Consider the following 49,434-nt stretch of genomic DNA (forward strand, 5'->3'; position numbering starts at 1 on the left):
TGGGGGGGGAACGGAAGACAGGACTGGTGCTGACCACTAATCGGTCGAGGGCTTATCCTAATATTCTGAAGTTTAGGCTTCAGAAGCAAATGCAAGTTTTGAACTGCAAATTCATTCGTATCTAGTTTTCAGGGAATCAAATTAACTTTATGAAGTTCAAGTAACGGATTAAAGAAGACTTGATTTACAGCATATGGCTATGCTGAACCTGGATAATGCATTTGTTTCACAAATGCACGTTTGGTGGCGATAGCGGAGGGGTTCCACACGTACCCATCCCGAACACGACCGTTAAGCCCTCCAGCGCCGATGGTACTTGGACCGCAGGGTCCTGGGAGAGTAGGACGTCGCCAAGCGAAATACCACTAATTATGTGGTTTTTTTTTGCCTAGAATATATAGGTGTACAGATTAGGGCCCTTAGCTCAGTTGGTTAGAGCGTTCCTCTGATAAGGGAGAGGTCGGTGGTTCGAGTCCACCAGGGCCCACCATGTATTTTTTTATATCCCAATATGGGGCCTTAGCTCAGCTGGGAGAGCGCCTGCCTTGCACGCAGGAGGTCAGCGGTTCGATCCCGCTAGGCTCCACCATATTCCCTGATAGCTCAGTTGGTAGAGCACTCGACTGTTAATCGAGTTGTCACAGGTTCGAGCCCTGTTCGGGGAGCCATTAAGGCCCGTTGGTCAAGCGGTTAAGACACCTCCCTTTCACGGAGGTAACAGGGGTTCGATTCCCCTACGGGTCACCATTATAATAAAGTTGTTATGCTAGATTCGGAGGCTTAGCTCAGCTGGGAGAGCATCTGCCTTACAAGCAGAGGGTCGGGGGTTCGATCCCCTCAGCCTCCACCAGTTTTATTGAAGTTATGAATGTTAGATTTGCCGTTGTAGCTCAACTGGTAGAGCAACTGACTTGTAATCAGTAGGTTGGGGGTTCAAGTCCTCTCGACGGCACCATTTTTATTAAAAAGTGTGGAACCGTGGTGTAGTTGGCCTAACATGCCTGCCTGTCACGCAGGAGATCGCGGGTTCGAATCCCGTCGGTTCCGCCATTTTCTTGTTATAAATACCATATTTGGCTCGGTAGCTCAGTCGGTAGAGCAAAGGACTGAAAATCCTTGTGTCGGCGGTTCGATTCCGTTCCGAGCCACCATAAAGATCTTTTGAAGTTGTATGGATGCGCCGTTGTAGCTCAACTGGTAGAGCAACTGACTTGTAATCAGTAGGTTGGGGGTTCAAGTCCTCTCGACGGCACCATATTACCTTAGAAAGACGAACTGGATGTTGGCGATAGTGTATATACTATATCTCCAGCTATTTATGGGTCATTAGCTCAGTTGGTAGAGCACCTGACTCTTAATCAGGGTGTCGAAGGTTCAAGCCCTTCATGACCCATTGTATTGTTTGTATTGCGGACGTGGCTCAGCGGTAGAGCATCGCCTTGCCAAGGCGAGGGTCGCGGGTTCGATTCCCGTCGTCCGCTCCATTTCCTTTTGATTTAGCGCCCATAGCTCAGCTGGATAGAGCGTTTGACTTCGAATCAAAAGGCCGGGAGTTCGAATCTCTCTGGGCGCACCTTTCTCCATATCGGGACGTAGCTCAGCTTGGTAGAGCACCTGGTTTGGGTCCAGGGGGTCGCATGTTCAAATCGTGTCGTCCCGATTTTCTTATTATGCGGGTGTAGTTCAATGGTAGAACTTCAGCCTTCCAAGCTGATAGCGTGGGTTCGATTCCCATCACCCGCTTTGATTGTTTTGAATTCCCAAACTCTTCTCGTAGAAGGGTTTTTTATTTGCAATAAAATGATAAATTTATATCCATATCTATTGGGAATACTGTTTTTTGGAGTCTGTCATGTTCAAGAAATAGTAAATTTGATAGGTGAATTTGATGTCATAAGAGACACTGAGTTGCGTATTTGCGGGTTTTATTTCATTTAATGGCAAGCAGCATGAAGAGGATAAGGTTGATCAATCTAATTATACGTTTAAATAATCAATCACTTAACATATCTCCTTCAGAAGTTACTATTAATTTTTTGTAAAAATGGTTGTACGCAAAGAAATAGTATCATAGAAAATTCTAGCATTGTAATCAAAGTTAGATGAATATATTTAATTATAATTCTGTCCTATGTAGTAGAAATCACTTTTTAAAATTAAGAATTTACTTGCATCTATTATTTATTGCTAAATTTCATACCTTAAGTGTCATGAAGAACGTTTGAAGAACGCTCAACGAAGAGCTGCTTACTTTAGTAGTTTTAGTTGCCTAACTATCAACATTACAAAAGTAAGAACTCTTTTTTCATGTAACAACAATTTTAAATCATATAAGATCAACACCTACACCTAAACGATCTGCCTCACGTAAGTAGTAAGCGGCGATAGCGACATCAAAGGCAGCAAGTCCCATGGGATTGAAGAAGACAGATTCGGAAACGTCATATTCGGCCATTCGGTTTGACATAACCATATCGCTAAGTGTGAAGGTTGCTTCTCGTGTTAGTCCGTGCTCTAAATGCAACTGTTCAATATCTGTATTCTCACGACACACTTCATCCCAATCATCTACAAGAATGGCTCGTATATCTAGCTATATAATCTCGCAATGACACGTTGAGGAGGAGCATGCCAGCAGGAGGCTGTTCGTTAATATAAGGCTTGTTAGACACCGTACAGGTCGCGAATATATCAGAATTGCGGTAAGCTTCACGCCAATCATTCGCTATTTTAGTTTTTGGATATAGCAGGGGATCGATAGTGTTAGATTCAATTCCTTTCAAGTCAAAAAGCGTAATCTGACTAAGTTTATCACCAAGTACACTTGCGCACATGGATGTATGAAGACGTCCAATGGGTCCCCATCCCACAATGCCTAATCGAATGAAGTCTAGCTTGCGAAATGCGGCATAATGTTGAAGAACGAGACCACTAACGGAGGCTGTCCGCAGACCACTGAGCAGACTACTTTCAATGATGGCCAGAGGTTTTCCATTGGATGGGTCATTTAGGATCATCGTACTATGCGCACGAGGAAGTCCTTTTCGCCAATTGTCGGGATAACTTGCAATCCATTTGATTCCGCACATCTCAATTTCTCCACCAACGAATGCAGGCATGGCAATGATCCGTTGGGAGGGTTTCCCGAAACGTAAGTAAGGCTTAATAGGCTGAGAATAGTCACCCTGAGCTAATGTATGCACGGTGGTCTCGACCATGCTGATAAGTTTGGGCCAATTTATACCGATGGCTTTAATATGATCATCATTTAAATATTTCATATCTGAGCTTCCAGAGAATCCAGCTGGCTTTTATTCAATTCGTGCTCGATCCAAGTAGGATTATAAATTGTGTCCAAGTATCGTTCACCACGATCAGGCAAAATAGCTACACATGTGGAACCCTCCGGAATGGATGCCGCCATTCTTTGGATAGCTGCGATAACGCCTCCAGATGAAGCACCTGCCATGATAGATTCGTAATGAACAAGATCATGACAACCTTTAACACATGCCGTGTCGGAAATATGAATGATACGATCTGCAATATCAGGATGATAAAGCGCAGGAACTACCCCTGCTCCGAGTCCCGGGAAATGTCGTGAACCTTTTTTCCCTCCAAAAATAATGCTACCCTCAGCATCTACGGCTACTATGGTTGTTGAAAGGTTATTTTTACGTGTATATTCCATACAGCCCCGAATGGTCCCACAAGAACTAACGCCACAGAATAGATAATCTACAGTTCCTAGCGTGTCCATAATCTCAGGCATCGTCGTAAGTTCATGTGCGCGGTAGTTGTCTGGATTACCATATTGATTCGTCCAATAACTGTTAGGAATATTCTGAAGCAGTTCTTTCACCCGACGTATACGAGCAGGGAGGAATTCTCCTGTCGCAATATCCTTATGTGTCACAAGCTCGATTTCCCCATGGAAGCTGCGAATGATGGCCTTGTGCTGTTCTGTTGTACGAGGATCAACGACACATATGAAGCGTAAACCTAGATAACGACATATGTGAGCAAGACTTATTCCCAGATTGCCTGAACTAGATTCAATAACAACTGAATTATCGTTGAGGTCACCTCGTTTGATCGCTTCACGAATCATATTCAATGCGGATCTGTCTTTTGAACTCCCACCCGGATTCATCATTTCAAGCTTGCCGAATACATCGAAAGATGATTGCTTAAACAATCGGTGTAGTGGAACCAACGGTGTGCGTCCTATGGAACGGAATATACCCTCATCAATGTTCATTAGAACACCTCTTTATTGTTATAGACTCTTTTTAATTTAATTGCATTCCTATGTTGTGAATCGTCGTATATAGCATGATTGACTTGAATTTCTTCTAATAATCCATTCTGAATCATGATGCCGATCTCAGGGATATGATGTGTTATATCATACTGAATCGCTTGTAGCATAAGTGAGTCTATAGGTTCTGATTTAGTGACGATTTGTATGGTCAAAAGGTTATTCGACGTCAGAACTTTAATATTGGCGTCTTGAACATGACGATATACAACACTTTCTATATCGTGAATACTGATTTTCTCCCCATGCTTAAGTTCATTTCCTATTCGTCTAACGATGTTCCGAAAGCTTTGTCTCGATTGTCCATCCACGATCACAGAGCAGAAATCACGTACAACATCATACGTAACGAACCGAATAGCTGGAAACATTTCGCGGACAGTAGAAGTAAGGACAAGGACTCGCTCATCATCTGCTAATTGAAATTCACGAATACCTAATTCCTGTGGTGTGAGTCCTTCAGCTATAATTCCATCAACAAGGATGTATTGGTCAAGCTCATGATCATAATATGCAATCGTTCCAATTTCAATAGAACCGTAGGTATCTGTTATATCTCTTTTTTCTAAACCTAATCGCTCTGCGACACGTTGTTGCCAGCTTAGAGATGCTACCTCACCGACAAGAATGACCTTACGAATACCATAAGATACTGGATTGTCCGAGGCCATTAAAATACGATCAAGAATAGAAGGCATGGTATATAACACGTCGGGTGTAAATGAGGCAAGCCGTTCTAAATGCTGCTCAATGGGTAGTTGAAAAGAAACAGCCTCAACTTCGAGCCCTAATCGATGGAATATAACTTCGGCAGTAGCTGCCGCGTGCCCTGTTCCCATATCGACTAACGCTCGAATAGCTGGATACCCATTTAGAATAGTACCTATAACGTCTGTTTTGATTCGGATATAGTTATCTTCATCTTGGTTAGAATAATAGATGTTTTTTCTAAGATTACGGCTTGTTCCAGAGGTCTGGTAACGGTGTGAATTAAGACGGTGTTCGAAAGGATGATCGGAAATATAGTAATGCTCCTCTAACATGGTGGAGGTCAGAAGAGGAAGATCCTCGAGCCGTTCAACTATCATATGTTCATCATGCGTTGTAGTTGTCGTTCGCAGACGTTCGTACCACCGGAAATGGTCGCCTGTTCGCTGAATAAGTTGTGCCAAGTCATCGTTAATACGCATCATGGATCCTCCATAAGTCTTGATGCTGTACCTTATGTGCATTTATCCATGTAGGTTCATCTATAGACAAAAAAATAGTCATCGGCATTCACCTAATCGGGCAGTGATCCATAAATTAATAGGTAGTTGGAATGTTTAGGAGAAGGGGAATATAAAAATGAACCGAAGCACGATGAAATATGTATCAAGTAAGCTTGTTAAGACGAAAGTCTTATTACAAGATCCTGCATTAATCCCTTACGTACCGCGTACGGCAAGCTTAACTCTTAGTAGATTATTGCTTATGTTAAATCGATACAAGATGGTATATATCAAGCCGGTGTGTGGTTCACTTGGAATTGGGGTAATAAGAGTTGAGCGGAATGGAGCATTATTTCGTTATCGAGATGGGACTCACACATACACATTTAGAACATTTCGGCAGATGTACGTTTCCATTCAGCATCGAATTGGGAGTACACCCTATTTAGTACAGAAAGGTATTGTTATGTTACAGCTTAGACATCGTCCGTTTGATTTCCGAGTTATGGTACAGCGCAACGAGAAGAGCATTTGGGAATGTACGGGTGTTGTAGCAAGGCTTGCACATCCCAAAAAGGCTGTTACGAATGGAAGCCAAGGTGGCACTATTTATGCAGCAGATGAAATATTAAGTAAAGTGGCAGACATCACAAAGGCGGAGAAATTGGTTGAAGAGATGAAGAAAATTGGACTGAAGACAGCTAAACAATTCAGTGCTTCATATCCAAACATGAACGAATTAGGGCTCGACATTGCGGTAGATCGTAATCTTCGGTTATGGATTCTTGAGGTGAATACAAGACCAGATCCTTGTCCATTCACGAAGCTGTCTGATGCTACGATGATTGAGACCATAGTTAAATATGCTAAATCTTATGGCAGGGTGTATGAATTGAAATGTAATAAAGCGCAGAAATCTGTATCTACATCGCACATATAATTTAATTCGACTTATTTTATGTTATATCACAATGATTTATGCGAAAAGATGTTAGAGTCCTTACATCGACAAGAAATATGTATTTTCATCATGAATTATTGCCCGGAAAATATAAAGCTAATGAAAGTGCGATCAAGATAATGCGAAATAAGGGGGAAAATAAATGAAGTGTCCTATCTGTGATGGAGTTAGACTGAGAGAAGTTGATAAGAATGGGATTCATATAGATGTTTGTCCAGAATGCAAAGGAGTGTGGCTTGATCGCGGGGAATTAGATAAATTAATGTCGGGTATACGAGAAGTGCGACAAGAGTATAATGAGTGGCACAATGAGGATAGTAAAAGAAGAGATGATAGGTACGAAGATGATAATAGAAGAAGTCATGATAGAGATTCGTCAGAATATAACAAAAATAAGCGTAAGAATAAAAATCCAGTTCTCGATATGTTAAGTGGCCTATTTTAAAGGAATATCCTAGGCATAGACCATAATCTCTTTAGAAATGATTGAAATTATGAGTGTAAATTTTAGTTCAATGTATATAGTTATGACAAAAGTGAGTAATTTAAAGGATTTTAGAGTATTTTGAAGGACATGGAAACATTCAACCGCACACAAGAGCGGCAGTTCGTGGTATAATAGACATATCAGTCAATTGGATCATCGACTGAGTCATAAGAAAGGTTGATGATATTGATATGCAAGAATTTGAAGATTGGAATCAAAAAGTCAAAAAAACTTTCAATGCAACTAGTAATGAGGCCGTGTTAACCATTACCGAAGCTGGAAATTGGTTGGGTCTTACGAAGGATCAGATGAAAGTATATGTAGAGAAGAATAAACTTAATAAAATTCCAATTATGAGAAGTACGCATAGATATCTTTTGCTGAAAAGCGAAATTGAACAAATTATGAAAAAAGCTTAATGATCCAATCCATAAATTAGTGATCGTATGAGGCACCAATATGAGGTGTCTTTTTATTTTGCATACATTTCCAAGAAATAAAAATATATAAGGAAAATATGGAAACCTTTAGCCCTGTTGTTACGTCAAAGATAGTGAAAAGAATATTTTCAAGATGAATGTGAGATTAGGGAGGCTTAATTAAATGAAGAAGATGGTGTCAATCATTGTGGCCAGTATCCTTGTAGGTTCTGGATTGCTTCAAAGTCAAGTGCAGGCGGCTGCACCTATTGGTATTTATATTAATGGCGTAAAGTTATCAACAGATCAAGCACCGGTAGTAGTTTCGAGTCGAGCTCTTTTGCCTTTACGAGCTATTTTCGAAGCATTAGATGCGACGGTAGATTGGAATTCAAAGACGAAGGTCGTAACAGCCAATAAGGATGGGAACACAATCGTCTTGAAATTAGGTGCTAACACGGCAACGATAAATAATTCAACAGTATCGCTTGATGTACCTGTTCAAAGTATAAAAGGTAGAACGATGATTCCAGTTCGGTTCGTCAGTGAAGCATTGGGTGAATCAGTTGATTGGAACTCTGCGACTCAAAGAGTAACCATTACAACATCTACAGAAGTAAACCCAGTATCTTATGTGAATACAAGAGTGAATGGTCAATCGGGAAATGGAAGTGATTTGAACGTAAGCTTCCCTAAGGCAGCGAAGGAGAATAACGTTGGCGAATATCGCATTTTTGTTGTGAAGTCAGGAGCTTCCTCAAGTTTCAATGTCACAACAGCTTTATCGAACTATAACTACACTTCTGTCCCAGTCCAAGGAAGGGATGTAGCTCTAACGTTGTCCTATCAAGCTAAGGACACGAGTGGAGAATTGATTAAAGCGAATCAATCTTATAATGTATATGTACTTACTGTAGGGAAGGGCTCTACTTCAAGTATCCTTTCTAATGCTTCCCAAACCGTGACTTTATCTGTAGGTTCTCCAGTAGCTGCTGTAACGAGCGTTACACCTACTGACGTAAGTGAATATGGTGATGGACGCGATATGAAAGTAACTTTTACTAAGCCTCAGATAGATAATAATATCGCTAATTATAGGGTTATGGTTGTAAAGACTGCGAATGCTAGTAAATTCGACGTAACTACTGCGAATGGTGTCACGAGTAATAACTACACGACAGTTAATAAATCAGGCACAACACTAACGACAACATTAACGTCATCTTCTAGAGATACCGCAGGAGATCTAATTAAGAACGGTGTATCTTATACAGTATTTGTTCTATCCGTAAGCAATAATAGCAATGCATATTCAAATAAATTATCTTCTGGATCTTCTATCACATTGAATAACAACCCTGTGGTAGCACCTGTGATTACCAGAGTGGATGATGTGAGTGATTATGGCGACGGACGCGATTTACGGGTCAGTTTTAATAAAGTGTCAGAAGAGTCCAGATTAGGCTCTTATCGTATTTATGTAGTGAAAGAAAACAATGCGTACAACTTTAATTTAAATACTGCCAATGCAGTATCAAGCGCAAACTATACGTATGTGAGTAAGACAGGGTACAATATCAGCCAATCACTTGCATCGAGTGCAAGAGATGTAGATGGTGCAGCCATTAGGAGTGGTGTTAGTTATCGAGTATTTGTCATGTCAGTAGGATCAGGAAATTATGCCGGGAATAATGTATTGTCATCGTACTCATCTGCGATTGTGTTATCAGGCAATTATAATGTTAGTGCAGTAACGAGTCTTGGGGTAAATGACGTAAGTGACTATAATGATGGTCGAGATCTACGTGTTTCATTTAACCGAGTGGCTGATGAATCTACTATTAGTCATTATCGTGTCATGGTTGTAAAGACTGGAAATGTGAGCAACTTCAGTCTAACTAAGGCTAATGCCGTATCTTCCTCGAACTATACGTATGTAAGTAAGACGGGATACAATATCAGCCAATCACTTGCATCGAGTGCAAGAGATGTAGATGGTGCAGCAATTAAAAATGGTGTGAGTTACCGAGTATTAGTCCTATCTGTGGGAACGGGAAATAATGCAGGAAGTAATGCATTATCAGATTACTCATCTTCGATTACGTTATCAGGTAATTATAATGTTAGTGCCGTAACGAATGTTGGGGTTAACGATGTAAGTGACTTTAATAATGGTAGTGATTTGCAGGTTTCGTTCAATCGAATAAATGATGAATCTACGATTAATCAATACCGCGTAATGGTTGTAAAAGCAGAAAATGCGAGGTACTTTGATTTATCGGTAGCCAATGGAGTATCTAGCGCCAATTATACGAATGTAAGTAAGACGGGATACAATATCAGCCAATCACTTGGAACGACTGCAAGAGATGTAGACGGAGCAGCAATTAAAAATGGTGTGAGTTACCGAGTATTTGTCCTATCTGTGGGAACGGGAAATAATGCAGGAAGTAATGCATTGTCAGATAACTCATCTGCGATTACGTTATCAGGCAATTATAACGTTAGTGCTGTAACGAATATTGGTGTTAACGATGTAAGTGATTTTAATAATGGTAGTGATTTGCAGGTTTCGTTCAATCGAATAGAAAATGAATCTACGATTAGTGAATATCGTGTGATGATTGTCAAAACAAAAAATGAATCTAATTTCACTCCTGCAATCGCGAATCAATTGCCTAGCTCGAATTATACGGCCGTAAAAAAAATCGGGAAGAACATTAATCAGATACTCGGATCGGATGCAAGAGATGTAGATGGAGCAAGGATTAAAAACGGTGAACGTTACCGAGTGTATGTATTGTCTGTGGGAACGGGAAGTTATATCGGTAATAATGCCTTATCTTCAGGATCAACTGATATCACGCTTTCAAGTGTTGTATTGGTGGAAGGAGTGACCAATTTTTCCGCTACATCGGTCAACAAAACAGGCAATGCAAGTGACATCCAAGTTGTTTTTACCGCATCAGCTAATGAGAGTGCGGTTCAAGAGTACAGAATCATGGTCGTGAAATCGGGTGAAGTTAGTTCTTTTGATTTAACTAAGGCCAGTAACATCAGTTTTGGAAATTATATAGTAGTACCTACTAAACAAGGTGGGAGTATTTCGCAGTTCTTGCAAGATACAGCGAAAGACACAAGGGGAGAGGTTATTACCACGGAAAATGGATACAATGTTTTTGTTCTTACTGTGGCTAATGGAACTGTAAGCACAGTTAATGCTCTGAGTGTTGCAAGTAGTATAGTGCAGCTCTCCACACCAGCAGTAACATCACAGGCAACAGAATCAGTCCCAACAACACCTTAAGAAACCATTTAGAATGGAAATGAGATAAATACTTCTAGAATAACGTGAAAGCAAGCCTTGGGATTCATCCCAAGGCTTGCTTTTTTTGGTTTGTGTCATGATGTTAAAATTCTTATTAAATTATGGAACGATGATTCAAGACAGGAGTCTCCACAATAAAGACAGTACCCTTACCTTGTTGGCTTTCAATATGGATGCTTCCGCCATGTGCTTCGACAATGGCTTTAGTAATGGATAAGCCAAGGCCTGCTCCGCCATATTTACGAGTTCTGGACGAGTCACTACGATAAAAGCGTTCAAACACATGAAGAAGGTGGTCTTCATGGATACCTACACCATTATCTTGTATCGCAAGTTGAGTACGATCTCCAGTTGTATGAAGGGTAATTGTGATTATCCCGTTCTTGGGATCCGTATGCTGGACGGCATTTTGGAATAAATTCAATATCACTTGTTTCATTTTATCTGGATCATAAGTTCCTTTAATGCCATAAGTAAGATCCAAATCAATTGTACGCTCTCCTGCAAGAATGACAAGTTGAGGTCTCATTTCACGGATGAGTTCACCTAAGTTCACTTCTGTTAATTGAAGTTGAGGCGAGCGATCCATCTTGGCAAGTAGCAATAGATCCTCTACTAATTTATTCACTCGTTTAGATTCTCCATACATGCTCTTCAAGGCACTTGTCAGCTGTTCCGGATTAGCGGCGGCCCCGCGAAGCAGTACTTCTAGAAAACCATGTATAGAGGTCAGAGGTGTTCTTAGCTCATGAGAAGCATCGGCAATGAAACGCCTCATTTGTTCTCTAGCTTCTTTTTCAGATTCGAATGAAATTTCAAGTCGCTCGAGCATTCCATTAAAGGACACAGATAAGCGGTCAATTTCCTCCTGACCATGAGATACGGGAAACCGTTCCGCCAAATTACCGACATCTGTTTGTTCAACAGATTTCACCATATTAGATAATGGAAGCAAGGTGCGAAGAAGTAAAGGCAAGTAAAGAGCCGCCCCACCAACTAAGGCAATGGCTGATAGACTGAAAAATATGAGTAACTGCTGCATAACCTGATCTTGTAATGGTGCTGTTTTAGTACCCATTTGAACAATGCTATCCGAGCGATTCGGTGCTTCTAGCGGTCTGAATACAACCAATTGTTCATTACCATTTGAATCCTGAACTATCTTATAGGGAATTTCTTTATGAAGATTAGATTTCTCTAGTATCTGTTGATATTCTTCCGCTGAGAGTGTAGGAGAGACATTGCCACTACTTTCGTTTATATCGATGGAGGTACCATCAGAATCGATCCAAGACAATGAAGAGTCTGGTATGAATAGGAAGGCATTGCCTCCTGGACGGGTTAAAGGCTTATTGCGGGAGTCGTCAAAGCTCTTCCTCATAAACCAATCCCTCGGCATAGATTGCATTTGTGCCTCCATGGTCTCTGCTTGTTTCTTATAAAGGAAATCCTTCATGACAACATACTGTAGTACTCCAACTAACAGCAGAAGGACGGCCATAATCAATAAAGAACGGGTAAGAAGCTGGAACCTTAATGAACGAGGAGCGAATAGATGCTTAGCTCGAGTAGTCCAGTTCTTGATCATGGCAGATCAATCCGGTATCCGGCACCTCTAAGGGTACGAATAAGCCGATGTTCCTTATCGTTCAATTTCTCTCGAATCGAGCGAATATAGACCTCAACAATATTCTCTTCTCCTCCAAAATCATAACTCCACACTTTGTCTAGAATTTTACTCTTGCTAAGCACGATGCCATGATTCAAGACCATGAATTTCAGAAGCTCATATTCCGTAGGTGATAGTTCTAGTACTTTCTGTTGATACGTTATTTCTTTTCTAAGATCGTCGATCTGGAAAGGGCCGTGAACAACTTCCCCTAGTAAACTTGGAAATTGATTACGCAGTCGCGCTTGAATTCTTGCAAGGAGTTCATCGAAGCTGAATGGCTTTACCATGTAATCGTCTGCTCCGAGTGTTAATCCCTTAACCCGATCATCTATTTCGTCTTTAGCCGTTAACATAATAATAGCTACATTAAATCCAAGCTTCTTAATCATTCGGCAGGCTTCGAACCCATCAACCCCGGGCATCATCACATCAAGAATAACAACGTGTGGTTGGAATTCTTGAGCTAAAGTGACGGCGCTCATCCCATCAGGTGCTGTTCTAATCTCAAATCCTTCATTGGTTAATCCAATATCTAAGAACTGTAATATATGAGGTTCATCATCAACCAGCATGATTCGTATTCCCTTAACTGTATTCATCTTGTCACCGTCCCTAGACAATATCTTTCTCTTCATCATTATGCACCTCTATGCTGAATTTTTACTGAGGGTCTACTGAGTTACAGCTTAATCATAGCATGTCCCACAAGATATCCTAAGTGAAGAGAAAGGAATGAACTTCAGGAGAAAGAAGAATAAGATGATATAGGTGTCACGAAGCAAGCTGTAATTGGACCTTGCGTTCAATTTCACTAATTTTTTGTTCCAATAAGTAAGTTTTTTCTTTATGTTCTATTACCTTCTTAGCGTGTGTTACTAATGCATCAAGAGACCTTAAGGTGGTAGATATATTACCATTCTTAATGGATTGTTTGAGGGTTAAAGTCTCAGTAATGAATTTTTTCTGTGTCATGCTAGCGGCGTTCTTGGATACCTTAATCTGCACTTTAAGTGGAGCGATACCGTCAAGTGTGGCACGAAGTAATTTCTTTGTTGCAGCGGTCTTACTCTTCGCTGTCGTATAGGAACTCTCTTTATTTCGAATATCTGTACGTGCTAGTTGTACGGCGATCTTCATGCTCTCTGTCTGCGATAGGAGAAGATTATAAATTTCTTTATGATTGAGCTTCTTGGCTACCGCCTTCTGTTGATTGAGTGACTCATACATACTGAATAGCGGTTTGTACCGTTCTCTTGCTTGAGTAAGCTTAGCTTGTAAATTTGTGAGTTTGTCTGAATCAACAAGTTGAATTTTTTTCTTTACAACAATTAGTGTTTCCTCGTTTAAATAGTGAAGGTCTTTGATTTTATTGTCCCACTCTTGATCTTGTTGTTGTAGCTTTAGAATATTGGCATATTGATTATTCATCAAGTTTGCTGAAGATGAATTGGCTGAAGCAGCCATCTTATCAAAGGCGGTTCTCGCTGAGGTTGATAATTCAAAAGAAGCAGCTAATACGGAGATAGGAAACAGAGTAACGAGTGTAAGGGTAAGCATAAGACTAAGGAATAAGGTGGACAATCGCTTCATTGTAGTCATCATATAACCTCCTAAATAATTGGACACACACAAAAAGCACCCGTAAGAAAGGCATCAAAAGCCTTTTCTTACAGGTGCTTCCTGCATTGAAATCAAATAAACCACTATTAATATTTCCATAAATATACATCATGGTTTATTAGGAGTCAACAGTAGCATTCAGTAGATTTTCAGCAGTGCTTTAGATTCATTTCAGGAGCGGAATGTATAATGAGTGAGAACGAGCGGAATAACCGCTGGTGATATCAATGTGATCAAGGCAAACATATTCCTTATTGTGGATATGTATATTGAATGTATTCCTTCTGTGGTTGAGTTTAATAGGTTTGAATTCGGCAAAAAAATACATTTTTTTATTGACTATTTTTTTACAACAGGGGATTATTAGAGATAACATCCTATTTTTGAAAATACAAGAAAGTATAAGTATCACTTAATACTTTTCTTCTTATGTTTTCGAAGAGATGGATATTTTGATTATTCGTACGTTCGGTGATAGACATAAATGGAGTGGGAGTGAAAGGGTTGCTGTTCAATACGTATGTTTTTATTTTTGCATTCTGGCCGATTTCGGTAGGAATATACTTCTTACTTAACCGTCTTCGGTATGTTACTGCCGCGAAGTTATCATTAGTAATTGCCTCGTTGTTCTTTTACAGTTGGTGGAACATTAGTTACCTTCCTTTGATTCTTGGATCGATTGGGTTTAACTATATCGTTGGACGCTTACTTCAAGTAGCAGTGCACGGTAATCATGATGATGTAACTATAGACAAAGAAGACAAGGATCAACGATCCAAGCGAAAAGGGTTATTACGTTCACCTAAAGCACTTCTTATCATAGGACTAGTTGGGAACATTCTTTTACTCGGATATTATAAGTATACTGATTTCTTTCTGATCAATTTAACGGAAATATCCGGTCACACATTCCCATTGCTGAAACTTATATTACCTTTAGGAATTAGCTTCTTTACATTCACACAAATTGCTTACTTAGTTGATGCTTACCGTGGTAAGACGCGTGAGTATAACCTCATGAGCTATATCTTGTTCGTTACGTTCTATCCGCATCTTATTGCTGGTCCTATTCTTCATCACAGTGAAATGATGCCTCAATTCGATAGACTGCGCAATAAGCATTGGAATTGGAATAATGCTTCTAAGGGAATCTACATTTTTTGTATAGGATTATTCAAAAAAGTTGTTATAGCAGATACGTTCGCCGAATTTGCAAATGATGGTTTCACTTCAGCTCATCAATTCGTGGACACTTGGGTTGCAACGTTGTCGTATACATTACAATTGTACTTTGACTTCAGTGGATATACAGACATGGCGATCGGGGCTGCGCTCTTGTTCAACATCGTATTGCCACAGAACTTTAACTCGCCATATAAGGCGTTAAGTATTCAAGATTTCTGGCGCCGCTGGCATATGACACTTAGTCGTTTCCTACGTGATTACATCTATTTCCCACTAGGTGGAAGCAGACGTGGTGAGCTAATTGCTATGCGAAATGTAATCATCACGTTCATTATAGGTGGATTCTGGCATGGCGCAGGCTGGACGTTCTTAATGTGGGGTTTCTTGCACGGAGCGGGACAAGCTGTTCATCGTATGTGGATGAAGGTAGGTAAACCTCTTCCCAAATGGTTCGCATGGTTCATAACGTTCATATTTATAAATATAGCATGGGTATTCTTCCGTGCAGATACGGTGACTCAAGCGTTACGTTTATTAAAAGGAATGGTAGGACTTAATGGGCTAGATCTTGGCTCACTTAAAACACTTGCACCAGCCGGACTATTCATTCTTATTTTCTTACCAATCGTATTATTTGCATCAAATTCGTCTGAGCGTATGGAAGCATTCAGACCTTCTTGGAAGAAAGCTGTATTTATGGCAGTTATCTTCGTTATTTCGTTACTTTATTTCAACCGAATTACTGAATTCCTGTACTTTAATTTCTAGCTGGAAGGGAGAAACACGTTGTGCAACATATAACACCAGTACCGGCGCCGGAATCTGCAAAGAGTCAGGATGGACGATCCCGTAAAAACAAAGACCAACGCAAGCGCGTCACTGCCAAACAGAGTAGGAAAGTACTTATCCAGTTTGCTGTTTCAGCCATTATTATGGCGTCTTTAGTAGCCTTACTTACTGTGGTTCTTGACCCACTGCAGTTCTATCATAAATCTTTTTACCCAGCGATCTATTCGAATGAACAACGTTACCAGAATCCAGGGTTAGCTAAGAATTATGACTATGACACGATTATTATCGGAACTTCGATGACGGAGAACTTTGTTCCTTCAGAGGTGGATAAAGCTTTAGGTGGTAAGACACTGAAGTTGTCCGTTCGTGGGTCAACAGCTGATGAGCACAATGCGATTGCAAGCCTTGCACTCGAGACAGGTAAAGTGAAAAAGGTATTATGGGGTCTTGATTATTTCTCTCTCAAAATGGGGAGTAAAGAAGAAATAGATAACCCAACGTATCTTTATGACGATAAATGGTGGAACGATTATAAATATTGGTTCAACTATACCATCTATCAAGATCTATTTAAGGAAGCTGTATTAAGGCCGCTACGAGGGTTACAAGCAAGACAATTGGAATACTTATATAACTGGAATAGAGAAGTCACGTTCGGTGCGAAGAAGGTTGCGGATGTTTATAAATCTTCACGTGCAGGAGAGGCATACTTTGGTTTGAATGAGGAACCGATTGAGACGATCAAAGAGGCTTTTAATGAACATATTTTAGCGCTTGTTGAGAAATATCCTGATGTTGAATTTGATTTCTATTATCCTCCATACAGTGTTTTAAGGCAGAAAGTATGGCAGGACACGAATAACAAGCGTTATCTCAATCAACTTGAAATGAAAGAATGGATGTTCCAGCAATTTGATAAATTGCCGAATGTTCATGTGTATGACTTCCAAGAAGAGTCTGATTGGACGTATAACCTTGATTTATACAAAGATTTGTCGCATCATAACCAAGATGTGAATAGCTGGATTGCCCAAGCCATTGGCCGGGAAGATCCTAAATATAAGATGACACAAGATAACGTTGAGCAATTTAAGATCCAAATGGAACAACAGCTTCAGATGGTTATGGTTACAAGTAAGTACGTCGTTGTTAACGCCGAAATTTCTTTAAAAGAGGGCAGTCAAACGAAACCTCTTACATTCACGTCTTTAAGCGCGACGGATGACGATAAAGATATCTTCGTACCCGTCAAAGAAGCGACTGCTGCGTTAGGAGCAGAGATGGTATGGGATCAGGCAGCTAAGTCCATGACGTTCAAACGTGGTGACCAGGATGTCGTGATATACGTTGGAAAGACAGAAGCTAAGACAACAGGCGGATCGAAGGATATTACGTATGCCCCTCGGTTAATTGATGGTACAACGATGATTCCGCTAGCATCGGTGGCAGCATTATTTGGTTTCGAAGCGTCGTTAGAGCAACCCAGTGATCGGATTATTCGAATGACGTTAACTTCTTTACAATAGATAGAGTATTATATCGACCGTGAAATGTAGAGGTATACAACAAAGACCCTAGCGTTGTGCTAGGGTCTTTGTATTGGGGAGGGATATTGGGCGGCATTTTGAAACAAGGTACTTGAAATGAGTTATAATGTGATTATCATAGTAGGAAGTATAGGAGATACGCTGATATGAATGAATCAATCAAGTTTCCCCTTATTTCAGGACATCCGTCGCTTGATTTGGTGAATACTGAACTCATTCGCCGTGGGCAACGTCATGATTTATTGATTACAGAAGGAGATCTGCTAGACTGGCTAAGTTGTATGCATGAGAACAGTCTTGCTTGGAACAAAGAATTGATCTCTAAGACGAAACTGGAAATAGGACAAGTGTTGCTATCTATACGCGAACTTCGTGCCATTCTGAGAGAGAAATTTGAAGCTATGGCAGACGGACAACGTATTACGGAATCATTTATTACGTTGTTAGAACAATATATCGAAGAAGCGCCCTACACCTATAAGTTACGGGATCAGCAACTCATTGCTGTTCCTGTGGGTAAGATTGAGAATACTCTGAAATCATTGATCGCGCTAGATGTTTTAACCTTAATTAGTGAGAATAAGCTATATACGTTGAAGCGATGCTCCAATCCGGATTGCGTACTTTTATTTATGGATGAGAGTGGAAGACGTAAATGGTGCTCTATGAAAATATGTGGGAACCGAAAGAAAGTGGCCCGGTATGAACAACGCAAGATGGAAGAAGATTGAGGAATCGACTCCTATGAGAGTGGATTCTTTTTTTTCTCCACAACTAACCATATAAATACAAATTGACAGGTTAGTTAATTTAGAGTAACGTATAAGAAAAAGAAAAGAATGAGAATGAGGGATTTCGTGGAATCTGCGTCAGTCACAAGCAAAAAAGAAGCACAACCTGTACATGTACGTTATTTTTCTAAGATGCGTGGAAGAGGAAGAAGTTCCCTACAAGTCAATGTGAAGGACACCTTGACTGGGTTCGTGGGTGGCTTTATTACGATATCTGCGCTCGTCCTCCTAACAAATATGACTTCCTCCGTATGGTTGATGGCTCCATTTGGTGCCAGCTGTGTCTTGGCATTTGGAATGTGGAATGCACCATTATCTCAGCCTAGAAATATTATTGGAGGTCATCTCATATCAACGTTTGTTGGCCTAGCCACATATACGATGTTCGGTAACGCTCCTTGGGTGATCGGCTTGGCGGTTGGCTTAGCTATTGCATTCATGATGCTGACCAAAACAACACATCCACCAGCTGGAGCTGACCCATTAATTGTTATACTTGGTGCTTATAGTTGGAGTTATTTAGTTACGCCAGTGTTGCTCGGTTCGTTAATCATTGTATTCTTCGCGTTAATCTTGAATAATTTACGTAGTAACCGACAGTATCCAACTTTTTGGATATGATGTGAGAACATACTCTCTAGATAATGTTATGGAGTGAATGGAGCTAAATATCGAATTAACTTTAAAACACCGAGTAGGTGTTTTTTTTTGTTATTTCTGAGACTTAAAGGTGATCTTCTTCACGCCTTTAGCACGGTGCCTCGTGTTAGTATATAGATCAATTAGGAGTTGGCTTCAAATACATGGGGAGTAGGGGGAGTTAAACTTATGGGTAAAACGACCGGATTCATGGAATATCAACGTGAAATTCCAGGAGAGGTGAATCCTCTTGAACGTATTAAGCATTGGGGAGAGTTTGTCATTCCGATGGATGAGGGAAGACTCCGGGAACAAGGTGCTAGATGTATGGATTGTGGTACGCCCTTTTGTCATGTAGGACGATTACTGTCGGGTATGGCTTCGGGATGCCCTGTTAATAATCTTATTCCTGAATGGAACGATCAGATCTACCATGGGCAATGGCGAGAAGCGCTAATTCGATTGCATAAGACGAATAATTTCCCTGAATTCACAGGCCGGGTCTGTCCTGCTCCATGTGAAGGATCTTGTACGGTAGGACTTAGTGGATTGCCTGTGACCATTAAGAATATCGAGAAAGCCATTGTGGATCGAGGGTTCGCAGAAGGGTGGATCGTACCGGAACCCCCTAAGACACGAACAGGTAAAAAAATAGCGGTTGTTGGATCGGGTCCCGCAGGTCTTGCATGTGCTGCTCAGTTAAATAAGGCTGGGCATACGGTAACGGTATATGAGAGAGCTGATCGTATAGGTGGACTTCTCATGTATGGTATTCCAAATATGAAGTTAGATAAGACAACCGTGCAACGACGTATCGATCTTCTTGCAGAGGAAGGTATTACATTCGTAACGAATATAGAAATCGGTAACGATATCACATATTCCGAGTTGAAAGAAATGTGTGATTCCATTGTTCTGTGTGGAGGAGCAACGAAAGCCAGAGATCTATTCGTTGAAGGGCGAGAGCTTGGTGGCATTCATCAAGCGATGGACTTTCTGACGCAAAGTACGAAGAGTCTGCTCGATTCTGGACTGGCAGATGGCCAATATTTGTCTGCTAAGGACAAGGACGTAGTCGTCATCGGTGGAGGGGATACGGGGACGGACTGTGTAGCTACTGCTATACGACATGGTTGCCGTAGCGTGAATCAATTAGAGATTATGCCTCAGTCGCCATTAACACGCCAGCCGAGCAACCCTTGGCCGGAATGGCCGAAGGTTCTAAAGGTCGATTATGGACAGCAGGAAGCTACTATGCTGTATGCAGAAGATCCGCGTCGTTATTTAGTCTCAACGAAGAGATTCGTTGGCAATAATCATGGAAATGTTGAGGGAGTACACACCGTACAAATAAAGTGGGTAATGGATGAACAAGGGCGATATACCCCAGTGGAGGTTCCGGGAAGTGAGCAAGTCATTCCAACTCAAATGGTACTCCTTGCTATGGGTTTTACAGGTCCTGATTCAACTCTACTAGAGCAGATTGGAGTGGAGCGTGACGAACGTTCCAATGCCAATGCTGAATTTGGTAAGCAGGTTACGAATGTAGAAGGAGTATTCACAGCAGGTGATATGCGTCGAGGGCAGAGTCTTGTAGTCTGGGCGATTAACGAAGGACGCCAGGCAGCCCGTGAGGTCGATTGTTATCTTATGGGAAGTAGTACCTTGCCATGATAGGTTAGGTTATATGGAGTATAAATAGTGCATTAGTATGGATCACATGTGATTAAGAGTGGCATGACGGTAGAATATCAACCTCAGCGTGGGAATATCCTTTATTAATGACAGCAGTTGCTACGGAAATCCTCTGCATAGCAACTGCTTTTTGGATCGCATGCAGGAAATATACGTCAAACAAATCTTGACAAATGAACGTCAATATTAGGAAGATGTATCTAGAAGCTACCAAAGATAAGAATACGAGGTGGATATAGATAACATGCTAGAGAACGTTGATGGATATGTGATCGATCTAGATGGAACAGTGTATAAAGGACAACAGGCTATCGATGGGGTAATGGATAGCATTGCTTATATAAAGTCCATAGGCAAACGAGTAGTATTCTTGAGTAATCGTGGCAATATTTCGAGACATATGTGCCATGATAAATTGATCGGGATGGGTATCGATGTTAGGGAAGAAGAAATTCTGCTGACTTCCACTGTAACGGCCACCTATTTAAGAAACCATGCTGAAGGCGCTCAGGTATGGGTATTGGGTGAACAAGGATTGCGAGATGAGTTAGTCCTTGCTGGGCTTACGTTAGCAGAGAAACCAGAAGAGGCAGAATGGCTTGTCATTACGTTACATGAGACGCTTACCTATAAGGAATTAAATGAAGCTTTTAGGGCTGTAAGGCATGGCGCTCGGATGATCGCTACGAATGCGGATAAGACTTTCCCAGGAGATGAAGGGGATTCCATTGATGTTGCGGGCATGATTGGTGCGCTAGAGTCTACGACGGATCAGAAGGTGGAGGTTGTGATAGGCAAACCTTCCATTTTGATGGCAGAAGCTGCACTTGAAGTTCTGGGTCTTCCAGCTGAACGCTGTATGATGATTGGCGATAGTCTGGTATCTGATATTGGACTTGGTAAGAATGCCGGTATGATAACAACACTCGTATTGACTGGATCCGTAAGTAGGGAAGAAGCAGAAGCGAGTGATGTCCAACCGGATTACATTTGGAATTCACTAAGCGACTTGAAAGAGATACTGCAATTAGAAACACTACCAAAGTAAGTTAAACTGAAACATACAGAAATAGGAGTGGGCAGAAGAAGCGTAAGAGGAGGGCTAAATCCATGACACAACCATACTCATCAGATCATTGTATACGTAACGAAAGAGAGGCTGGTATAGCCTTACTAGCAGATCAATTAGCTATAAAATTCGCAGAACGTGCATCGAAACATGACAGAGAGGGTTCATTTCCCTTTGATAATTTTGCAGACTTACGAGATTCTGGGTATCTTAAATTAACGGTACCGAAGAAATACGGTGGGGAAGAATTATCTCTATATGAAATGTTACTAGCACAGGAGAGAATTGCCCGTGGAGATGGTTCAACGGCGCTAGCTGTCGGTTGGCATATGGCACTTATTCTAAGTCTTCGATATACAAATCGTTGGTCTGAAGACTTGTTCTCACGTTTCAGTGCTGAAGTGGTTAATGGCGGAGCTATCATTAATCATTTTGCTAGTGAGCTGGCAACTGGAAGTCCAACTCGTGGCGGTAAACCCCAGACTTCAGCGGTAAAAGTAAATGGAGGTTGGGCCATTACTGGACGCAAAACGTACAGTACGCTAAGTCCAATTGTAGAACATTTCACGATTTCAGCAGCGATTGATGGTAATGATGAGGTTGGTGAGTTTTTTGTTCGTAAGGGTAATGGATTTAGCTTGGTAGAGACTTGGGATACACTAGGGATGCGCGCCACTGGTAGTCATGATGTTATTCTAGATCATGTGTTTGTCCCTGACGAAGAGGTAATCAGCTTGTCCATTACAGAGAAACAACGTCAAGTGACGGATGATGGCAGCGGATCACTTTTGCATATTCCTGCATGTTATATCGGTATCGCTTATGCAGCTCGTTCTTTTGCAGTCGATTTCGCTAAGAATTATAAGCCGAACAGTCTGCCTGGACCTATTGCGGACCTGCCACGTATTCAGCAACAGATAGGGGAGATGGAAGCTGATCTGATTACGGCACGTACACTGCTCTATTCCGTAGCTGATCGATGGGACCGAGACCCTGCTGGAAGAGTGGCACTGAAGCCAGATCTTGGACTTGCGAAATATATCGCAACCAATCATGCCCTACGTATCGTTGATAAAGCCATGCGTATTGTGGGAGCGACGAGTCTTTCACGTAACCTTCCATTAGAGAGAATGTATCGTGATGTACGTGCGGGGCTGCATAACCCGCCAATGGACGATGTCGTCCTTCAGAACTTAGCTAAACGTGCGATTCAAGAATAGCGCAGTTAACTTTCACGCAAAAGAAACGGTTACCGTCCTCGAAATGGGGCGATAAAGCCGTTTCTTTTGTTAATACATATGCATGTAGTCTTTTCATTCGATTCGTTACTCCTTATATTTCCGAAGGGACAGATATCCATCTCTTCTTGATAAAAAGGATTTCGTTCGTTCGTGGGTCGGACGCTCAAATATCTCTTCGGGTGTACCTTCTTCCACAATCATTCCTTGTTCCATGAACAAGACACGATCAGAAACCTCACGAGCGAAATCCATCTCATGCGTGACGATGACCATGGTCATTCCTTCCTTAGCTAAATCTTTCATTACAGCAAGCACTTCCCCAACCATTTCTGGATCCAACGCAGATGTTGGCTCGTCGAATAACATGATCTTGGGCTCCATAGCAAGTGCGCGTGCAATGGCGACGCGTTGGGCTTGGCCACCAGATAGAGAATCGGGATATACGTTTGCCTTTTCCGATAGACCCACTTTCGCAAGCAATTCTATGGCTTTACTTCGGGCTTTTTCTACAGACCATTTACGAACCTGAATAGGCGCGATGGTAATATTATCGATCACTTTCATGTGAGGAAACAGGTTGAATTGCTGAAACACCATACCTACTTCGGTTCGAATGGTTGAAATTTGGATGTTGGGGTCCATTAAAGACTGACCTTCGATCAGAATTTGACCGCTTTGCGGTTGTTCCAATAAATTCAAGCACCGAAGAAACGTTGACTTACCTGACCCCGAGGGTCCGATAATAACGACAACTTCTTGATGAAGGACTTTCATATTAATTTGTTTAAGAACGGCCTGTGAACCAAATGATTTATGTAAATCGATAACCTCTATCATGGGATCCATCATTAGGCTAACTTCCTTTCTAGTACACTTAACAGCTTACTTAATGAATACGTAAGGATGAAGTAGATGAGGGAAGCGAAAAGGTAGGGCTCCCATATCCGGGAATATTGACCACTCATGCCATTACTCCAATACATGATCTCAGGGGCAGCAATAATGGCCACTAATGATGAGTCTTTAACCAATACAATAAATTCATTGCCAAAGGCAGGAATCATACGCTTGATCGCTTGCGGTAAGATGATGAATTGCATGGCTTGTCTATGTGACATGCCAAGGGAATACGCCGCCTCTATCTGACCTGCACTCATAGACTGAATGCCAGCTCTAAAGATTTCTGCGGTATAGGCTGCTGAGTTAAGGGAAAGCGCAATAATGGCTGCAGCGATGGGGTCTGTTCGTCCTATAACCATTGGAATCAAGCCGAAGTGAACCATTAATATTTGAACATACAATGGCGTACCACGGAAGAAATTAATGTATGCACTCATGGGCCAGCGTAGAATCATTCGGGAAGACATTTTCCCAAAGCCTATCACGAGTCCAAAGATGGATCCGAGAATGATGGATAGAATGGAAATGCCTATGGTTAACATAGCGCCCTTTAAGATAAGTGGAATGTAATCAATAATAATATCCATTCTGAAATCCATAGGACTCTTCCTTTCCAAAATATAAGCATGCGTAAGTGATGGACGTTACGCATGCTTATAGTATGATTTATTGTAATTTCAATAAATTCGTTGTATCAGGTGCCTCACCGAACCACTTCTTATAAATCTCTGCATATTTCCCATTTTCGATGACCGTTTTAATAGCAGGATCAATTTTGGACTTCATATCGCTACCCTTAGGAAAAATAATGCCATAATACTCGGAATCAAAGTTCGTTGGGTCCAATATGCCTACTAATTTATTATTCGGATTATTCTTAATGTACTCTCTGATAATCGCTACGTCGGCTACCACCGCATCTGCGCCACCTTTTGACAGATCCAAGAGCGCAAGCGTATTGCTATCGAATCTTTTTAAATCTGAATTTGTAGCTCCCATAATGCCAGACATTAAAGTATCGGCTGTTGTAGCACCTTGGACGGCAACTTTTAGATCCTTAAGGTCAAGTGCACTTTTGACAGGGCTATCGGCCCTCACCATAATCATATTGGTAGATTCAAAATAGGGGGCAGAGAAGTCATAGGTTTCTTTACGCTCGTCTGTAATAGATACGCTCGATATGCCTCCTTTATACTCCTTGCCTTGTTTTACACTCTCAAGCATCGTATCCCATCCGATATTTTTGATATCATACTTAATGTCTGCCTCTTTCATAACCGCGCTTAGGAAATCAATATCGAATCCGGTAATCGTGTCCTTGTCCATATACTCCATCGGAGCATAGGTAGCATCTGTTGCGAACTTAATGCCATCGTCTGAGCTACAACCGACCACACCACACAATATTAACGTAATCAGTGATAACACATACCATTTCTTCATAATCAAATCCCCCCAATGATAGAAGCTATTAAGGAAGATTATTATTTATTACGTATTATTTATAAATATTAAATTGGGAGATTAGGTGACTTCAGGTACGACGAATCATTTTGTAGTAAAATGAAGATAATGGTATTTTAATAGAAAGGGGAGTTGGATCGAAGTATAGGAAATTAGTAGGAAAAAACCATGCAAATGCTCGAAAACCTAATGTTTTTGTCTTCAATTGCCGATATTTGAAGTAACTATACTAATTTAAAATGAGAACTGGAGGGAATTAACATTGGTTATTAGATTCAAACAATCTTTCATTATGACATTAATCCTAATTGTAAGTTTAGCTAGTGCGGGGACGTCTTGGGCTGCTGATACGTCGACAGTAGTATTGGAGAAACTTATTCTTTCTAAGAATGAAATATCTGTTGAAAATGGGGCACAGGCAACAGTTACTGTAGCGGCGCTTAGCAGTGATGCTACAAAGAAGGATGTAACAGAATTAACGAAATGGACCAATCCTGATGATACGATTGCAACAATATATAACGGTAAGATCGTTGCTAAGAAGGAAGGTACCATCACAGTTATTGCTAATTACGGAAATAAGACAGAAGAACTTAAAATTATTGTAACCAAACAGGTGAAATCTTTAACGAAGAGTGTAAACAGTCTCGAGCTTCGTAAAGGTAAGACAGGAAGCATTAAGTTAAAGGCAAATTATACGGATAATTCTACACCTGAGGACGTTACAGTTAAAGCCGATTGGTCTTCAAATAATGAGACCATTGCAACAGTTGTAAATGGTGAAGTTACGGCACATAGTGCTGGAACAGCTACGATTACTGCTACTTACGGCAAACAAACCGTTACGGTGGAAGTGAATGTAGAAATTGTGTCCCGACTTGATCTTAGCGTAGATCAGCTATCCTTATTGTTAAAGGAATCCCTACCGGTAACATTAACGGCGACGTACCCGAATGGGGAAGCGACGGATGTACCTACCGACGTAACGAAAGATGCGGTATGGACAACGAGCAATAAGAAAGTTGCAGACGTCGTTAAAGGTGTAATTACTGCCTACGGGGCAGGAACAGCAACCATCACAGCTAGTTATGGAACGGAAGAAATCACCTTAGAGGTTGATGTCGATACGACTCGTAAATTGGTGGTTAGTAATCAGAATGTTTACTTAAGTCTTGATAAAGCGACAGGCAAGTTACAGGAAACAATCAAATTGGAGGCTATTTATCCTGATGATAAAAAGGTCGATGTAACGAATGTTGCGATATGGACTTCCAGTAATGCCGCAGTTGCTTATGTTAACAAAGGAACCATTTTTGCTGAAGGATCTGGATCAACTACGATCACTGCAAAATATGGGGATAAGACTGTAACAGTTAAGGTAGATGTTGATATTGCGCGTCACCTTGATCTTATTGAAAAAGTGGGAATGAGTGTTGGTCAAAGTAAGGATTTAGATCTTAACGCTTCTTACGCAGATGTCACTGGCACGACCAATGTAGCTGATAAGGCTGTATGGAGTTCGAGTGATGAGTCCATCGTCTATGTATCCAAGGGTAAGATTTCAGCTTATAAAATGGGTGAAGCAACGATTACTGCCACGTATGGTGGAATTACTGTAAAGACGAAGGTTAGTGTAGATGTTCCGATCTCTATATCACTTAGTGCCAAGACAGTTGATATCAAAGAAGAGAAATCATATGCTGCTACACTTGATGCAGTGTATGACATTACAGATTCGACGAAAAATGTTAATTTGACAAGCAAAGCAGAGTGGAGCACGAGTGATGAGAAAGTTGCTGAAGTAAACAGTGATGGCGTAATCACGGGAGTTGCTAAAGGAACGGCTACGATTACTGCATTGTATAACAAGACGAAATACACGTTGAAAGTAAATGTGGGATTGGTAAGCGTGCTTGAAGCAGATACACAACTTATTATACTAAGCTCTGTAGCTGATGAGGACAGTAAGATAGGAAAAACTAAGACTATCGTACTTAAGGCAAAGAGCTCAGCTGGACTGAACGAGGAGTTCTTGGCAACAGATGTGACTTGGAAGTCAAGTAATCCATCTGTAGCGGGAGTATCTGATGGTAAAGTAACAGGGTATACCAAAGGTAAAGCTACAATTACTGCTGAATATGGCGGTCAGAAAGTGACTGTCTCGGTTGAAGTAGATATGATTCAAAGCATCGAGGCTACACATCAGTCTGTTGATTTGAAAACAGGAGCAAAGGGCCCGAAAGAGCAGCAAATTAAGGTTACAGCTACGTTCAGTGATGGAACAGCCATTGATGTTACTGATTCAGCTGAATGGAAGACATCCAATTATAAAATTGCAACAACGAATAAAGGTAAAGTAACGGCTGTAGCTTATGGTAAAACAAAAGTTACCGTTAAATATGCAGGTAAAACGCTAAGCATTCCGGTAGAAGTAGATATGTTGAAATATTTACAGACGGATGAAGTTAGCTTGAAGTTGAAAGTTAAAGAAGAGATTCAGATTACTGCAACAGCGACATACGTTGACGGAAGCGAAGATAACGTATCAAAAGCAGCGTTATGGACTTCATCGAAGATCCTAGCAGCTACAGTAAAAGATGGTAAGATTAAAGCTACCGGAAAAGGTAAAGCAACGATCACCATTAGTTATGGCGGTAAGAAAACGAAAGTAATGGTTGTTGTAGAATAGTTCTAGCAACAAGTGTTACTTACACTTTCTTAATTTATAAACAAAGAGTGGGCATCTGTTAAATACAGATACCCACTCTTTGTTTATATTCATAGAGATTATTCAGAGGTATTACTCGACATTCTCCACGTTAAATACGGGTATAGACAATAACTCATCCTGAACATAAGTGTCTTCGTAACCGTTGAGCGTGCCAGTTAAGGTAACATCACCCTCATAGAAGTTGAAGGTCCCTGTAAGTTTGACGTAAGTGTTCCCCATCACGGCAAAGGCCTCGCTATATCCCGGTTGGATGATTGTCGTGGTGAATTTCACCTTCTCTTCAGGGTATGAGAGGAGATCTTCCACAGCAATATCAATGAAATCTTGTTGTACGCGAACAAATTGATAGCTATCTCCAGTACGTTGGAACATGGCTACTTGTCCTGCGCCTTCTTCGGAGTCTGGATTCATCATGATCAACATTCCGCTAGAATCGACTTGGAATCCATCGGCATTCAGCTGAAATAGGGTAACCATGGTGTCGGATTGTACCTCAATGGCTGTATAAAGGGCTTGTCGAGTAGAAGAATCTCCTTTGATAAGGATGACAGGGAGGTCCTTGGTACTCAGTGAACTCTCAATGGAAATGTCTTCGATCAATCCACCTTGTTGCAAATCTTGGTTTGTCAGCACCTTCATATTGTTCTCACTGTCGAGTGTTCCGTAATAAATGATATTTTGATCATCCGTCGCCACTACGTATACTAAAGCTCCATAACGTTTACTTCCACTACTAACAAGTTTAAATACGCGTGTAGAGTCACCGTTTTGTAGGATACGGATGGGATCGTGAATGTTCCATGCGAGCTGAGCATCCTTTATTTCGAGGGTAGTATCCTTGAATTCTTTAATCCCGTTGTATATGGCAAGAGCTTTCTCGAACTCTGCCTTAGATATGTTACGCTTAGCAGTCTTCATCCACGTACTTATTTGTTTATTGATGAAAGTCTCTACAGATGATTTGAAAGATAGTGTATGGACATAATCGATGTAGCTTTTTGCATGAGTGGCGAAGATGGCATAACTTTCTTTATCCGCATCATTCTCCAAGAATGTTCTCACAAGAGCTTCCGATTGATCCGTAATCCAATCCGCCTGAACATTATTAGACTTATACAGTCTGAACATCGCATCGGATTCATCTAACAGAGCTTGGAATTGGCCGTTCGCAGCCATTCGGGCCATTTTACGGTTATCATAGGCTGTGAATTTGTCATAGAGTTCAGATTTCTTCTGTTTCCCATCTCCGAAGAATATGTCCGGTATCGCTAGTAAATGCCATTTAAAAGACTCATCAGTAAATTGATTGTTATCTAGATTATGCTGCATTTGTTCTATAAAGCGTGTTTCGAAAAGTTGGTAGTAGCTTATGAAGTCCCCAGAAATGTCATATTTAGCAGATAACTGGCGATAATAGGGTTCATAAGGGTTATTTCCACTCATATAAATGCCTCGAACATCTTGTAAACTACGATATACCGTCGTGAGTTGTTCGAAATCTTTATCATCGGAAGCCTTCTCAGCTAACTGGTCGATATCTCGAAGTTTAGCATTGATCTCCGTGATCGGTGCCAACTCCTGCAACCGGGAGGATATCAAGCCTTCCTTATAATGAATCGAATGGTTACGCTGAGCTTTTTCATACAAGGATTCCGCTTCAATTAAGTCTTTAAGAACATATAGGCGATCAGCCTCTGTTATTGTAGTAATCTTCTGGTGGATGTTATATCCTTTGTTACTGATGAGAATCAACATGGATGCACAACAACATATTAAAAGATTTCGCAGGGTTAGCATTCTTAATATCGTCATAGTCTTTATAACCTCTTTAACTTATCTATTAAAAATCGGAATCCCATTCATATCGTTCACGACGGATTACAGCTACTTCTTCAGCTAAATTGCCCCAATAGGACTCTGGATGTTGTTGAATCATTCGGTATAATCGTAAGAATCGATCTTTGGGAATGTTGCGAGCATAACGCCGAATGAACTCGGGGTAAGCTTCTACATACTTTTTCAATCGAATAGCTGCTCCAGCTACACTTGAGAGAATTTCAACACCGTTCTCCATTTCCAGTATATGAGCTTCATAGGCTAGAATATAACGAATGGAGCTATTCTTGATGAGTTCTCGCTGAACCTTAGCAACTTCACCAATGTAGGCTGCAAGATCCGTATCGAAGCTGTCTATGAGTAGAGGTTCTACCCTTAAATCCATATCTTTACGTAATACAAAAGATTGAAGTAGTACCACCTGTTGCAGACGGATTTTGTCATTCTGAACGAATGTACTGATCTCTCGCAACATTTCATACGTTAAGAGTTCATCGTCTTTCAAGGCAGCTACGGCAAGCTTTCGATTACGCTTGATGTCTTCTATGATACGTGGTTGCTCTTGTTCGAATAGAGTCTCCATTTCTGAAGGAACTTCAAAAGGAAGCATTCTTCTTTGAACGAACCACAGCAAAGCGATAAGTAGGATTGCTGCTGCAGCACTAAGGATCATTTGTAGGAAGGTCTGACCGAAATAAATAGCCACTAAGCCAATGAACAATGCGATGAGTCTTTCATTGAGCATGGTACGCTTAACTTTAGCCGTTACACGTTCACGAATTGGAACAAGTGTAGACTTACCACATTGACTGCATTCAGCTTCCCAAAGGACAGTGAATTGCTGGCAATGTCGGCATACCCTCAACTTTTCATAGGCATAACGCGTCTTAATATAGGGTTTAAAAGTGACGGCTCTTTTTTTAGTCATGGCGATCACTCTTTTGATTGATTAGGGATAGCAGTTTAAGATCTAACTCATCGGAAGAAGGGGTGTGTTTACGGTGTTTCATATAAACAGCCGATTTGACAGCAACAAAAAGAATCAAAATTCCTAAACAAACGTATGTAATCATGTCAAGTTTCCTTTCTTGGATGGGTATGAGGCATTTTTCCTTGATACATTGAAGTTTTAAGGTTTTAATTATATCATAACATCATGTTAATGGTAGAATTTAGCTTATGTACATAGATTGAACCAAAGACGAAAATTGGTGAGAGCAAACTTTGGTTCATTCTATGTACATAGATTGAACCAAAGACGAAACCCCATATTCATGTACTTTTGAAATGATTGAATGAATTGGTGAACGCAAACTTTAGTTCAATCTATGTAGGGACATCATCCATTAGTGTAATGACATTATTTTAATACTTCTTAAGGATCTACTAAGAGATTCTTAAGACTTTTCACCTAGAGTGGAATAGATGGAGCTTTCACTTTCGTAATTCATCTCATAAAAAAAGGGGTACAACTATGCTTCGAAGAAACCAACTCACACTCCGTATACTGGTGGTTATATCGTTATTGTTACTTCCATGTTCTTACGTATTCAGCATACAGGAAGTTGCAGCTGCACAACAGTCTTCACAAATTGATGCCATGTTAGTCGTGGATGCAAGTAATTCTATGAAGAAAAGTGATCCAAATAAGATCGGTAATGAAGCAATGAAAATGTTCATTGATATGTTGTCCGTCAAAGGTGACAAGGTCGGAATCATCTCTTATACGGATCAGATCCAGCGAGAGAAAGCACTGCTTGAGATTCAATCTGCTGATGACAAAGAAGATTTGAAGAATTTCATTGACCAGCTCGATCGAGGTGCATATACCGATACCGCTGTAGGGATAAGAGAAGCTGTAAAGGTATTACAACAGGGATCTGATCCCACGCATGAACCGATGATTGTATTGCTAGCCGATGGTAACAATGATCTGAATGAGGCAACGGGTCGAACAGAAAAGCAATCTGCACAAGAGTTAGCCCAAGCAATCGCGGATGCGAATAAAAAAGGTATTCCGGTATATACGATTGGTCTGAATGCAGACGGGAAATTAAATAAAGATGCATTAGCCGATATCTCAAAAAAAACGGGTGGTAAAGCATTCTCGACAAATACTGCGGATGATTTGCCACAAATACTAAGTGAAATCTTTGCGAGTCATCTGAAACTTAAGATTGTACCAATCCAGTCGATGACTGGGAATGGAAGCTTCCAAGAGGTCACTATAAATGTGCCCAATGCAAATGTGCTAGAAGCGAACATCTCTATCATGTCAGCACAGCCAGTCGAGGTCAAATTAACGGATCCGACAGGAGCGAGTAAGCAGATTCCTGCAAATGATATTCTTTACTCGAAATCTAAAAGCTACTCCTTACTCAAGCTGATAACCCCAACAAAGGGAGATTGGAAGCTTCAGGTGAAAGGTGTAGCCAAGGATAAAATCGATATTAATCTAGTGTTTAACTATGATATTGAACTCACAATGGACCCTCTTTCAAGTAGTACGTATAAGAAGGGCGACAAGATCGATATCGTCTCATATTTAACAAGTAATGGTCAAAAGTTACAAAATAGTACACTTTATCAGAATATGAATGCTAAGCTAGTTGTGAAAGATTTGGATAGTGGTGACACGAAAGAAGTGCCATTAACTAACCCAGGTGATCGCTTCACAGGTACCTATAAGGTCGCTGATGAGCATGATTATGAGCTCACAGTGATAGCGGAGGATAGCAGTCTTTATCGGGAGACTGAGGTCGTGAAGATTAGTGCCAAGCCCGGTGGAGCGAGTGTAACTCCAACACCTAAGCCAACAACGCCTGTAACAGATGAGAAGAAGGAAGGCTTTCCTACTCTACTTGTAGTGGGCGGCGTGATCGCACTTGCTGCGGTTCTTGCAGCAGCATACTTCATTCTATCGGCATATAAGAAGGCTAACAAAGGCTTCATAGGACAGATGGTTATTGAAATGAGAGATGAGAATACGGGCGAGAAGACGTATCCACAATATAAGAAGTTGAATGGATTCAAAGGGAAAATCACCCTTCATCAGCTGTTACAACTTGCACCTGAACTGAAGGAGACGGAGAAGATTCTCTTCGTACCAAGTAAGGATGATCGAATTCTAATCAAGAATGGGTCAACAGTGAACATTGAGAAATCAGGGCGCGTGATTGATGCTATAAATGGATTTGAATTAAAAGGTGGGGATCGTGTAACTCTTTCCTTACAAAGTGTAGATAAGACGATAATGTTGGAGTATCTTGTGTGAATATAGGATAAAACTAATTAATAGAGCTACAAATAGTAGGCCTGCGCATGGCGGCTACGATAGCGGATTGTCCTTCCGATCGCTGTTGCCCTCCGATTTCCTGATTATATACCGTCTGCAACGGTAGAAATCAGAGGGCAAGCATATGCTTTCGTAGTAGCTTTCCTAAGGAAAGCTTTAAGGCGAACGCTATCGCTTCTTTAGGACAATTCCGCCATCTTCGCTACTTCTGCGCAATCCAGTGTTTTCTGCAAGTATTAAAAGGTTTTGAGCCTAGACATAGATAGCTTTTAGTATAAAACCAAAGGATCCTAACGAAGCCGAGTGGTGCTTCGTTAAATCAAGATAATGCTTACGAAGTCAGCTTTACTTCGTAAAACTTTTAGGAGGAACAACAATGAAACCAGTAGTTAGAGAACATATTCAACAATTAGACGTTTCATTAGGCGGAGGTATTGTTAGCGATAAGATCCGCGTCGATACGATTGATAATCCAATCCTTATTATTGGGCTTGGCGGTACGGGGATTGATGCGTTACTACGTCTGAAATATCAGATTAACCGTAGATTTAAGTTGCCGGAAGATCCGTTGTCCAAGAAGAAACGTGATAAACCAGATAATGTGGAATTTCTAGCTTTTGAGACGAATGAACAAGATCGTGGTAAGAAGTACAAAGGCGTAGGACTCGATCCTATTAATGAGTTCGTGTTGCTCTCTAACGCGGAGATCGGTGGGTTGCTACAGAATCGTAGTGTGCTGGAGCCGTATATTACCGATTGGTTATCACCTGAGATGAGCATTACGGATGGGATGAATGGGGCTGCAGGGGTTCGTCAAGCGGGTCGATTACTGTTATTCACGAAGATCAACCAAGTTGTGCAAGCCATCGATAAGAAGATCAAGACGCTATCTGTCGGCACCAATAAGAAACTTATGGTGTTCATGCTTACCGGATTAGCTGGGGGTACAGGAAGTGGTTGCTTCTTGGATATCGCGTATATTGTTCGAGGTATTATTGAGCGCGACCATGGTTCCGCAGGGGTTGACCGTGTGAACACACTCGGGTATTTGTTCACGCCGGATATTAACTTATCCAATAAGAGCTTGAGTGAACATACACGTGAATATATTAAGAAGAATGGGTATGCCGCCCTTAAGGAACTTGATTATTGGATGAACGTGGACAGTCGCGGTGAGCGATTCCAGCAGCGTTATGGGAACATTCTAACGGTGAATTCACCACTACCACCATTTAACTTGTGCCATCTGATCTCAGCAACCAATACCGAAGGTAAGTTACTAGAGAATGCGTATGACTACTGTATGAACGTAACAGCTGAGAATATTACGAACTTTATGGCTAGTGAAGAGAAGGCTTCAGGCGAAGAATTCGCTATCCATGACTATATAAGCAACATTAGTACGAATATCGCACAGATGAACAAGATGTACCCAGCGAACTATGATTATAATATCATCGGTGCTTCATCCGCTGTGTTACCGATTGAAGAGATGACGACATACCTAGCATTCCGGTTATTTGGCAAAATGGAGAAGATGTTCGAGAAGGCACCAAGCCAAGATGAAGTCGAGACATTTGCCCGTAAGTTGGGGATTGATCTAGATACAATGGTGAAGACCTTTGAATCACGTGTGCCAGAGCCACTACCTGGATTTGAGAATAGTGAGCGTCTAAGTTATAGCAATGTGGTGAAGAACCAGCTTATTAGTATGGATACGGAGCTTGAACAGAACTTCTTGGCACGTGCAAGAGAAGAGTACATTAAAGCGAAGAAACAGTTGCCAGGTGAAATCGTAGGACAGTTCACAGAGCAGATTCGTCGTATATTCCTCCATCCTGAACAAGGACCATTCTTTGTATCACGCCTTATTTATACGGAAAAAGGATTCAGTTTGCTCAAAATGCTACTCTCCTATATCGAGACACTTCGTGAGAACTTACACCGTATTCCACGCGATATTGAAGCAGCAAGAGAGCAAGCCAATGAGAGACTTGGAGATGCCAAGAGCGCATTTGTCTCGAAAGATAAGAAGAAGAACATTTATATCGAAGCGAAGATTAATGAATACTGGCTTCAAGCGGATGTAGAACGTACAGAGCAGATGATTGAGTTCTATGAAGATCTTCACGAGCTATTGAACAATGAGAATACTCGCATTTATAACGTATATACAGAAATATTGAACGCATTGAATGCTATTTTTGAGAAAAATGGTGAGATCCTGATTGAGGGTGACGAACAGTCCGATCATAAGGGCAACAAAACTTACTATTGGAACCTTGTGAGTGTGCCGGACATTTCGAAAGTCATTGGTAAAATGATGGAAAGTAAGGACGTGGATGATCTCATTCGTGACTTCACACTTGAGCTTCTGAATCATTCGAATCAATGGGTGAGGGAGCAAGAAGTAGATATTGTTAGCTCTATTTCGGAATTCCTAGGCGATAAGTTCGGCGATTTGATCACGCAGTCGATGGAAGATTTCTTGATCATGAAATTCGGACATGAAGAATCTATTGAGAAATTTGTTGAGCGTAATATCGCAAGTAAGCTAGACGAGGAAGCCGTGCCTGTATTCCATTTAAGTAATAGTTCTGGCAACCTATATTTCCCTTCATGGGGGTTTGTATCCGTTCCTGTTGGGGCGCCAAGCATTCTTAAGGGAATTCGTAATTATCAGGATAATTCCGTTGGGAAGTCGCATTTCACGATAAAAGAGAGCCAAGTGAAGAACCGTATTTTCTGGTTGAATACGAAGAATGGCGTACCGTTGTTCGTCTATACACCTCTTAAAGTATATGAGGAAAGTTATGAAAGAACCATTCTTGATAAAGAGGGTATTGGGCGCCACTTGGTACAGACGGAGAAAGCGAACTGGACGTACCTTCCTTCACCAATCCCTGAGAGATCTTGGGGAGAGACCTATTTGAACACTCGAGTGCAGTCCTATAATGCGCGTGTTCGTAATGAATTTACTAAGGCATTGTCATTGAATGTTATTGTGGAGAAAGACATCGATCAGAATACGAGCAATCGATTTACTGTTGTGATGACACAGTCTTTCAATTTATCTGATTACCTTCGTGGCTTCGATCTTCAGCTGGATTCACCGAAACCAAATCTTGGTGAAGTGAAACGTGCGCTGAACGAGTTGAAACGTCTGTTGTCACAAGGACTAGAGAAAGTATCTAACAAAGATATCTTCGGTAGTATTTCTGAAGACATGGCTAAAGAGAACTTGATTCGTACACCCGAGCTCATTACACGTGTTCGTGAAGAATTAGCTAAGTACGATAAAATTGGTGCCAAAGCTACTGAATTCGAACTATTGCTGAACCAACACCAAGTCGAAGATAAATGGCTTGATCAATTTATTGAAGCGCTATATACAGAGACGATTACGAAAAAAGGTGCGCTCTATGTCTATGATCGTGACCCAGAGGAAGAAGCTTGGGAGCCGTTCGCTAATCTGATGAAGAGTCAGAATTATGTGGAGTTCGAAGTGTTCGGACATTTCCTTGGACTAGATGAGAAGAGTAAGAGCACATTGCTACGCAAATCAGCACGTCGTGGTACGGAGCTAACGGCATCGGAGGACATCACATCACTGATAGCGAAGTTAGATGAATTGTATGAAACGTTCCTTAATGGTCGAGATCAATTGGAATATGAGAAGATTGAACTTGCGAATGGAGAAGAAACGTATCAATTCTACAAGCAGATGTTGTCTAAATTAAACGATATTCGTAGAAAGTTGAAATAATCATGAAGGAACTACTGAAAAGGTTTGCCACGGAATATGCCATTGCGGAAGAGAAGCTCGATGGAAAGGAAGACGACCAGAGTAGCATTCATTATCCTGCTGTGTTTGTATTCATTGGTGATAAAGTGTCAGATGCGATTGAACCGATCATGGAGATTCATGATAAGAAATGGGATAATAGTGCCGGAGTGATGTACGTTCACGTGGCTTCCGAAGGTGGGGCAGGGAATGATCATTCCCTGAAACCAGCGGATGGTCATTCAACGAATCATTCGGGTGAACAATGGGGTGCAGATCGTGAAGGAAGAGCGACGCAATCACGTCTTACTCGATTCGAACTACCTCGTCCGACAGAGGCGAGTAGAAACATGGAAGCAGGCACTGGTGAAAGCGCAGGGGCAAGTACAGGGGCAAGTACAGGTGCAAGTGCAAGTGGTGCCAAGAGCCTGCGTAAAGATCTTTATTCTAGCTTTTATGAGAATGAACGCCATTTATTCGAGTTGAATCGGGCTCTACGGCAAGTGAGTCATAACATATCGGATTTCGGTAGAATGTATTCTTCATTCGACCGAATCCATCTTACTTTCATTACGCGGGTCGATGACCCGCTTAATGTATTCTTACCGGAAATATCACTCCTAGCCAAATCCATCTTTAGCCAGTCTTTTAAGTCTGTGCAGATGGATTTGTATGGGTTAATCAGTGAGAAGGAAGTGGAATCCTTCGGTTATAGTCATTCGGTAGGCGTGGCGTTTCTGCGTGAACTGGAATACATGCAACAAAGCGATTATACGTTCTCGGCGAATCTACATGTGACAGAGGATGGGATCTCGATTCCTGTAACCCATGCACCCTCCCCACTCTTTGAATTGGCATATTTATTGTCGGATAAGAACGAACGTGGGATTTCTTTGTTCGATCATATGCAGGACAACTACGAGATTATCTGTCACGTTAATCTATTGAAGAACCGTAAGCGTAAAGACATACAGCAGCAATCAAGCAATCGGAACTACAATAATATGTCTTTCAAAAGTAACATCAAGTCGGAGTCGGGTCGGGAAGGGTTCGTATCTGCAGGTTTCTCCAAAGTAAAACGGCCCAACCAGTCGATTGCTCTGACGGTACTGTACCACTTTTATAGACAGATGGTTACTCGCATGAAGAATGGCGTACAGTTAACTAACAAAGGCAAGCTAGCGTTCTTCGGTATTGATCCACAAGCGATCTCCAATCGTGTGAAAGCTCTGATGCCAGATGAAGATAAGATTGAAGAAATGACTGGAATAATGATGCATCAGACAAGCTTTAATGCATTGAAGCGTCTAACGCTTCATGAAGCTGAACATGAACTGTATGGAGACGGTTGCGAGACGTATTTCCGTAATAATTATGTAAAAGAAATTCAAGCACGCTTAGACGATATCAAGATAGATAATGAATTGTCGCTAAGCGTTAAGAAGCAGATGCTTGAACGTCCAGAGATTGGGTTCTTCCAAGTGGCGCAATGGAGCGATGAGTTAGATCAATCGGGTAGTGTGATGAGCGATCTACGAAGCACCATTCGTGAGACATCGAATGAACTAGAATCAGCGAAAGCTGAGCTTGCGCAATGTTACCTTAGTATTGTGGAAGAACAATCCTTCTCACGTTTTCCTCTGATGGATAAGCATAATTTACATAGTTTTATCCGTTATTTACTTGATACCGTGTATCGGAGAAAGCGCCACATTCTACAACTTGAAACGGAGCTTAAACTTCATCAACGTGTGGAAGCCGAGCTAAGTCACATGCATCAACATTATAGACAGCAAGCCGAACAAATGGAGCGATTAGAAGAAACACTACGTGTGGCAGCTCTGGAAAGTATTCGTACAGCAGATGATTATATCGGTCAGAATATTATGGAATATTACGAAGTCGTGACCGAGGATGTTGTGCGTGACATTGAGGCGAAAAGAGGGACATCCGTTTTCTTTGAAGAACGATACCTTGGGAGTGTGACAGAGCTATTAGATGTCGGAATGGACCATTTATTAGCGAAACTCATTCACATCTGCCGTAACAATATTCTAACAGCAGAACCATTTGCCCAGACGTTTGAAGAGGAATTATTACGCCGCGCGAATGTTACGATCGATTATAGTAACAAACAAGTCTTATCGAAAGATGATTTATTTAAGAAATTGTATCGAACGTTGGAAGATCATGCAGCAATTAACGTACGGTTGTTGGATTACACGCAAGAACATCGCTATGAGGAGAAATATTTCTTCGGAGACGCAGAGAGCGAATTCATTCGCTACTCTCTTGGTGCAGATGAGACATCACGAATCTACAAACTGGGTTATGTTCATGAGAAACGAAGTAGCGGCGTAGAGAAGTTGAATTTAATGGGTGGATTCCATATCGAAGACCTGATGTACTATCGAAATGGTAAAATGTATTATGAGACTTACCTGAAGAATGGGTATGAGTTTCATGGTCTAGATCCGAGCCTATTATCTGAGCTTCGCTAATAAGACGCACGTTAATCCATTTTAGAGGGGATGTTTAAAGATGCAACGCAAAATAAATCTACTAATGCTGTTATTCAGCGTTATTGGTGGTGCCATTGGTTGTGTAATTGGAGAGGTAATCTTGAACCGCCTATACGGAGATTGGCCGACGATTGTGGTCGTAGGGTTATATTGTGGAGTAGTCGCGTTATCTATCGCCATCATGTGTCTGATTGCTGAGATGATTGATCCTCGGTTGAATGGTCCATCATGGAGACAACGTTATGTAGGAACGTCATGGAAGTTGGTTGTTCCTGCGTCGTTAGTTATGTTATTCATGGTTGGTCTGTTACTTGAACTACTGTACGGACTGAATCTAGGCAGTGTTAAGCCTGTTAAAGATATTGTACTCGTCATCGATAATTCCGGAAGTATGCGGGAGACCGACCCGAAGAATGAACGTTATCAAGCAGCCAAGAGTCTTATCGAACAAATGGATAAGGATAAACGAGTAGCGGTCATTGAGTTCAGTGATGGAGCTCAATTGGTTCAACCTTTTATCACGGTAAAAGATTCTGATATCAAAAGCCAGGTATACATGACTATTGATAATCTTAAGGCGACTGATGGTGGAACAGAAATTACTCGTGCTCTTGAAGAATCCATTCAACATATCAACGATCAACAATTAGGGGACCGAGGGACGATGGTCATTCTTCTCTCTGATGGGTTTAGCGATGTGGATTTGAATACCGTGTTGGCAGAATATGAGCAGCGGGATATCGTCATTAATACCGTAGGTATGAGTGCCGTCAATTCGGACGGTTCGAGATTACTTAATGACATTGCCAATCGAACAAATGGACAGTTTATCGATGTAGACAATGTAGATAATCTTTCATTAGCATTTCAACAAATATATGACAGAATCGGTAATCGGAGTCTCTTAACAGAACGAACGGGCCCGATGCATGACAGCACATATTATTCATTGTTCCGCATTATTGCAATCATGGCTATAGGCGCAGCAATTGGATTATCACTTGGTCTAGTATTCGATAACCGCCACCTTGCACGGAGCTTTGGTATTGGCGGAAGCGTGGCTGGGTTAATCTCAGGGTTAGTGCTAGAATTTGGTCTAAGCGGACATTCGATGAGCGATAGTATGATTCGCTTGTTAGCTTGTCTTATATTAGCGGGCATTATAGCACTCTTCACATTAATTGTGCCGATTAAAGAGAACGGTCGTATACAAGAAGGTAGACATAGACCAGGACACGCAGGTGTCATTACAGATGGATATGAGCGAAAAAAAGGTAGTAGTAAGGGATTTTAGTCGCAGGGGGCGAGTGAAGTATGCAATACATGCATGCGGACTTAGACACGCCAGTCATACGTGAGCTGGTACATCAAGTGGACGAAGATCGTTGTATTCTACGTTGGCATTGGCCCGATGGTATTCAAGCAGTCTACATACATCGTGCTGCAGCGGATGAATCAATACTAGAGGAACAACCAGCAATCCATAGCCTAAGGTTATATACCCGAGATGAGTATAAGGCTAACAATGGGTATTACGAACGGATGCAGGGTATTGGAGGATGGGTGTATACGGTGTTTGCTTGTTGGATCGATGGCGGCGAACCGATGCTCATTCTTCAAGATGATGGACAGAACCGTAAAGTTGTAAGCACAGGTAAAGCACGGATTAAATACGGCATTAAGCAGAAACATGGTTTATTCCAAAAGAATAAAACGATCCAAATGAGGGTGACAACAGAAGTCCCCATCGCCAAAGATGTTCTATGCTACGTTAGGAAACAAGGTAGCAATCCAACCCATAAGACAGATGGCACCGTGTATCCTTTCGTTCAGCATTTCAACCCGGGCAGAAATATCCTACCCGCGATCGAGGTAGGCAAAAATGATTTCGTCCGTATATTCTTCACCGACGGCCCGAAATACGGTCAGTTGTATGAGTTGATGCCGGAGTAGAGGATTAGACTTACGAAGGGAATTCTTGCAGAGTATTATTCTACAATGACGAGTTAACTGTCTAAGTATTTGCTAAGAGTACTGAATAAGCCTAGCGAAGGGTACGGAATTGTTCTGTAGAAGCATTAGCGTTCGCCTTTGACTTTGGATTTCTACCGCTAAATGCGGTATACAAACAAGAAATCCAAGGTCAACAGCGATCGTAAGAACAATCCGTACCCGTAGTGGTCAATTTACTCTGCAATACTTAAACTTTAAGGAGGAAACATATGGGGATTTTCGATATTTTCAAAAAGAAACCACAAGCGGAACCCAAGCCGCTGTTCTATGATATTGTATGTCCGTTCTGTTTCGAGAAATTCACGCCTGAAGCAGTCGTGTTCCGTGCTGCACATCATCGTGAAGATGATGAGAACTACGCGTTAGGTGAAGATAACGAGTTGAACAGATACCGTGAGCGCTTCGGGCTTGATACGGTAGATGACATTGAAGCGATCATACACCCTACGGATATTCCAGAAGAGCACCGGATATATTCGGATCATGTGCTGATCGGGCTGAACGATCGCTATGGTGTTCTTACTCGCAGAAGACTATGCCCGAAATGTCATAACGAACTACCTGTAACTTCAGGCAAAGTGCCGAGTAACATCATCTCGATCGTCGGTGCATCTCAAGTAGGTAAGTCAGTGTATATGACTTCTCTGATTCATACGCTACAGAATACGACAGCGGACAATTTCGATGCAGCTTGTATGCCATTGAATGCGGAGATCAGCCGTAAGTTCCGTACAATGTACGAAGAACCATTGTTCGAACGAGGAGATCTACTAGCTTCTACGCAGAAAGAGAAGATGCAAGAGCCGTTTATTTTTCAATTCGTATTCAAGGATGAGAGTAAGCCACCGCTTACGCTTGTGTTCTTCGATGTAGCAGGTGAAGGTATGGTAGATCAGGATTATCTAGGTCTGCATGGACAGCATATCAAGAATTCAGCGGGTATTCTATTCATGGTCGATCCTCTGCAAATACGCTCGATTCGTGAGAAGATTAAGATTAAATTCGGCGATACAGAGGGCGGATGGGTGTCGCAATATGATGAACCACGAGATGTGGTACTCACCATGTTCGGTGACTTCATTGCCTATGAAGATAAAGGGAAGACAGATATTCCGACGGCTGTCGTGCTAACGAAGAGTGATATGCTTCATTCGTTGAAGGACGAAGAGGGCGAGTATATCAAGTCGAATAGTAATGTTTTTAACAATATGGTGCATCGCAAGACACTTAACTTAACTGAATTCGAGAATATTGACGGGGAAATTCGCCATTTCATTGAGAAGGTGGATCGCCCGTTCAAAGGTACGATGGATGTGTACTTCGCTAATACTGCTTATTTCGCGGTATCCGCACTAGGAAGTAATCCCGTTGACCAGAAGTTACAAGGCGTAGCAAGCCCAATTCGAGTGGATGAACCGTTCATTTGGCTGCTGTATCAACTAATGTATATCGAGGGGAGCGAGGAATAGTGGAGAACACGACTCCAAAGCCCATTCAGCAGCAACTATATACACGGGAGCGGCGCGGGATTTTCCGGTCAACGGAAGGGTTCGATACGATCGGAAGATCGAAAGGGTTAGATCATTCTTTTATCAAAAAAACGCTCCATCCCTTCTGCGCATACGATGCACCTGCTGAATTATTAGCACGGGGTGAGAAGGATACCGCTGTATATCCAGATGCGCTGCATCTTTACCATACGGATAACGATCAGACGGTCATTGGACGTAGTGTGTATCAATCGGCGGATTTCACGGGACTGCGGAGTGCTTTTTTTACACATAACTATGTTATTCCAAGAGAGCGTTCCGAAGATGTTGTTACGGATTATGCGTCATGGCTTCATGCAGATTTCGTTGAGACGTATGATATTGAACAAGGCGTGGATCTACCTGAGTTGAATACAATACCTAGCAAGGGTGTGAGAAGACCAGTTGATGCTTCTAGCGTTCTCGCAAGTCTAAATATAGATGAGAAGATGTTCAAGCAACTGTTATTTGCGGTGATGGCGGCAACGACAGTGAAGAAAAAGGTGTATATCGCGCTTGATGTACCTGCGGAACAGATATCCACTTATGCGAAGCAATTGCTTGAAGTCTTGTATGGCAGTATGCCGTATGCTTTCCGCAAGTTACTTGGGTTCTTAACCTATGCAAATGAACCTCAGAGTAAAAAAGGGATTCATGTTATGTTCGTGGAGAGAGGTAGTCTTCGTCCTGGGGATCGCAATGTGGAGAAGGATTTTGCCTTCGATCTTGTAGCGAAGCGGGTTGCGAATGTAGATGTTGATCCTTCGAAACAGGCCTATTTAGATTTCGCCTGGAGTAATCTAGGGCGTCCAGATCGTGCAGAGCATTTCTATCAGTTCGCTGAACAAATGCTAGCAGATATGGATATGATGCGTAGTACATCCGTGTCTAGCTATAATGAACTGTCTGTCTTTTATCAGATTGAAGAAGGCAACGAAACGTTGTTTGATGACAATAAAACCACAGTGTTGCGCGGCATATTGGATTACATGACAACACCGGAAGCGATATCGAGTAAAGTGCGGTTGAATGATATTTTCCTTGCTCGGTTCGATCAAGAATTTGATCTTATTAAGCAGGGACACATACCGGAGCTTGCGATCGTGGAAGTCTTCAAGGATTATTACCGTATCTGTGGCAAGAGTAATGAGGGCAAAATTGTTACCTATCTCATGGTAGCGATAAGTCACGCTTTATCTGCGAAACGCAAAGAGGTTGTTGCCTCTTTCTATAAAGTGATCGAGAGTAACCCAAGACTGAGTAAAGCATTCTTCGACATGGTCTTGAGTAGTGGCTTCGCGAAGCAACTGTTTGAACCGTATATTCTTGAGAAGTTTACTGTAGCGCCTAAAACCAAGGATGTTATGCAACTGGTAGGGGTATGGGGTAAGAATCATCCGACTGTGACTCGCAATGCTTATTTTGTAGATTTGGCGAAGGCTCAACTGTTGGCGAAGCTCCGCAAGGAATCTGATCCAGTACGTGCTGTGAATGGACTGTTGGAGCAACAAGTGAAGCTTGAACGGGATTGGGAGATGAAGCAGCCCGGCGCGGGTGCGACGATGCCTGATTTTGCACTCATGGATCAACTTGCCTATGCGGCGAACCTCTTTCTACTTACGGAAATCGATTTGGACAAGCTGACGAAAGATCAGTTATTAAATATCCAGTTCCTTAAAGAACGTAAAGAAGTGAAGTTATGGGCGGCTAAATTCGATGCTCGTATCAAGTCACAAGCTGCGGTGATGTTGGCGGCATATGCTTGGTTTACCGATGATCAACCTGACGAGAACCTGTTCAACGGACTAAGTCCAATGGAGCTCGATCGTGTACAACAGTTGGGTTGTCAATGGTTGCAGGAGCATATTGAACCTGAGCAATTCAGCCGATTAGCACTCGCTTTCTATCAAGGTGGACAAGCAGGTATCAATTACTCTGGGTTGCTGAATTTTGTACGAAGACATGCCAAGGACCAAGAAGTCATCTATCAATTCATTCAATGGTCTGCGGGAGAGCAAATGTTCGCAGGCGAGCGAGGTCTTGTTCCCGCTTATGCTGCGGCTATTATCTCTTATTTCAAAAATCATGATAGAGATGCTTTTAAGAAAAAAGATATGGTGAAGAAATACTTCCACGCTGCCAAACCTAAACTTAAACCTGTATATACTAAAGTGGAGACAGAGCTATCTACGCCTTTCGTTAAATTCATTCGTCGTAATCGTAGACAACTGATGCGTACAATTGTATTTGCAGGATTCTTCCTTGTGGTCGTAGTCGGAGGTCTGTTCGGACTCCAAGCCATGGGCGTATTCGATAAAGAGCCGGAGAAGATTGTTGAGGTGACTCCGACGCCTCCTGTGGTAGCAACACCTGAAGTGATCAAGGATGAGATCGTGGTGTATGCAGAACCAGTGACATCAACGGAAGGTAAAGTAGAAGGTAGTAAGCTTGTCTTTCTGATAAGGGACCCGGGCACTTGTAAAGCTTTCGATGCTAGTAGTATTACGCTTGAGTCAACGGCTGGTGAAGAACCGATAACTCCGACAGGGCTTAAACCTGAAGCGAAGTGTGAAGCTGTGGTAGCCCCTGATACGGATGATAAGAATAAAGATAAGACGGATAGTAGCGATGTCTCTGGTGAAGGGACGACAACCTTAGATGGTGCAGATGCTAGTACGAAAGATGAGACAACAAGTAATGGATCTGGAGATACAAGCAAGGAAGACCAATTAGAGGTTAAGGGGTCTGAAGGTACAGGTAAGACAGATGAAGTAGCGGGTACAGCAACCGAAGATACCAGTAAGAAGGATGGTACTACGGTTAAGGGTACTGTAGGCGAGGCAGTCGGTACGGAATCTGATCCGACAAGTAAAGAAGTTGGTAAGACCGACGATGTGACGGGGACAGAAGGTACTTCGAATGCCGTAGACGGAACTACAGGAACTGGGACACCAGCACCTACTAAGCCTATTCTAAATCTAGCGGAGTATAAGAACTCGATTACCGTGGTTTTATCAGATCTTATGATGGACACATTGGTTGATAGAGTTATAATGGTAGGCACGCAATCGATCAGACTGATCGAGAAACCTATGTTGTAGGGAGAGCGTCTCTGTTAATGGATGGAATAGTAGTAGATATGGACTTGGAAAGATATCGTTGAACGTTCGTTAAGGCTAAGCGTAGGTCAGACAACAGAGAGGAAGTATGGACATGGAACAAGCAACATTCGCTGGCGGATGCTTCTGGTGTATGGTTACACCTTTTGAAGAACAGCCAGGTATTCACGGCATCGTATCGGGATATATCGGTGGTACAACGGTGAATCCGACTTATGAACAGATTAAGACGGGAACGACGGGGCACTATGAAGCGGTCCAGATTACATTCGATCCGACCATTTTCCCATATGAGAAGCTACTTGAACTCTATTGGCCACAAATCGACCCGACGGATGCCGATGGACAGTTCCAGGATAGAGGTCCGCAGTATCGGACAGCGATTTTTTATCATAATGAAGAGCAACTAGTAGCCGCGCTTGCTTCCAAGGAGCAGGTAGCTGCTAGTGGTAGGTTTACTGACGAGATTGTGACTGAGATTATTCCCGCTGTAACGTTCTACGAAGCAGAGGAATATCATCAGGACTATCACCATAAGAATCCCAAGCATTATAAGGAAGATCGTGAGCAGTCGGGGAGAGATCCTTTTATTGCGGAGCATTGGGGAAAGTAAGGTTTGGGTTGTTGATTCAATATGAGATAAATATCATAAGAACTTGTATTCATTCACTTGCGGAAGCACCGGAAGGCAGATTGCTCTAATGAGCGGTCTGTCTTTTTTTGTCTGAATATAAGAGTTCATATTCTATCATTTGAAAGGAGATTGGGATGATGAAAGCGAATGTATACTCATCAAGTCAATGCATTATATTGGATTGCGTAGAGAATGGTGATGTGATTGTAACAACTCCTTATGTTGAAAAGTGGATTGAGGCGATTAGAAGTGTTCCCGGTCGAAAATGGGATACTACGTCAAAATACTGGGTGATTCCAGGGAAGAAATCAGCAATTCTGGTGCTTTGCCATGCATTACAGGACATTCCTGTAGAGATAAAAAGCCCACAATTGGTTGAGTGGTTTCCTGAACTTATACAACTCCAATCGGGTGATGAGAAGGCTGCATTGCAAAAGTTAAGTGATATGTTGAAGATGAAAGGTTATAGCGTCAAGACTCAGAAGGCATATATTGGTCATGCTGAACGCTATTTACGAACGTTATCGATTCCGTTAAAAGATGTTGAATCTCAGCATATTCGTGCTTACCTATTGAATTTGTATGAAGAATCGCGGTCATCTTCTTATGTGAATCAAGCGTTTAGTGCACTCCGATTCTGGCATGTTACGGCGTTAGGACATAGCGATTTGAAGCAATGGATTAGGCCGAAGCGGCAAAAAAAACTTCCTGTTGTTCTATCTCCAGGGGAAGTAGCTAGGCTACTAAAGGCCATACAACATGTAAAACATCGCACATTGATAGCCTTGATCTATTCGTCCGGACTTCGAGTCGGTGAAGCTGTTCGCTTAACCAAGCAGGACATCGACCCCGAGCGTAGAACGATTCATGTTCGTCAGGGAAAGGGAGGGAAGGACCGATTCACGGTTCTCTCCAGTGCAGCTTATTCTATGCTACAAACATATATGGATACTCAGCCTATAGTCCAGTACTTGTTCCCTGGAGGAAAAGGTCTCGATCATCATCTTACGGAGCGATCGATACAACATGTGTTTGAAAAGGCGATACGTAAAGCAGGGATATTGAAGCCAGCTACGGTTCATACGCTACGGCACTCCTTTGCGACGCACTTGTTAGAGAACGGTACAGATTTACGATACATTCAAGAACTATTAGGACACGCAAGCTCAAAGACAACCGAAATCTACACGCATGTGAGTATCAAAGATATCCGTCGAATTCAGAGTCCTCTGGATCGGATGATTACTGGGGTCGAAGAAGATGAATAGTTTCATCTATCACCCACGGAGGGTGATTAAAGCGAACTCACATATCCATCTGGAAGAGAGGGGTATGTGAGTTCGTGGATTAGGAGTTACCTGAAATATCTGGGATAGGGACATATGAAGGGCATTAAAGAATGGATGATAGTGAAAATCAGTAAGCATTAATGAACAAAAGGTAAAGGTATAGGACTAGAAGCGAAATATCTAAAGAAAAGCAGTTTTGAAATCAGCATAGAGGCATTTCGGAGAAGAGATAGAAGTACATAAAGAAGAATTAATCGAGATTTTAAGAACTCAAAAAAACAACAAAATATATCATGAAACGTCAAATGACATCAAGAATTATCATTAAATACAACAAAGAAAAGAAAAAAATCATGAAAAGTCAAAAAAAGATCACGAAAGATGTAAAAACATTGTTAGTGATATAAGGGATTTGAAAGTAAATTCAGAGGAGTCAGATACATCAGGTAACACCACATTCCTGCTGCGGGCATTCGCCCTTGATCGCTTAGAGGGATTTTCAAGGAGATTAATCAGGCGACACATTCAACCAGCTAAGTCTGACGACCCGTTCCCTTTGGTCACTTAAGCTGCTTGAACGTCAGGAATGCCAAACGTTATCCAACATTGGACCGAAGTGTACTACGAGTTAAAGAAAATTTTGGCCGACAGTCGAGATTACCATCTGAAACAGGAAGAGACATGAAGAAACTCAGGTTTCGAGGGATCTAGTAACAGCGTGTTTGGCGAATAAAGACATGAAATGAAAGTAGATAATAAACCCCAGTTAACTGAAAGCGTAAAGTGCCTGAAAGTAGGGAATCAAGAACGTTGTTTTGAAAGCAAGAGGTGCCTGTAAGTAGAGAATTAAGAACGTTGTTTTTGAAAGCGAGAGGTGCCTGTAAGTAAAGGATCAAGAACGGTAATTTTGAAAGCATGAGGACCTATAAGAAGTGCATAAAGACGAATTAGATACAGATCAAAAGATTAAAGAATTGTCGTTGTCTAGGAAACTGCGAGATGGGCAATGAAGCAGGAACATGAACAGGATTCCGAGAAGTAATCAAGAAGAGATGGTAAGAGTTATTGAGGTGTTCTTTGATTCAGTCGAGAATAATTAAATACGCTAAGTTTTTTAGAACGGATTCGAGCACGGAAGGGAATTAGGAGTGTAATAGAATACGAGGAATGTCCAACATCGGATAACACCACATTCCTACTGCGGGCATTCGCCCTTGATCGCTCAGTAGGATTTTCAAGAAGATTATTCAGGCGATACATTCAACCAGCTAAGTCTGACGACCCGTTCCCTTTGGTCACTTAAGCTGCTTGAACGTCAGGAATGCGCAACGTTATGCGAA

The 49,434-nt window shown here is 41.6% G+C and carries 33 protein-coding genes, 14 tRNA genes and 1 rRNA gene; 36 read left to right on the top strand and 12 right to left on the bottom strand.

Going from position 1 to position 49,434, the window contains the following annotated elements; all coding sequences use genetic code 11:
* The first annotated feature begins 239 nt into the window (after positions 1 to 239).
* From rrf to PBAT_RS15670, 15 genes are all read left to right on the top strand, one after another.
* A 5S ribosomal RNA gene (rrf, locus tag PBAT_RS15600) occupies positions 240 to 356 on the top strand.
* A 57-nt stretch (positions 357 to 413) separates the two neighbouring features.
* A tRNA-Ile gene (locus PBAT_RS15605) sits at positions 414 to 490 on the top strand.
* A 23-nt stretch (positions 491 to 513) separates the two neighbouring features.
* A tRNA-Ala gene (locus PBAT_RS15610) sits at positions 514 to 589 on the top strand.
* A 3-nt stretch (positions 590 to 592) separates the two neighbouring features.
* Positions 593 to 668: transfer RNA gene (locus PBAT_RS15615), tRNA-Asn, on the top strand.
* Positions 669 to 672: 4 nt separating this feature from the next.
* Positions 673 to 747: transfer RNA gene (locus PBAT_RS15620), tRNA-Glu, on the top strand.
* Positions 748 to 774: 27 nt separating this feature from the next.
* Positions 775 to 850 (top strand) — tRNA-Val (locus PBAT_RS15625).
* A gap of 29 nt (positions 851 to 879) precedes the next feature.
* Positions 880 to 955, top strand: a tRNA-Thr gene (locus PBAT_RS15630).
* Between the two features lie 17 nt (positions 956 to 972).
* Positions 973 to 1,050, top strand: a tRNA-Asp gene (locus PBAT_RS15635).
* A gap of 25 nt (positions 1,051 to 1,075) precedes the next feature.
* Positions 1,076 to 1,151 (top strand) — tRNA-Phe (locus PBAT_RS15640).
* A 28-nt stretch (positions 1,152 to 1,179) separates the two neighbouring features.
* Positions 1,180 to 1,255: transfer RNA gene (locus tag PBAT_RS15645), tRNA-Thr, on the top strand.
* Between the two features lie 65 nt (positions 1,256 to 1,320).
* Positions 1,321 to 1,393, top strand: a tRNA-Lys gene (locus PBAT_RS15650).
* A gap of 16 nt (positions 1,394 to 1,409) precedes the next feature.
* Positions 1,410 to 1,484, top strand: a tRNA-Gly gene (locus PBAT_RS15655).
* Between the two features lie 15 nt (positions 1,485 to 1,499).
* Positions 1,500 to 1,573, top strand: a tRNA-Arg gene (locus PBAT_RS15660).
* Between the two features lie 13 nt (positions 1,574 to 1,586).
* Positions 1,587 to 1,660: transfer RNA gene (locus PBAT_RS15665), tRNA-Pro, on the top strand.
* Between the two features lie 12 nt (positions 1,661 to 1,672).
* Positions 1,673 to 1,743 (top strand) — tRNA-Gly (locus PBAT_RS15670).
* Between the two features lie 583 nt (positions 1,744 to 2,326).
* Here the strand turns inward: PBAT_RS15670 and PBAT_RS26315 are convergent.
* From PBAT_RS26315 to PBAT_RS15685, 4 genes are read right to left on the bottom strand one after another with little or no spacing between them, the layout of a single operon-like run.
* Positions 2,327 to 2,554: a hypothetical protein gene (locus tag PBAT_RS26315; RefSeq protein ID WP_338045658.1), complete on the bottom strand. Its 228-nt coding sequence runs from the start codon at positions 2,552 to 2,554 to the stop codon at positions 2,327 to 2,329.
* 10 nt (positions 2,555 to 2,564) lie between these two features.
* Positions 2,565 to 3,281: a 2,3-diaminopropionate biosynthesis protein SbnB gene (locus PBAT_RS15675; RefSeq protein WP_338045657.1), complete on the bottom strand. Its 717-nt coding sequence runs from the start codon at positions 3,279 to 3,281 to the stop codon at positions 2,565 to 2,567.
* Positions 3,278 to 4,261: a 2,3-diaminopropionate biosynthesis protein SbnA gene (gene sbnA, locus PBAT_RS15680; RefSeq protein ID WP_068650895.1), complete on the bottom strand. Its 984-nt coding sequence runs from the start codon at positions 4,259 to 4,261 to the stop codon at positions 3,278 to 3,280. Before sbnA ends, PBAT_RS15675 begins: the two co-directional genes overlap by 4 nt.
* Complete coding sequence (locus PBAT_RS15685) at positions 4,261 to 5,511, bottom strand: phenylacetate--CoA ligase family protein (RefSeq protein WP_068650896.1); 1,251 nt, start codon at positions 5,509 to 5,511, stop codon at positions 4,261 to 4,263. Before PBAT_RS15685 ends, sbnA begins: the two co-directional genes overlap by 1 nt.
* 157 nt (positions 5,512 to 5,668) lie before the next feature.
* Here PBAT_RS15685 and PBAT_RS15690 point away from each other — a divergent pair, with 157 nt between their 5' ends.
* From PBAT_RS15690 to PBAT_RS15705, 4 genes are all read left to right on the top strand, one after another.
* Positions 5,669 to 6,472, top strand: a complete 804-nt coding sequence (locus PBAT_RS15690) for a YheC/YheD family protein (protein WP_068650897.1) — start codon at positions 5,669 to 5,671, stop codon at positions 6,470 to 6,472.
* Positions 6,473 to 6,635: 163 nt separating this feature from the next.
* Positions 6,636 to 6,938 (top strand): TFIIB-type zinc ribbon-containing protein, encoded by a 303-nt coding sequence (locus PBAT_RS15695; RefSeq protein ID WP_068650898.1) that lies wholly within the window; start codon positions 6,636 to 6,638, stop codon positions 6,936 to 6,938.
* 233 nt (positions 6,939 to 7,171) lie between these two features.
* Positions 7,172 to 7,399, top strand: coding sequence for a hypothetical protein (locus PBAT_RS15700; protein ID WP_068592464.1), 228 nt, complete (start codon positions 7,172 to 7,174; stop codon positions 7,397 to 7,399).
* Between the two features lie 184 nt (positions 7,400 to 7,583).
* The gene (locus PBAT_RS15705) at positions 7,584 to 10,706 is read left to right on the top strand and encodes a copper amine oxidase N-terminal domain-containing protein (protein WP_068650899.1); all 3,123 of its coding nucleotides are present in this window, start codon (positions 7,584 to 7,586) and stop codon (positions 10,704 to 10,706) included.
* A 115-nt stretch (positions 10,707 to 10,821) separates the two neighbouring features.
* Here the strand turns inward: PBAT_RS15705 and PBAT_RS15710 are convergent, their stop codons facing one another.
* The 3 genes from PBAT_RS15710 to PBAT_RS15720 all read right to left on the bottom strand — a co-directional run bounded on the left by PBAT_RS15710 (position 10,822) and on the right by PBAT_RS15720 (position 13,998).
* Positions 10,822 to 12,315 (bottom strand): sensor histidine kinase, encoded by a 1,494-nt coding sequence (locus tag PBAT_RS15710; protein ID WP_068650900.1) that lies wholly within the window; start codon positions 12,313 to 12,315, stop codon positions 10,822 to 10,824.
* Positions 12,312 to 12,998, bottom strand: a complete 687-nt coding sequence (locus PBAT_RS15715) for a response regulator transcription factor (RefSeq protein ID WP_068650921.1) — start codon at positions 12,996 to 12,998, stop codon at positions 12,312 to 12,314. Before PBAT_RS15715 ends, PBAT_RS15710 begins: the two co-directional genes overlap by 4 nt.
* A 172-nt stretch (positions 12,999 to 13,170) precedes the next feature.
* Positions 13,171 to 13,998: a hypothetical protein gene (locus tag PBAT_RS15720; RefSeq protein ID WP_068650901.1), complete on the bottom strand. Its 828-nt coding sequence runs from the start codon at positions 13,996 to 13,998 to the stop codon at positions 13,171 to 13,173.
* Between the two features lie 525 nt (positions 13,999 to 14,523).
* Here PBAT_RS15720 and PBAT_RS15725 point away from each other — a divergent pair.
* The 7 genes from PBAT_RS15725 to PBAT_RS15755 all read left to right on the top strand — a co-directional run bounded on the left by PBAT_RS15725 (position 14,524) and on the right by PBAT_RS15755 (position 22,957).
* Entirely contained in the window at positions 14,524 to 15,972 is a 1,449-nt protein-coding gene (locus tag PBAT_RS15725; protein WP_068650902.1) for an MBOAT family O-acyltransferase, read from the top strand.
* A 20-nt stretch (positions 15,973 to 15,992) separates the two neighbouring features.
* Positions 15,993 to 17,522, top strand: a complete 1,530-nt coding sequence (locus PBAT_RS15730) for a stalk domain-containing protein (RefSeq protein ID WP_068650903.1) — start codon at positions 15,993 to 15,995, stop codon at positions 17,520 to 17,522.
* A gap of 167 nt (positions 17,523 to 17,689) precedes the next feature.
* On the top strand, positions 17,690 to 18,274 hold the full coding sequence (locus tag PBAT_RS15735; protein ID WP_068650904.1) for a CGNR zinc finger domain-containing protein: 585 nt from the start codon (positions 17,690 to 17,692) through the stop codon (positions 18,272 to 18,274).
* A 126-nt stretch (positions 18,275 to 18,400) separates the two neighbouring features.
* Entirely contained in the window at positions 18,401 to 18,955 is a 555-nt protein-coding gene (locus PBAT_RS15740) for an HPP family protein (RefSeq protein ID WP_068650905.1), read from the top strand.
* Positions 18,956 to 19,162: 207 nt separating this feature from the next.
* Positions 19,163 to 20,647: a glutamate synthase subunit beta gene (locus tag PBAT_RS15745; protein WP_068650906.1), complete on the top strand. Its 1,485-nt coding sequence runs from the start codon at positions 19,163 to 19,165 to the stop codon at positions 20,645 to 20,647.
* A gap of 265 nt (positions 20,648 to 20,912) precedes the next feature.
* Positions 20,913 to 21,716, top strand: coding sequence for an HAD-IIA family hydrolase (locus PBAT_RS15750; RefSeq protein ID WP_068650907.1), 804 nt, complete (start codon positions 20,913 to 20,915; stop codon positions 21,714 to 21,716).
* Between the two features lie 62 nt (positions 21,717 to 21,778).
* Positions 21,779 to 22,957: an acyl-CoA dehydrogenase family protein gene (locus PBAT_RS15755; RefSeq protein ID WP_068650908.1), complete on the top strand. Its 1,179-nt coding sequence runs from the start codon at positions 21,779 to 21,781 to the stop codon at positions 22,955 to 22,957.
* A gap of 105 nt (positions 22,958 to 23,062) precedes the next feature.
* Here the strand turns inward: PBAT_RS15755 and PBAT_RS15760 are convergent, their stop codons facing one another.
* From PBAT_RS15760 to PBAT_RS15770, 3 genes are all read right to left on the bottom strand, one after another.
* Positions 23,063 to 23,815: an amino acid ABC transporter ATP-binding protein gene (locus tag PBAT_RS15760; protein WP_068650922.1), complete on the bottom strand. Its 753-nt coding sequence runs from the start codon at positions 23,813 to 23,815 to the stop codon at positions 23,063 to 23,065.
* An 11-nt stretch (positions 23,816 to 23,826) separates the two neighbouring features.
* Complete coding sequence (locus tag PBAT_RS15765; RefSeq protein WP_068650909.1) at positions 23,827 to 24,477, bottom strand: amino acid ABC transporter permease; 651 nt, start codon at positions 24,475 to 24,477, stop codon at positions 23,827 to 23,829.
* Positions 24,478 to 24,544: 67 nt separating this feature from the next.
* Complete coding sequence (locus tag PBAT_RS15770) at positions 24,545 to 25,321, bottom strand: basic amino acid ABC transporter substrate-binding protein (protein WP_068650910.1); 777 nt, start codon at positions 25,319 to 25,321, stop codon at positions 24,545 to 24,547.
* 283 nt (positions 25,322 to 25,604) lie between these two features.
* On the opposite strand from PBAT_RS15770, the gene PBAT_RS15775 reads away from it, so the two are divergent.
* The gene (locus PBAT_RS15775; RefSeq protein WP_246168318.1) at positions 25,605 to 28,031 is read left to right on the top strand and encodes an Ig-like domain-containing protein; all 2,427 of its coding nucleotides are present in this window, start codon (positions 25,605 to 25,607) and stop codon (positions 28,029 to 28,031) included.
* Between the two features lie 111 nt (positions 28,032 to 28,142).
* Here PBAT_RS15775 and PBAT_RS15780 read toward each other — a convergent pair whose 3' ends face one another.
* A complete protein-coding gene (locus PBAT_RS15780; RefSeq protein ID WP_068650911.1) occupies positions 28,143 to 29,885 on the bottom strand; it encodes a hypothetical protein in 1,743 nt (580 codons plus the stop codon).
* A 28-nt stretch (positions 29,886 to 29,913) separates the two neighbouring features.
* Positions 29,914 to 30,837, bottom strand: coding sequence for a C1 domain-containing protein (locus tag PBAT_RS15785; protein ID WP_068650912.1), 924 nt, complete (start codon positions 30,835 to 30,837; stop codon positions 29,914 to 29,916).
* Positions 30,838 to 31,383: 546 nt separating this feature from the next.
* Here PBAT_RS15785 and PBAT_RS15790 point away from each other — a divergent pair.
* From PBAT_RS15790 to PBAT_RS15830, 9 genes are all read left to right on the top strand, one after another.
* Positions 31,384 to 33,183, top strand: coding sequence for a vWA domain-containing protein (locus PBAT_RS15790; protein ID WP_068650913.1), 1,800 nt, complete (start codon positions 31,384 to 31,386; stop codon positions 33,181 to 33,183).
* Between the two features lie 397 nt (positions 33,184 to 33,580).
* The gene (locus tag PBAT_RS15795; protein WP_068650914.1) at positions 33,581 to 36,970 is read left to right on the top strand and encodes a tubulin-like doman-containing protein; all 3,390 of its coding nucleotides are present in this window, start codon (positions 33,581 to 33,583) and stop codon (positions 36,968 to 36,970) included.
* 2 nt (positions 36,971 to 36,972) lie between these two features.
* A complete protein-coding gene (locus PBAT_RS15800; RefSeq protein WP_068650915.1) occupies positions 36,973 to 39,489 on the top strand; it encodes a transcription initiation factor TFIID in 2,517 nt (838 codons plus the stop codon).
* 40 nt (positions 39,490 to 39,529) lie between these two features.
* Complete coding sequence (locus PBAT_RS15805; RefSeq protein ID WP_068650916.1) at positions 39,530 to 40,804, top strand: vWA domain-containing protein; 1,275 nt, start codon at positions 39,530 to 39,532, stop codon at positions 40,802 to 40,804.
* Between the two features lie 20 nt (positions 40,805 to 40,824).
* Positions 40,825 to 41,463 carry a beta-mannanase gene (locus PBAT_RS15810; protein ID WP_068650917.1) on the top strand — a complete coding sequence of 213 codons (639 nt, stop codon included), beginning with the start codon at positions 40,825 to 40,827 and terminating at the stop codon, positions 41,461 to 41,463.
* A gap of 269 nt (positions 41,464 to 41,732) precedes the next feature.
* Complete coding sequence (locus PBAT_RS15815; RefSeq protein WP_068599104.1) at positions 41,733 to 42,992, top strand: TRAFAC clade GTPase domain-containing protein; 1,260 nt, start codon at positions 41,733 to 41,735, stop codon at positions 42,990 to 42,992.
* The gene (locus PBAT_RS15820; protein ID WP_068650918.1) at positions 42,992 to 46,153 is read left to right on the top strand and encodes a GAP1-N2 domain-containing protein; all 3,162 of its coding nucleotides are present in this window, start codon (positions 42,992 to 42,994) and stop codon (positions 46,151 to 46,153) included. Before PBAT_RS15815 ends, PBAT_RS15820 begins: the two co-directional genes overlap by 1 nt.
* 112 nt (positions 46,154 to 46,265) lie before the next feature.
* Positions 46,266 to 46,784, top strand: coding sequence for a peptide-methionine (S)-S-oxide reductase MsrA (gene msrA / locus PBAT_RS15825; protein ID WP_068650919.1), 519 nt, complete (start codon positions 46,266 to 46,268; stop codon positions 46,782 to 46,784).
* Between the two features lie 158 nt (positions 46,785 to 46,942).
* Positions 46,943 to 48,073 (top strand): tyrosine-type recombinase/integrase, encoded by a 1,131-nt coding sequence (locus tag PBAT_RS15830; protein WP_068650920.1) that lies wholly within the window; start codon positions 46,943 to 46,945, stop codon positions 48,071 to 48,073.
* The last annotated feature ends 1,361 nt before the right edge of the window (positions 48,074 to 49,434 follow it).

This window comes from Paenibacillus antarcticus, from assembly GCF_001637225.1.
GTDB lineage: Bacteria > Bacillota > Bacilli > Paenibacillales > Paenibacillaceae > Paenibacillus_AQ > Paenibacillus_AQ antarcticus.

Coding starts and splice junctions, on each gene's coding strand:
- PBAT_RS15780 (WP_068650911.1), bottom strand. CDS start 29,885: ATGACGATATTAAGAATGCTAACCCTGCGAAATCTTTTAATATGTTGT.
- PBAT_RS15720 (WP_068650901.1), bottom strand. CDS start 13,998: ATGACTACAATGAAGCGATTGTCCACCTTATTCCTTAGTCTTATGCTT.
- msrA (WP_068650919.1), top strand. CDS start 46,266: ATGGAACAAGCAACATTCGCTGGCGGATGCTTCTGGTGTATGGTTACA.
- PBAT_RS15755 (WP_068650908.1), top strand. CDS start 21,779: ATGACACAACCATACTCATCAGATCATTGTATACGTAACGAAAGAGAG.
- PBAT_RS15690 (WP_068650897.1), top strand. CDS start 5,669: ATGAACCGAAGCACGATGAAATATGTATCAAGTAAGCTTGTTAAGACG.
- PBAT_RS15815 (WP_068599104.1), top strand. CDS start 41,733: ATGGGGATTTTCGATATTTTCAAAAAGAAACCACAAGCGGAACCCAAG.
- PBAT_RS15735 (WP_068650904.1), top strand. CDS start 17,690: ATGAATGAATCAATCAAGTTTCCCCTTATTTCAGGACATCCGTCGCTT.
- PBAT_RS15700 (WP_068592464.1), top strand. CDS start 7,172: ATGCAAGAATTTGAAGATTGGAATCAAAAAGTCAAAAAAACTTTCAAT.
- PBAT_RS15790 (WP_068650913.1), top strand. CDS start 31,384: ATGCTTCGAAGAAACCAACTCACACTCCGTATACTGGTGGTTATATCG.
- PBAT_RS15765 (WP_068650909.1), bottom strand. CDS start 24,477: ATGGATTTCAGAATGGATATTATTATTGATTACATTCCACTTATCTTA.
- PBAT_RS15705 (WP_068650899.1), top strand. CDS start 7,584: ATGAAGAAGATGGTGTCAATCATTGTGGCCAGTATCCTTGTAGGTTCT.
- PBAT_RS15800 (WP_068650915.1), top strand. CDS start 36,973: ATGAAGGAACTACTGAAAAGGTTTGCCACGGAATATGCCATTGCGGAA.
- PBAT_RS15760 (WP_068650922.1), bottom strand. CDS start 23,815: ATGATAGAGGTTATCGATTTACATAAATCATTTGGTTCACAGGCCGTT.
- PBAT_RS15810 (WP_068650917.1), top strand. CDS start 40,825: ATGCAATACATGCATGCGGACTTAGACACGCCAGTCATACGTGAGCTG.
- PBAT_RS15715 (WP_068650921.1), bottom strand. CDS start 12,998: ATGAATACAGTTAAGGGAATACGAATCATGCTGGTTGATGATGAACCT.
- PBAT_RS15770 (WP_068650910.1), bottom strand. CDS start 25,321: ATGAAGAAATGGTATGTGTTATCACTGATTACGTTAATATTGTGTGGT.
- PBAT_RS15695 (WP_068650898.1), top strand. CDS start 6,636: ATGAAGTGTCCTATCTGTGATGGAGTTAGACTGAGAGAAGTTGATAAG.
- PBAT_RS15785 (WP_068650912.1), bottom strand. CDS start 30,837: ATGACTAAAAAAAGAGCCGTCACTTTTAAACCCTATATTAAGACGCGT.
- PBAT_RS15830 (WP_068650920.1), top strand. CDS start 46,943: ATGAAAGCGAATGTATACTCATCAAGTCAATGCATTATATTGGATTGC.
- PBAT_RS15805 (WP_068650916.1), top strand. CDS start 39,530: ATGCAACGCAAAATAAATCTACTAATGCTGTTATTCAGCGTTATTGGT.
- sbnA (WP_068650895.1), bottom strand. CDS start 4,261: ATGAACATTGATGAGGGTATATTCCGTTCCATAGGACGCACACCGTTG.
- PBAT_RS15745 (WP_068650906.1), top strand. CDS start 19,163: ATGGGTAAAACGACCGGATTCATGGAATATCAACGTGAAATTCCAGGA.
- PBAT_RS15750 (WP_068650907.1), top strand. CDS start 20,913: ATGCTAGAGAACGTTGATGGATATGTGATCGATCTAGATGGAACAGTG.
- PBAT_RS15795 (WP_068650914.1), top strand. CDS start 33,581: ATGAAACCAGTAGTTAGAGAACATATTCAACAATTAGACGTTTCATTA.
- PBAT_RS15710 (WP_068650900.1), bottom strand. CDS start 12,315: ATGATCAAGAACTGGACTACTCGAGCTAAGCATCTATTCGCTCCTCGT.
- PBAT_RS15675 (WP_338045657.1), bottom strand. CDS start 3,281: ATGAAATATTTAAATGATGATCATATTAAAGCCATCGGTATAAATTGG.
- PBAT_RS15685 (WP_068650896.1), bottom strand. CDS start 5,511: ATGCGTATTAACGATGACTTGGCACAACTTATTCAGCGAACAGGCGAC.